This window comes from Candidatus Methylomirabilota bacterium (assembly GCA_035936835.1).
Classification (GTDB): domain Bacteria; phylum Methylomirabilota; class Methylomirabilia; order Rokubacteriales; family CSP1-6; genus AR37.
This window is the reverse complement of record DASYVT010000199.1, coordinates 1-56,150: the sequence shown is the minus strand read 5'-3', so window position 1 is coordinate 56,150 and position 56,150 is coordinate 1. Positions and strand designations below refer to the sequence as shown.

At 66.8% G+C, this 56,150-nt stretch carries 58 protein-coding genes and 1 pseudogene (1 of these 59 running past the window's edge); 33 read left to right on the top strand and 26 right to left on the bottom strand.

Going from position 1 to position 56,150, the window contains the following annotated elements; all coding sequences use genetic code 11:
• From VGV06_18110 to VGV06_18095, 4 genes are all read right to left on the bottom strand, one after another.
• Positions 1-700: the 5' portion of an alpha/beta hydrolase gene (locus VGV06_18110; protein ID HEV2057060.1), read on the bottom strand. It extends 107 nt beyond the left edge of the window; only the first 700 of its 807 coding nucleotides appear in the window; it begins with the start codon at positions 698-700; its stop codon lies off the left edge, out of view.
• Positions 701-711: 11 nt separating this feature from the next.
• Positions 712-2,181 (bottom strand): amidohydrolase family protein, encoded by a 1,470-nt coding sequence (locus VGV06_18105; GenBank protein ID HEV2057059.1) that lies wholly within the window; start codon positions 2,179-2,181, stop codon positions 712-714.
• 1 nt (position 2,182) lies between these two features.
• Entirely contained in the window at positions 2,183-3,397 is a 1,215-nt protein-coding gene (locus VGV06_18100) for an MFS transporter (protein HEV2057058.1), read from the bottom strand.
• Positions 3,398-3,527: 130 nt separating this feature from the next.
• Positions 3,528-4,757: a CoA transferase gene (locus tag VGV06_18095; protein HEV2057057.1), complete on the bottom strand. Its 1,230-nt coding sequence runs from the start codon at positions 4,755-4,757 to the stop codon at positions 3,528-3,530.
• Between the two features lie 84 nt (positions 4,758-4,841).
• Here VGV06_18095 and VGV06_18090 point away from each other — a divergent pair, with 84 nt between their 5' ends.
• Genes VGV06_18090 through VGV06_18080 form a run of 3 tightly spaced genes read left to right on the top strand, consistent with a single transcriptional unit; the run spans position 4,842 to position 8,373 of the window.
• On the top strand, positions 4,842-5,993 hold the full coding sequence (locus VGV06_18090; protein ID HEV2057056.1) for a mandelate racemase/muconate lactonizing enzyme family protein: 1,152 nt from the start codon (positions 4,842-4,844) through the stop codon (positions 5,991-5,993).
• Between the two features lie 23 nt (positions 5,994-6,016).
• On the top strand, positions 6,017-7,180 hold the full coding sequence (locus VGV06_18085) for an LLM class flavin-dependent oxidoreductase (GenBank protein HEV2057055.1): 1,164 nt from the start codon (positions 6,017-6,019) through the stop codon (positions 7,178-7,180).
• Positions 7,177-8,373 (top strand): aminotransferase class V-fold PLP-dependent enzyme, encoded by a 1,197-nt coding sequence (locus tag VGV06_18080; GenBank protein ID HEV2057054.1) that lies wholly within the window; start codon positions 7,177-7,179, stop codon positions 8,371-8,373. The genes VGV06_18085 and VGV06_18080 overlap by 4 nt, the downstream gene beginning before the upstream one ends.
• On the opposite strand, the gene VGV06_18075 is transcribed toward VGV06_18080, so the two are convergent.
• Genes VGV06_18075 through VGV06_18060 form a run of 4 tightly spaced genes read right to left on the bottom strand, consistent with a single transcriptional unit; the run spans position 8,370 to position 12,719 of the window.
• Entirely contained in the window at positions 8,370-9,146 is a 777-nt protein-coding gene (locus VGV06_18075) for an SDR family NAD(P)-dependent oxidoreductase (protein ID HEV2057053.1), read from the bottom strand. The two genes, VGV06_18080 and VGV06_18075, sit on opposite strands and share 4 nt — an antisense overlap.
• A 13-nt stretch (positions 9,147-9,159) precedes the next feature.
• Positions 9,160-10,332, bottom strand: coding sequence for a chromate efflux transporter (gene chrA / locus VGV06_18070; protein ID HEV2057052.1), 1,173 nt, complete (start codon positions 10,330-10,332; stop codon positions 9,160-9,162).
• Between the two features lie 20 nt (positions 10,333-10,352).
• Positions 10,353-11,594 (bottom strand): acyl-CoA dehydrogenase family protein, encoded by a 1,242-nt coding sequence (locus VGV06_18065; protein HEV2057051.1) that lies wholly within the window; start codon positions 11,592-11,594, stop codon positions 10,353-10,355.
• Positions 11,595-11,603: 9 nt separating this feature from the next.
• Positions 11,604-12,719, bottom strand: a complete 1,116-nt coding sequence (locus VGV06_18060; GenBank protein HEV2057050.1) for an acyl-CoA dehydrogenase family protein — start codon at positions 12,717-12,719, stop codon at positions 11,604-11,606.
• 124 nt (positions 12,720-12,843) lie between these two features.
• Between VGV06_18060 and VGV06_18055 the strand changes: the two genes are divergently transcribed.
• The 5 genes from VGV06_18055 to VGV06_18035 are packed head-to-tail and all read left to right on the top strand — an operon-like array spanning position 12,844 to position 18,162.
• The gene (locus tag VGV06_18055; protein ID HEV2057049.1) at positions 12,844-14,175 is read left to right on the top strand and encodes a hypothetical protein; all 1,332 of its coding nucleotides are present in this window, start codon (positions 12,844-12,846) and stop codon (positions 14,173-14,175) included.
• A complete protein-coding gene (locus VGV06_18050; protein ID HEV2057048.1) occupies positions 14,172-15,110 on the top strand; it encodes an SMP-30/gluconolactonase/LRE family protein in 939 nt (312 codons plus the stop codon). Before VGV06_18055 ends, VGV06_18050 begins: the two co-directional genes overlap by 4 nt.
• 47 nt (positions 15,111-15,157) lie before the next feature.
• A complete protein-coding gene (locus VGV06_18045) occupies positions 15,158-16,402 on the top strand; it encodes an MFS transporter (protein ID HEV2057047.1) in 1,245 nt (414 codons plus the stop codon).
• 33 nt (positions 16,403-16,435) lie between these two features.
• Entirely contained in the window at positions 16,436-17,359 is a 924-nt protein-coding gene (locus VGV06_18040) for a TIGR03619 family F420-dependent LLM class oxidoreductase (GenBank protein HEV2057046.1), read from the top strand.
• Positions 17,360-17,376: 17 nt separating this feature from the next.
• Complete coding sequence (locus VGV06_18035; GenBank protein HEV2057045.1) at positions 17,377-18,162, top strand: alpha/beta fold hydrolase; 786 nt, start codon at positions 17,377-17,379, stop codon at positions 18,160-18,162.
• 4 nt (positions 18,163-18,166) lie between these two features.
• Here VGV06_18035 and VGV06_18030 read toward each other — a convergent pair whose 3' ends face one another.
• The 10 genes from VGV06_18030 to VGV06_17985 all read right to left on the bottom strand — a co-directional run bounded on the left by VGV06_18030 (position 18,167) and on the right by VGV06_17985 (position 27,938).
• Positions 18,167-19,315, bottom strand: coding sequence for an LLM class flavin-dependent oxidoreductase (locus VGV06_18030; GenBank protein HEV2057044.1), 1,149 nt, complete (start codon positions 19,313-19,315; stop codon positions 18,167-18,169).
• Between the two features lie 13 nt (positions 19,316-19,328).
• Positions 19,329-20,147 carry an SDR family oxidoreductase gene (locus tag VGV06_18025; protein HEV2057043.1) on the bottom strand — a complete coding sequence of 273 codons (819 nt, stop codon included), beginning with the start codon at positions 20,145-20,147 and terminating at the stop codon, positions 19,329-19,331.
• Between the two features lie 12 nt (positions 20,148-20,159).
• Positions 20,160-21,029 (bottom strand): MBL fold metallo-hydrolase, encoded by an 870-nt coding sequence (locus VGV06_18020; GenBank protein ID HEV2057042.1) that lies wholly within the window; start codon positions 21,027-21,029, stop codon positions 20,160-20,162.
• A 154-nt stretch (positions 21,030-21,183) separates the two neighbouring features.
• Positions 21,184-21,642 carry an aromatic-ring-hydroxylating dioxygenase subunit beta gene (locus tag VGV06_18015; GenBank protein HEV2057041.1) on the bottom strand — a complete coding sequence of 153 codons (459 nt, stop codon included), beginning with the start codon at positions 21,640-21,642 and terminating at the stop codon, positions 21,184-21,186.
• A 2-nt stretch (positions 21,643-21,644) separates the two neighbouring features.
• Complete coding sequence (locus tag VGV06_18010) at positions 21,645-22,886, bottom strand: aromatic ring-hydroxylating dioxygenase subunit alpha (GenBank protein ID HEV2057040.1); 1,242 nt, start codon at positions 22,884-22,886, stop codon at positions 21,645-21,647.
• 41 nt (positions 22,887-22,927) lie between these two features.
• Positions 22,928-23,728, bottom strand: a complete 801-nt coding sequence (locus tag VGV06_18005) for a fumarylacetoacetate hydrolase family protein (GenBank protein ID HEV2057039.1) — start codon at positions 23,726-23,728, stop codon at positions 22,928-22,930.
• Between the two features lie 254 nt (positions 23,729-23,982).
• The gene (locus tag VGV06_18000) at positions 23,983-24,618 is read right to left on the bottom strand and encodes a hypothetical protein (GenBank protein ID HEV2057038.1); all 636 of its coding nucleotides are present in this window, start codon (positions 24,616-24,618) and stop codon (positions 23,983-23,985) included.
• Positions 24,619-24,899: 281 nt separating this feature from the next.
• On the bottom strand, positions 24,900-25,931 hold the full coding sequence (locus tag VGV06_17995; protein HEV2057037.1) for a hypothetical protein: 1,032 nt from the start codon (positions 25,929-25,931) through the stop codon (positions 24,900-24,902).
• Positions 25,932-26,880: 949 nt separating this feature from the next.
• Positions 26,881-27,099, bottom strand: coding sequence for a hypothetical protein (locus VGV06_17990; protein HEV2057036.1), 219 nt, complete (start codon positions 27,097-27,099; stop codon positions 26,881-26,883).
• A gap of 8 nt (positions 27,100-27,107) precedes the next feature.
• Positions 27,108-27,938 carry a hypothetical protein gene (locus tag VGV06_17985; GenBank protein ID HEV2057035.1) on the bottom strand — a complete coding sequence of 277 codons (831 nt, stop codon included), beginning with the start codon at positions 27,936-27,938 and terminating at the stop codon, positions 27,108-27,110.
• Between the two features lie 458 nt (positions 27,939-28,396).
• On the opposite strand from VGV06_17985, the gene VGV06_17980 reads away from it, so the two are divergent.
• Positions 28,397-28,636, top strand: coding sequence for a hypothetical protein (locus VGV06_17980; GenBank protein ID HEV2057034.1), 240 nt, complete (start codon positions 28,397-28,399; stop codon positions 28,634-28,636).
• A gap of 68 nt (positions 28,637-28,704) precedes the next feature.
• Here VGV06_17980 and VGV06_17975 read toward each other — a convergent pair whose 3' ends face one another.
• Entirely contained in the window at positions 28,705-29,574 is an 870-nt protein-coding gene (locus tag VGV06_17975) for an amidohydrolase family protein (protein ID HEV2057033.1), read from the bottom strand.
• A gap of 725 nt (positions 29,575-30,299) precedes the next feature.
• Between VGV06_17975 and VGV06_17970 the strand changes: the two genes are divergently transcribed.
• Positions 30,300-30,710 (top strand): cupin domain-containing protein, encoded by a 411-nt coding sequence (locus tag VGV06_17970; protein ID HEV2057032.1) that lies wholly within the window; start codon positions 30,300-30,302, stop codon positions 30,708-30,710.
• 123 nt (positions 30,711-30,833) lie between these two features.
• Here VGV06_17970 and VGV06_17965 read toward each other — a convergent pair whose 3' ends face one another.
• On the bottom strand, positions 30,834-30,959 hold the full coding sequence (locus tag VGV06_17965) for a hypothetical protein (protein HEV2057031.1): 126 nt from the start codon (positions 30,957-30,959) through the stop codon (positions 30,834-30,836).
• A gap of 196 nt (positions 30,960-31,155) precedes the next feature.
• Between VGV06_17965 and VGV06_17960 the strand changes: the two genes are divergently transcribed.
• The 10 genes from VGV06_17960 to VGV06_17915 all read left to right on the top strand — a co-directional run bounded on the left by VGV06_17960 (position 31,156) and on the right by VGV06_17915 (position 40,947).
• Positions 31,156-31,908: an alpha/beta fold hydrolase gene (locus VGV06_17960; GenBank protein HEV2057030.1), complete on the top strand. Its 753-nt coding sequence runs from the start codon at positions 31,156-31,158 to the stop codon at positions 31,906-31,908.
• A complete protein-coding gene (locus VGV06_17955) occupies positions 31,905-33,245 on the top strand; it encodes a M20/M25/M40 family metallo-hydrolase (protein HEV2057029.1) in 1,341 nt (446 codons plus the stop codon). The genes VGV06_17960 and VGV06_17955 overlap by 4 nt, the downstream gene beginning before the upstream one ends.
• A 276-nt stretch (positions 33,246-33,521) precedes the next feature.
• Positions 33,522-34,820, top strand: coding sequence for a substrate-binding domain-containing protein (locus VGV06_17950; GenBank protein HEV2057028.1), 1,299 nt, complete (start codon positions 33,522-33,524; stop codon positions 34,818-34,820).
• A gap of 62 nt (positions 34,821-34,882) precedes the next feature.
• Positions 34,883-35,917 carry a sugar ABC transporter permease gene (locus tag VGV06_17945; GenBank protein ID HEV2057027.1) on the top strand — a complete coding sequence of 345 codons (1,035 nt, stop codon included), beginning with the start codon at positions 34,883-34,885 and terminating at the stop codon, positions 35,915-35,917.
• Between the two features lie 79 nt (positions 35,918-35,996).
• On the top strand, positions 35,997-36,827 hold the full coding sequence (locus tag VGV06_17940) for a carbohydrate ABC transporter permease (protein HEV2057026.1): 831 nt from the start codon (positions 35,997-35,999) through the stop codon (positions 36,825-36,827).
• Positions 36,828-37,266: 439 nt separating this feature from the next.
• A complete protein-coding gene (locus tag VGV06_17935; protein HEV2057025.1) occupies positions 37,267-37,863 on the top strand; it encodes a redoxin domain-containing protein in 597 nt (198 codons plus the stop codon).
• Positions 37,864-37,915: 52 nt separating this feature from the next.
• Positions 37,916-38,479 carry a redoxin domain-containing protein gene (locus VGV06_17930; protein ID HEV2057024.1) on the top strand — a complete coding sequence of 188 codons (564 nt, stop codon included), beginning with the start codon at positions 37,916-37,918 and terminating at the stop codon, positions 38,477-38,479.
• 2 nt (positions 38,480-38,481) lie between these two features.
• Positions 38,482-39,099 (top strand): TlpA disulfide reductase family protein, encoded by a 618-nt coding sequence (locus tag VGV06_17925; protein ID HEV2057023.1) that lies wholly within the window; start codon positions 38,482-38,484, stop codon positions 39,097-39,099.
• Positions 39,096-40,076, top strand: a complete 981-nt coding sequence (locus VGV06_17920) for an ABC transporter substrate-binding protein (protein HEV2057022.1) — start codon at positions 39,096-39,098, stop codon at positions 40,074-40,076. The genes VGV06_17925 and VGV06_17920 overlap by 4 nt, the downstream gene beginning before the upstream one ends.
• Positions 40,077-40,212: 136 nt before the next feature.
• The gene (locus tag VGV06_17915) at positions 40,213-40,947 is read left to right on the top strand and encodes a formylglycine-generating enzyme family protein (protein ID HEV2057021.1); all 735 of its coding nucleotides are present in this window, start codon (positions 40,213-40,215) and stop codon (positions 40,945-40,947) included.
• Positions 40,948-41,508: 561 nt separating this feature from the next.
• On the opposite strand, the gene VGV06_17910 is transcribed toward VGV06_17915, so the two are convergent.
• Positions 41,509-42,390 (bottom strand): LLM class flavin-dependent oxidoreductase, encoded by an 882-nt coding sequence (locus tag VGV06_17910; GenBank protein HEV2057020.1) that lies wholly within the window; start codon positions 42,388-42,390, stop codon positions 41,509-41,511.
• 57 nt (positions 42,391-42,447) lie between these two features.
• Between VGV06_17910 and VGV06_17905 the strand changes: the two genes are divergently transcribed.
• The 5 genes and pseudogenes from VGV06_17905 (at position 42,448) to VGV06_17885 (ending at position 45,206) form a co-directional block, all read left to right on the top strand.
• Complete coding sequence (locus tag VGV06_17905) at positions 42,448-43,686, top strand: MFS transporter (protein ID HEV2057019.1); 1,239 nt, start codon at positions 42,448-42,450, stop codon at positions 43,684-43,686.
• Positions 43,687-43,754: 68 nt separating this feature from the next.
• The gene (locus VGV06_17900; GenBank protein ID HEV2057018.1) at positions 43,755-44,024 is read left to right on the top strand and encodes a hypothetical protein; all 270 of its coding nucleotides are present in this window, start codon (positions 43,755-43,757) and stop codon (positions 44,022-44,024) included.
• A 126-nt stretch (positions 44,025-44,150) separates the two neighbouring features.
• Positions 44,151-44,399, top strand: coding sequence for a type II toxin-antitoxin system RelE/ParE family toxin (locus tag VGV06_17895; protein ID HEV2057017.1), 249 nt, complete (start codon positions 44,151-44,153; stop codon positions 44,397-44,399).
• Positions 44,399-44,746, top strand: a complete 348-nt coding sequence (locus VGV06_17890; protein ID HEV2057016.1) for a helix-turn-helix transcriptional regulator — start codon at positions 44,399-44,401, stop codon at positions 44,744-44,746. The genes VGV06_17895 and VGV06_17890 overlap by 1 nt, the downstream gene beginning before the upstream one ends.
• A gap of 43 nt (positions 44,747-44,789) precedes the next feature.
• Positions 44,790-45,206 (top strand): annotated as a pseudogene (locus tag VGV06_17885) (DNA topoisomerase VI).
• Positions 45,207-45,348: 142 nt separating this feature from the next.
• On the opposite strand, the gene VGV06_17880 reads toward VGV06_17885, so the two are convergent.
• From VGV06_17880 to VGV06_17870, 3 genes are all read right to left on the bottom strand, one after another.
• Complete coding sequence (locus VGV06_17880) at positions 45,349-45,921, bottom strand: superoxide dismutase family protein (GenBank protein HEV2057015.1); 573 nt, start codon at positions 45,919-45,921, stop codon at positions 45,349-45,351.
• A gap of 10 nt (positions 45,922-45,931) precedes the next feature.
• Positions 45,932-46,744 (bottom strand): TauD/TfdA family dioxygenase, encoded by an 813-nt coding sequence (locus tag VGV06_17875; GenBank protein ID HEV2057014.1) that lies wholly within the window; start codon positions 46,742-46,744, stop codon positions 45,932-45,934.
• A gap of 88 nt (positions 46,745-46,832) precedes the next feature.
• Complete coding sequence (locus VGV06_17870; protein ID HEV2057013.1) at positions 46,833-47,264, bottom strand: HNH endonuclease signature motif containing protein; 432 nt, start codon at positions 47,262-47,264, stop codon at positions 46,833-46,835.
• 127 nt (positions 47,265-47,391) lie between these two features.
• Between VGV06_17870 and VGV06_17865 the strand changes: the two genes are divergently transcribed.
• Together VGV06_17865 and VGV06_17860 are read left to right on the top strand one after the other, a co-directional pair.
• Complete coding sequence (locus VGV06_17865) at positions 47,392-47,973, top strand: Uma2 family endonuclease (GenBank protein HEV2057012.1); 582 nt, start codon at positions 47,392-47,394, stop codon at positions 47,971-47,973.
• Between the two features lie 144 nt (positions 47,974-48,117).
• Entirely contained in the window at positions 48,118-48,660 is a 543-nt protein-coding gene (locus tag VGV06_17860; protein HEV2057011.1) for a DUF1345 domain-containing protein, read from the top strand.
• Between the two features lie 77 nt (positions 48,661-48,737).
• On the opposite strand, the gene VGV06_17855 is transcribed toward VGV06_17860, so the two are convergent.
• Complete coding sequence (locus tag VGV06_17855; GenBank protein ID HEV2057010.1) at positions 48,738-49,334, bottom strand: LysE family translocator; 597 nt, start codon at positions 49,332-49,334, stop codon at positions 48,738-48,740.
• A 99-nt stretch (positions 49,335-49,433) separates the two neighbouring features.
• Here VGV06_17855 and VGV06_17850 point away from each other — a divergent pair, with 99 nt between their 5' ends.
• From VGV06_17850 to VGV06_17825, 6 genes are all read left to right on the top strand, one after another.
• Positions 49,434-50,234 carry an AraC family transcriptional regulator gene (locus tag VGV06_17850; protein ID HEV2057009.1) on the top strand — a complete coding sequence of 267 codons (801 nt, stop codon included), beginning with the start codon at positions 49,434-49,436 and terminating at the stop codon, positions 50,232-50,234.
• Entirely contained in the window at positions 50,231-51,841 is a 1,611-nt protein-coding gene (locus VGV06_17845; GenBank protein HEV2057008.1) for a DHA2 family efflux MFS transporter permease subunit, read from the top strand. Before VGV06_17850 ends, VGV06_17845 begins: the two co-directional genes overlap by 4 nt.
• Before the next feature lie 78 nt (positions 51,842-51,919).
• The gene (locus VGV06_17840) at positions 51,920-52,156 is read left to right on the top strand and encodes a type II toxin-antitoxin system prevent-host-death family antitoxin (GenBank protein HEV2057007.1); all 237 of its coding nucleotides are present in this window, start codon (positions 51,920-51,922) and stop codon (positions 52,154-52,156) included.
• A gap of 211 nt (positions 52,157-52,367) precedes the next feature.
• Positions 52,368-53,666, top strand: a complete 1,299-nt coding sequence (locus VGV06_17835; protein ID HEV2057006.1) for an extracellular solute-binding protein — start codon at positions 52,368-52,370, stop codon at positions 53,664-53,666.
• A gap of 3 nt (positions 53,667-53,669) precedes the next feature.
• Positions 53,670-54,608, top strand: coding sequence for a sugar ABC transporter permease (locus VGV06_17830; protein HEV2057005.1), 939 nt, complete (start codon positions 53,670-53,672; stop codon positions 54,606-54,608).
• A 5-nt stretch (positions 54,609-54,613) separates the two neighbouring features.
• On the top strand, positions 54,614-55,459 hold the full coding sequence (locus tag VGV06_17825; protein ID HEV2057004.1) for a carbohydrate ABC transporter permease: 846 nt from the start codon (positions 54,614-54,616) through the stop codon (positions 55,457-55,459).
• Positions 55,460-55,742: 283 nt separating this feature from the next.
• On the opposite strand, the gene VGV06_17820 is transcribed toward VGV06_17825, so the two are convergent.
• Complete coding sequence (locus VGV06_17820) at positions 55,743-56,000, bottom strand: hypothetical protein (protein HEV2057003.1); 258 nt, start codon at positions 55,998-56,000, stop codon at positions 55,743-55,745.
• Positions 56,001-56,150: the final 150 nt, after the last annotated feature.

Genomic DNA, 56,150 nt, shown 5'->3' with positions numbered 1-56,150 from the left:
GTATGCGCGCGTGCATGTCTTCCATGACCGCGAGGGGCACGAACGGGCTCTGGTCGGGCGCCAGGAGCAGCGCGGGAGCGCGGATGGCGCCGAGCTCGGCCGTGAGATCGGTGCCGATGAGCAGATCGGCCAGGTCGAGGACGCTGTCGGCCGATGCCTCCGCCTGCGCGCGCTCGAACCAGCGGTACTTCGCCTCGGGCACATGCGCGCGGTCGAGTCGGAGCGGCGTCATCATCTCGCCCCACGCGATCATGCCCCGCGCACCGATGAACGCGCGCCATTCCCGAGCGCGCTGTATCGAGCCTCCACGATGCGAGGCATTCGAGACGGTGACGCTCCGCACGACCTCTGGATGTCGGCTGGCGAGATGGAGCGCGACTGTGCCGCCCAGCGATTCTCCCACCAGGTGGAAACGGTCGGCGCCGGCCGTCCGCGCGACGGCCAGCACGTCGTCGGCGAGCCCGTCGAGCGACCAGGCGAAGCCCGGCCCGGGCACGGCGGAGCGGCCGAAGCCCAGCGTGTCGAACCGCGCGATGCGGTAGCGATCCACGAGAGCCGGCAGCCACTCGGCCCAGATATCCGCGGTGGCGCCGACGCCGTGATGGAACACGATCAGCGGCGCGTCGGCCGCCCACGGCGCCGTCACGTCGATGATCTCGTAGTGGAGGGCGCCACCCGGCCTATCGAGCTTCCCACTCAATCCCGAACTCGTCATCCCGTGACCCATCCATACCAGCGGTGGCTCGGGTCGGGCCCCTCCTCGAGATAGCTCATCTTCATCCGACTCAGGTAGTCCTTCGGGATGTCGTTGCGTTTGGCGTTCAGGTCGACGTTGAAGAGACGGGCCGCGTTGAGCCCGAAGATCTGTTCTTTGACCGGGCGAGTGAGCGGGGCATACCCGTGCTTCTCCACCAGCGCGTCGGGGATGTCGAAGCGCCGGAATGCCTCGATCTGCCACTGCGGCGTGCCGTACCAGATGGAGTCCGTGCCCCACAGCACGTGATCGGCGCCGAAAGCGGCGATGACCTGGCCCAGCAGATGGGCGCAGGCGGTGGGATTGGTCGTGGCGAGCTGCCCGAATGTCGATCCCAGCTCCATGTAGATGTTCTTGAGGCCCGGCTCCTTCTGCTTCATCCGGCAGAACTCGCTGGTCCACGGCACTTCGGCGGACTGATTCGTCGAGAACACGCCGAGCAGCCCGGCATGGTATGCGATGAAGTCGATGTCGGGGAAATCCCTGGCCGCCTTGATCAGGTCGCGCGGGTGGTTGTAGTCCGCGACGGGCCCGAGCGGCAGGCCCTTGTGCAGACACACGCGCCGCACGCCGAGCTTGCGCGCCCGCTCGAGCATGGGGTAGGCGATCTTCTCGTCGTCGACGAACCACCCACGATCGAAACCCTTGGGAGCGGCTCCGGTATATCCCTTCCACGCGTCCACTTTGAGCGTGGAGGCCTGCTGGTCCATGAAGTCGAGATCGGCCTGGCCGAGCTGGGGAGTGATGAGGCCGTGGGCCAGCATGCGGCGCGACTGCGTCACGCGATTGATCTCGTCGCGGATATGCGTCATCTCCTTCGGCGGCACCACCGCCTCCTCGGGATAGGGTCCGGGCGGGGTCGAGATGAGGCCGATCGCCGTCTCGCTGTCCAGGAACACTTCCTTGACGAGATTCTCCCACGAGAGATCGGCGAGCGTGCCGTGGTCGGACGCGAGCTTCGGGTTCAAGCGCCGCGACTGCCGGCGCAGCCCGAGGAGCGCCTGCTTCGTGACTGCGCCCTTCCTTCCCGCCTCCGCATTGCCGGGGTCGTACCCGGCGCCTACGTAGTGGAGCTGCACGTCGAGGATGAAGAAGGGATCGCCCGTGCGCTCCTTGAACGCGCCCGGATCGGCCGCCTCGACCGGCAGCACGTCGAAGAACCGGCCGAAGACCGCGTTCATGGCCAGGAGTGATGTCGCGATGCCGCCGCTTTGTCGCAAGAAATCGCGCCGACTCAACCCGAGCCGCGGCGCCAGGCGCCCCGCCTCGGCGAGGATTCTGTCCTCGACCGCCCGCTGTGCGGCCGTCTGCGGCAGGGGCGGGAACTCTTCGTTGGAGACGAGCCGGGTGGGGAGGGGAATCTCGGAGCGAAGCCCGCGACGCATGCCCGGGCGGATGCGGAACGCGTGGGGATTCTGGTTTGTCATGTCAGCTTTCCCTCGTGGCGAGCGGGTAGAGGGCCGGGCGGCGGAACAGCGTGACCGCGAGCGGGCCGAGCGCCAGCGCGCCGCCCACCGCGTTGAGAATGGCGAAGCCCCACACGCCGAGGATCATCCCGCCGGCGGCGGATCCGAGGGCGCCCATCAAGCCCATGAAGAGGTCGGCGAAGCCCTGGATCGACGGCCGCTCCGCCGGCGTCAGCGCGTCGGTCAGCAGCGCGCTCCCGGCCACGAACGCGAGATTCCAGCCCACGCCGTTCAGGAAGAGCGCGAGGATGACCAGGACGCGGTCGGTACCCGGGGCGAGTCCCGCCAGCAGGACGGCGACGATCAGGATCACGGCGCCGGCGCCGATCATCAGCAGCCGTCCGAAGCGGTCGCACAGCCAGCCCGACAGCGGCGACGTGACATACATGCCGGCCAGGTGAAAGGACACGGCCAGCCCGATCGTCTGCACGTGATGCCCCTGGTCGTGGAGGTAGAGGGGTGACGTGGAGGTCGTGCTGATCATCACGAACTGGCTGATCGAGAGCGTCGCCAGCGCGATCTGCACGCGCACATCTCCGAGGATCGCGCCCAGCCGGCGGGCCGGGCCGGCGGGACGGCCCGCGTCGGCGATCTCCTGGCTGTGGCGCGCGATCGCCAGCGGATCGGGCCGCAGGAACACCTCGATCAGGAGCGACGCGAGCGCGTAACTGCCCACGGCGATGAGGAACGCGCTCGCGACCGACGAGACCCCGAGAAGCGCGCCGAGGCGCAGGGCCGGGGCCATCAGGTTCGGCCCGATGATCGAGCCGATCGTCGAGCCCCACACGATCAGCCCCATCGCCCGGCCGCGCTGCGCGGGCGACGTGACGTCGGCGGCGGCGTACCGGGCGAGGAGGTTGGAGGTGCTCGCGATCCCGAAGAGCGCCATCCCGCCGAGCAGCAGCCAGAAACTGCCGACGCCCACGCCCATCATGGCGAGGAGAGAACCGATGACGGCGAGGCCATAGCCCAGCGCCAGACCCGGCCGGCGCCCCGAACGGGCCATCAGGCGGGCCAGCGGCCAGCTCGCGAGGGCTGTTCCGAGCGCGCCGACGGCGATCGGCAGGCCCGACCAGGTATTCGTCCCGGTGATGCTGGCCGCCACGATGCTGCCGACCGCCATCCCGATCGACTGCCCGGTGCTCCCGCAGACCTGCGCCACGAACAGCGTGGCCATCAATTTGCCGCGGACGGATGCGTGAACTGACGTCGTTGTCAGCGTGCTCATCTGGCGGATGATACACCATCGAATCCCTCTCCCCTGAGGGGAGAGGGTAGGGTGAGGGGAGAGCGAGGCGGGCGCCGACTCAGACGACGCCGCGCGTCCTCAGGTCAGCCACGCCGGCCGGCGACAGACCGAGTACCTCTCCCAGCACTTCGTCGGTGTGCTGTCCGGCGAGCGGCGGGGGTGTGGTCACTGGCTCCGAGGCTGACAGCCGTATCGGACAGCCGGGGACACGGAACCGCCCCCGGGTGGGATGGTCGATCGTCACGATGGCGTCGCGGGCGTTCAGGTGCGGGTCGTCCAGCACCTCGGCCGTGTCCAGGACGGCGCCGCACGGCACGCCGGCCTTGGCGAGCGTGGCCATCACCTCCTGCTTCGAGCGCGCGCCCGTCCACGCCCGCGCGATCTCATTGAGCGCGTCGACGTGCTGCCAGCGCGTCGGCGCGTCCACGCAGCGGGGGTCGCTGAGGAGATCCTCGCGGCCGATGGCGCGGGCAAAGTCGGACCACATGCCCTGGTTCATCGGCTGCACGTAGATGTACACGTAGTCGTTCGGTCCCCCTGGCGCGCACGCGTAGAGGCCGTCCGGGACGGCGCCCGGCGGCGCGTTGTTTCCCCGGCGCCCGGTCGGCCTGCCGTCGCGGTAGTGGGCGACGTAGCGCTGGCGCATCAGGTTGGCCACCGCCTCCTGCATCGACACCTCGACGACCTGGCCCTTGCCGGTCCGCGTCCGCTCGATATGCGCGGCCATGATGCCGGCCGCCATGTGCACGCCGGCCCCGCTGTCGCCGATATTGGCGCCGCAGAGCACGGGCTCGCGATCCGCGAAGCCGGTGACGCTCATCACGCCGCCTGTCGCCTGGGCGATCATGTCGAAGCTCTTGTATTCGTGGTACGGCCCCGAGAGCCCGAAGCCCTTCAACCGCGCGAAGATGATCCGCGGGTTGACGGCGCACAGCGCGTCCCAGCCGAGCCCCAGCCGCTCCATCAGGCCGGGCGCGAAGTTCTCGACGACCACGTCCGCGCGCTCTGCCATCGAGAGAAAGAGCGCGCGGCCGTCAGGATGCTTGAGGTCGATCGTGACGCTGCGCTTGTTGGCGTTGAAGAGCAGGAAGAACATCGCGTCGAGCCCAGGCACCTCCTGGCGGTTCCGGCGCGACTGCTCGCCGCCGATGGGCTCGATCTTGATGATGTCGGCGCCGAGCCAGCCCAGGAGCTGCGTGCACGACGTGCCGGCCTCGAATTGCGTCAGGTCCAAAATGCGGATGCCCGCCAGCGCGCCCTCGCTCCCCGCCTGCGCCCCCTCGTTCATGGATGCCCCTCTCCTCTTCAAGTGCGGAATCTCGAATCGCGCCGAATCGTATCACGGCTGCCAGATTCTGGTAGAGTCCCGGTCATGCGTGTCACAGGAGTTATGCCGTTTCTGACCGACCTCGGCGGCGGCAAAAACCTGCTCTTCGTCAAGGTCGAGACGGAGGCGGGTCTGCACGGATGGGGCGAGTGCTACACCCAGGCGGATCGTGACGCGAGCATCGTCGCCCATGTCGAAGCGCTCGCCCGTTACCTGGTCGGACGCGACGCCTCGCACATCACGCACTTCGTCCACATGGCGTACAACGACTTCGCGGCCAAGCGCGGGGCGATGGATTTCTGGAGCGCGGTCAGCGGGCTCGAGCAGGCGCTGTGGGACATCGCCGGCAAGCGCCATGGTGTCCCGGTGCACGCGCTGCTGGGCGGGCCGTGCCGCGAGCGCATCCGCGTGTACGCCAACGGCTGGTACGGCCACGGCAAGTCGCCCGCCGACTACGCGGCGCGGGCGCGCGAGACGGTCGGCCGCGGGTTCACCGCGCTCAAGTTCGACCCGTTTCCAGGTCCCTGGCGCACGCACGTCTCGCGCGAGACCGAAGAGCAGGCCGTGGCCACGGTGGCCGCCGTGCGCGAGGCCGTCGGGCCTGAGGTGGATCTCCTGATCGAGGTGCACCGCCGGCTGGCGCCCATGCACGCAATCCGCGTCGCCCGCGCCATGGAGCCCTTCCGGCCGTTCTGGTACGAGGAGCCCGTCTCCTCAACAAATTTGGAATCGCTGGCCGAGTGCCGCCGGCAGATCCGCATTCCCGTCGTGACCGGAGAAGAGCTGTACACGCGCGCGGAGTTCCGCCGCGTCTTCGAGCTGCGCGCCGCGGACATCATCAATCCCGATGTCTGCAACTGCGGCGGCATCCTGGAGCTCCGCGCGATCGCCCAGATGGCCGAGCCCTCGTTCGTGACGGTCGCGCCCCACAACTACAACAGCACCACGGTGGGGCTCGCCGCGACGCTCCAGGTCTCGGCCGCCATCCCGAACTTTCTCATCACCGAGTACTTCGTGAACTTCGAGGCCCGGGGGCGCGAGATCGCGCGCCCAGGTTTCGCGGTGCGCGACGGCTACATCACCGTCCCCCAGGACCCCGGTCTCGGCATCGAGTTGGACGAAGCGGCGCTCGCGCGCTTCCCGGGCCGCCGGTTTCCGCCGCGGTCGCTGCCCTCTGTGGCCGACGAAGGGCCATAGGGGCGAGGAGAGAGGACACCGAGATGATCACCAAGTTTTCGAACGTCTACGCGGGCCACATCGATCTCGGCGACATGGGCCAGCTGGCCACGCCCGCCAACGAGCGTCGCTATCCGAACGAGCACCTCGTCTCCGTCTTCGAGAAGGCCGAGGCCATCGCGCGCTGCATGGACGAGCACGGGTACCACACCCTTTGGCTGGCCGAGCATCATTTCCAGCACGAGGGCTACGAGTGCATTCCCAACATCATGATGGTTGCCGTCCACCTGGCGCATCTGACTAGGTACCTGCGCATCGGCTGCGGGTTCAACATCGCTCCCATGTGGCACCCGCTCAGGCTGGCGGAAGACTTCGCCACCGCGGACGTCCTTACGGGTGGGCGCACCGTCTTTGGCGTGGGCCGCGGGTACCACACGCGCGAGGTCGAGACGTTCGGCGCGCCGATGCTCGACGCCGAGGCCAACCGCGATCTCTTCGAGGAGCAGGTGGACATTGTCATGAAGGCGTTTCGCTCGGAGTCCTTCTCGCATCAGGGCAAGCACTACACCCTGCCGCCCGCCGTGCCGTATCGCGGCTACGAGCTGAAGGAGATCACCCTCGTCCCGCGGCCGCTTCGCCAGCCGGTCGAATGCTGGCAGCCGGTCGTGAGCGCCGGCGCCCGCGGCCTCGACTTCATGATGAAGCACCGCATCAAGGGGCTGATCGGCGGCGGCGCGGCGACGATGGCGGAGAAGTCGATCTATGCTTATCAGGAGGCCGCCGAGCGCGCCGGGCTCAACTACACCTTGGGAGAAGGCCTGAGCCTCGGCATCTTCTACCACCTGGCGGATTCGCGCGAGCGGGCCGTCCGCGAGATCACGCCGTGGTACGAGGAGCACGTCAAGATGTTCGGCCCGCTGGGCTTCGTGCCGGGGATCACGCCGGCGCAGCTCGAGGCGTCCACGCGCCGCGGCGGCTGGAGCGCCGCCGGCGTCCCGACCGTCGAGGACTACATGAAGGTCGGCGCCTGGTTCGCCGGCCCGCCCGAGGAGCTGATCGCCTACCTGCGATCGCTCGAGGAGAAGTTTCCCGGCCTCGAGTATGTGCACCTGAGCAACAGCATGGGCATGCCCAAGGACGCGATGCTGGAACAGATCGCCAGGCTCGGCAAGGACGTGCTGCCGAAGTTCACGGCCCACGCGGTGTGACGAGCCCCGGGGAGTTGGCGGCCCTCTGGCCGCTCGATCGCGGCGTCGCGTTCCTGAATCACGGCTCGTTCGGCGCGTGCCCGACCGAGGTCCTCCGCCACCAGGCTGCGCTCCGCGCCGAGATGGAGGCCGAGCCGGTGCGCTTCCTGGGGCGCGAGCTGGACGGGCGCCTCGACACCGCGCGCGAGGCGCTTGCCACCTTCGTCGGCGCCGATCCAGACGATTTCGCCTTCATCACCAATGCGACGTCCGGCGTCAACGCCGTGCTCCGGTCGCTCACGCTCTCGTCCGGCGACGAGCTGCTCACGACGGACCACGCCTATGCCGCCTGCCGGAACACGCTGGACTACGTCGCCGGCCGGTCCGGCGCGCGGGTCAACGTCGCCGTCGTCCCGTTCCCCGTCGCCTCTCCTGATGCGGTCGTGGACGCCGTCCTGGCGAAGGTGACGCCGCGCACGCGCCTGGCGCTCCTCGACCACATCACGAGCCCCACCGGGCTGATCCTGCCCATCGAGCGGCTCGTCGCCGAGCTCGCGCGCCGCGGCGTCGAGACGCTGGTGGACGGCGCGCATGCGCCCGGAATGATCCCGCTCGACCTCCGCGCGCTGGGGGCGACCTACTACAGCGCCAACTGTCACAAGTGGCTCTGCGCGCCGAAGGGCTCGGCGTTTCTCTGGGTGCGTCGTGACCGCCAGGCCGACATCCACCCGCTGACGATCAGCCACGGCGCGACGGCCGTGCGGCCGGGGCGCTCGCGCTTCCGCCTCGAGTTCGACTGGACGGGCACCCAGGATCCCACGGCGTGGCTGACGGTGCCGAAGGCGATCGAATACCTTGGCGGGCTGGTCCCGGGCGGGTGGCCCGCCTTGATGGCGCGCAACCGCGCGCTTGCGCTCGAGGCGCGCCGGCTTCTCTGCGCCGCCGCCGGCACGCCACCACCGTGTCCCGACCAGATGCTCGGCTCGCTTGCCAGCGTGGTCATGCCCGACAGTCCGACGATGGAGACCGGATGGCGGGTCCGCGATCCGATCCAGGGGCGGCTCTTCGACGGCTGGGGCATCGAGGTGCCGATCATGCGCTGGCCCGCCGCGCCCCGGCGTCTTCTCAGAATCTCCGCTCAGCTCTACAACACGCCCGATCAGTACATCCGGCTGGCCGACGCCCTCGGCAGGGAGCTGGCTGCCGGCGCTTAGTGCATCACGAGGCCGCCGTCGACGCTGAGGGCCTGGCCGGTCATGTAACCCGACCGCGGCCCCGCGAGGAAGGCGACCACGTGCGCCACGTCTTCCGGCTTCTCCATGCGCCCCAGCGGCACCTGCGCGGCGCGCTGGCGGGTGAACTCTTCCGCCGTCATGCCCAGGAGCTTGCCCTGGTCCCGCGACACCATCGTCCACATGTCGGTCTCGACGAAGCCGGGGCAGACGCAGTTCACCCGGATGCCGTCTGCCGCGTGGGCGAGGGCCAGGCTCTTGGTCATGCTGACGACGGCGGCCTTGCTGGCATTGTAGGGAAGGTTGGTCTTGCTGCCGATCTTGCCCGCCATGGACGCCAGGCTGACGATGCTGCCGCTCTTCTGCGCGATCATCGTCGGCAGCACGGCCTGGCTGGCGAAGAACACCGCCTTGGCGTTGATGGTCATGATCGCGTCCCAGTGCTCTTCGGTGACGTCGAGGGACGCGGCGGCGCGATAGATGCCGGCGTTGTTGACGAGGATGTCGATGCGCCCGAGCTCGGCGCGGGCGCGGTCCACCATGGCGCGCAGGTCGACGCGCGAGGTGACGTCGGTCGGCGCCACGACGGCGCGCCGCCCGAGCGCGCCCACCTCCTCGGCCGTGCGCTTGGCGCTCGCCTGGTCCAGCTCGGCGATGACGACATCGGCGCCCTGACGCGCAAGCTCGAGTGCGGTCGCGCGGCCGATGCCGCGCCCCGCGCCGGTGACGATGGCGACCTGTCCCTTGAGCTCCATGGCTGTCTCCTGTTTACCGCGCTTTCAGCACGGCGCCGATCGCTCCGCCGGCCGCCATCGCAGGCAGCGGACTCACGCGCCACGCGACGATGGCCACGACGGTCGCGAGCGTGAGGACCACCGTCGTCAGGTCCAGCACCGCGTGTGGCAACATGGCGAGCAGCGCGGCGGTGATCATGCCAATGACGGCGGGGCTGATCCCCTTCAGCGCCGCGCTCATCCACCGGATGCGTTTCACGCGATCCAGCACGGGCACGGTCGAGAGAATCAACAGGAATGACGGAAGAAAGATCGCCGCACCGCTCACGGCCGCGCCCCACACGCCCGCGACCCGATAGCCGACGAACGCCGCCAGCATGACGATCGGGCCCGGCGTGAGCTGTCCGAGCGCCAGGCCGTCGAGAAATTCGCGCGGCGACAACCAATGCAGCTGATTGACCACCTGGTCCTGGACGAACGCGAGAATCGCCAGCCCACCGCCGAAGGTGAACGCGCCGACCTTCAGGAAGAACACGCCCAGGTTCCATAATGTCGGCGCCGTTGCGCCGGCTGACGCGTCCACGGAGAGCCACGACATCGCGGGAAGCCACGGGCCGCCCCAGAACCGCACCGTGAAGAGAAGCGCGACAGCGACGGCAGCGGCGGTGCCCCAGACTCTGGAAGCGTAGAGTGCCACGCCGACGGCCCCGGCGAGCACCATCGTCGGCACGAGCCCGAAGGGCGTGAGCGCCACGACCGCGGCGCTGACGATGGCGATCACGATTTGCTTCACGTCCTTGATCGCCGATTTCCCGAGCCGATAGGTTGCAACCGCGAAGATGCCGATGACCACTGGACTCAAACCGTAGAACACGCCGCGCATCGCAGGAATCGCTCCAAACCGTGAGTAGATCATCGTCAGTCCGAGCATGATGAAGAACGCGGGCAGGATGAAGCAGACGCCGCCGAGAACACCGCCGAGCCATCCCAGACGGCTGTAACCCAGGAAGATGCTGAGCTGCGCGGCCAGTGGGCCCGGGAGCATGTTCACCAGGGCGAGCCCCTCGACGAAGCGCTCGCGTGAGACCCAGTTGCGTCGCGTCTGGATCTCCTGCTGCATCACGCCCATGATGGCAGGGCCGCCGTAGCTCATCGCCCCGAGCTTCAGGAAGACGGCGACGACCTCACTCCATCGCTCGCGTCGCATGCGGGCCTCCTGGCCGGCAGTCAGCGCGGGCCGGTCGGGAGCTGGTCGAAGGGCAGGTCGCGGTCCACGCGCATATCCTGAGGCAGGCCGAGCACGCGCTCGGCGATGATGTTGCGCAGGATCTCGTCGGTGCCCGCCGCGATGCGGCCGCCCGGCGAGTTGAGCAGCGATTCCTGAAAGGCGGCGCGCAGCGGCGCCGTGTCCTTGTCCATGATCACGCCGCCCATGTCGAGCAGGTCCATGGCGAAGGAGGCGATCTCCTGCGCCTTGGGCGCGTTGACAAGCTTGCCGATGGAGTTCTCCGGGCCCGGTGTCTCGCCGCGCGAGAGCGCGGTCATGGTGCGGAAGCGCGTAAGGCGGACGCCCTGGGTCTTCACATAGAAATCGGCCAGCCGCTCGCGGACGGCCGCGTTGGCGATGGCGGGGCCGTCTTCGAGCGAGACCGATCGGGCCAGGCCGAAGATCTCCTCGAAGTCGGGGCCGCGGAGATCGCCGGAGGCGAGGCGCTCGTTCATGAGCGTGGTGATGGCCACGCCCCAGCCCGCGCCCACGGCCCCGAGCCGCTGGCTGTCCGGGATGCGCACGTCGGTGAGGTAGACCTCGTTGAAGTGGGACGCCCCCGAGATCTGCTTGATGCGCCGGGTCTCGATCCCCGGCGACTTCATGGACAGGAAGAAGAAGGTGAGGCCCTTGTGCTTGGCCGCCTTGGGATCGCTGCGGGCCACCAGGATGGCCCAGTCCGCCCAGTGCCCGCCCGACGTCCAGATCTTCTGCCCGTTGATCACCCACTCGTCGCCCTCGCGCTGGGCGCGCGTGCGCAGGCCGGCCAGGTCGGAGCCGGCGCCCGGCTCGGAGAAGAGCTGGCACCACACCTCGTCGCCGAACAGGGCGGCCGGCGCGTAGCGCCGCTTCTGCGCGTCGGTGCCGTACGTGAACAGCGTCGGCATGCACATGCCGAGCCCGATCTCGAAGTAGCCGCGCGGCACGAGATAGCGCGACTCCTCCTGCGAGTAGATTACCTGGTAGACCGGGGGCAGGGCGCGCCCGCCCGACTCGACCGGCCAGTGGAGCGCGGCGAAGCCGGCCTCGGCCTTCTTGTGCTGGAAGGCCTTGGCGCGCTCCAGGCCGTCGAAGCCATCGCGGCCGGAGTAGCGACTCTGCCAGGTCTCGAAGGCGCCGCCCTTGATTTCTGCGTTCGCTCCGAGCCACTGGCGGGCCTCGGCGCGGAAGGCGGCTTCTTCTCGCGTGTCGTCGAAATCCACGGTGATCTCCTAGGCGGCGCCGGCTTGAAGCCGCGTCACCAGCAAGTCTTTCCAGCGGCGGGCGCTGCCCAGCATGAGGCCGGTGAGCTTGGCGCGCCGGTAGTGCAGGTGGCAGTCGAACTCCCAGGTGAAGCCCATGCCGCCATGCACCTGGATGTTCTCCTTGGCGGCCTGATAGTAGGCCTCGGTAGCGGCCACGCGCGCGGTTGCGGCGGCAACGGGCAGCTCGGGCGCGTCTTTCGAGAGCGCCCAGGCGCCGTAGTAGGCGTTCGACCGCGCCAGCTCGACGGCCACGTAAATGTCGGCCAGCTTGTGCTTGATGGCCTGGAAGGACGCGATCTGGCGGCCGAAGGCGAAACGGCCGAGCGCGTAGTCGCGCGCCATGTCGAGCGCCGCCTGCGCGCCGCCGACCTGCTCGAAGGCCACGAGCACGGCCGCGCGGTCGAGCAGGCGCTCCACCAGGGGCCAACCAGCGAAGGGAGCGCCGAGTGGCTCGGCCGCGGCGCCGTCGAAGACCAGCCGCGCGTGGGAGCGCGTGGGGTCCACGGTGGTGACCGAAGTTCGCGTGATACCCGCGCCCGTCAGGTCCACCAGGAAGAGGCCCGCCCGCCGGCCGTCCGCCTCACCGGCCACGACGATGGCGAAATCCGCCACGTCGCCGTCCATCACCGGGATCTTCGTGCCGCTCACGCGCCCGTCGTCGGCGCGCGTCGTGATATTGCCAGGCGTCGCCACCTGCGGGCCCTCGGCCAGCGCGAAGCAACCGATCGCCTCTCCCTGAGCGACACGCGGCAGCCAGCGCTTCTTCTGGGCTGGGCTGCCCACGAGCAGCAGGGCCTCGGAAGCGAGGTAGATCGTGGACGAGAAGGGCGTCGGCGCGAGGCTCCGGCCCAGCTCCTCGGCGATGACACACAGCTCGAGGTAGCCGAAGCCGGCGCCGCCATGGGTTTCCGGGATGGCGGTGCCCATCCAGCCCATCTCAGCCATCCCACGCCAGAGCTCCGCGTCATACGGCGCGGCGCCCTCGAGGATGCGCCGGACGCGGGTGGAGGAGGCGTGCTCGGCAAGGAACTTCCGAGCCTGCTCCCGCAGGGATCTCTGATCGGACGAGAAGTCGAAGTTCACGGCGCGAGGATCATACGGTATCCGCCGGCTCGACGCCAGCCGGACCAGGGGCCGGGCCTGGCGCCGCACCGTCGCCGCGCTCCATTCACCACGCCCGGCGCCGCCCGGCTATACTTGCCTCCTCATGGCCATCACCGACCGCTACGGATTAGAGGTCACGACCTCGTCGGCCGTCGCCGCCGAGCGCTTCCAGGACGGCATGGACAAGCTGCTCTCGTACGGCGCGGGCGCCGAGGAGTCCTTCTCGGCGGCGCTCGAGGCGGACGAGAGGCTCGCGGTGGCGCACTCGGGCGTCGCGATCCTGGCCTTGCTGCAGGGCGACGCGAGGTCGGCGCGGGCCGCGGTCGCGCGGGCGCGCGAAACGGTGGCCGGCGCGACCCGGCGCGAGCGGCAGCATGTCGAGGCCTTGAGCGCCCTCATCGCGGGGGAGACCGCCCGCGGGCTCGCCTTGGTCGACGAGCACGTGGCGGATTTTCCGCGCGATGCCGTGCTCGTCAACCAGGCCAGTAACGCCATCGCCCTGGCCGGCCGAAGCGACCGCGAGGAGCACCGCGTGGCCGTCATCGAGCGGCTGGCCCCCGCGTACGGCGATGACTGGTGGTTCCAGTCAGCGTTGGCGTTCACCTACCACGAGGTGGACCGGTTCGAGGAGTCCCGGCGGTTGTCGGAGCGCTCGCTGCAGCAGTACCCACGCAATGCCAACGCCGTCCACAACCTCGCTCACATCGCCTTCGAAACCCTGGACACCGAGGCGGGCACCGCGTACCTTTCAGGTTGGATGGCCGGATACGACAGGCGCGCGTCATTTCATTGTCATCTCGCGTGGCACCTGGGGATGTTCGAGCTGCACCGGGGCCGCTACGCGCGCGCTCTCGAGATCTTCGAGCGCGACATCCTGGGCGGCGTCAATCCACGGTCGGCGATGACCGACGGTGCGGCGCTCCTGTGGAGGGTCCGGCTCGACGGCGGGCATGACCAGCCGCCGGCGTGGCGAGCGCTCGCCGACCTCGCCGAGCGGGTCTCACGGCCCGGCTTCGTGTTCGGCGAGATCCACGCGGCGCTCGCCTACGCGGCGTGCGGTGACGAGAGGGCGCTCGCGAAGCTGATAGATGGCCTGCGGGCGCTCCACGCGAAGGGGCATCCGATCGCTGGGACAGTCGCGCTGCCGCTGGTGCAGGGGACCGCGGCGTTCGTGGCGGGCGATCACGCGGGCGCTCTCGAGTACTTCGAGGCCGTCGAGGGCGAGATGCACCGCATGGGTGGCAGCCACGCCCAGTGGGAGATCTTCGAAGAGACGATGGTGGCATGCTATCTCTCGCTCGAACGCTACGACGACGCCCTCCGGCTCGTGCGCCGGCGCCTCCAGCGACGCGCGTCGCCTCGGGACCTCGGCTGGCTCGATCGAGCGAGCGCAGGGCTCGCCGCGCAACAGGGGACCCCAGGAGAATCGCGATGACGACGCTCACGCCCGCGTACAAGCAGATCGCGTCAGGACTGCGCTTTCCCGAGGGTCCCGTGGCGATGCCGGACGGCTCCGTCATCCTGGTCGAGATCGAGCGCCGGACATTGTCGCGGGTCACGCCCGACGGGACGATCCACGTGATCGCCAAGCTCGGCGGCGGCCCGAACGGCGCGGCCATGGGGCCGGGGGGCAAGATCTACGTGACCAACAACGGCGGGCTCAAGTTCGTCGAGCGGCCCGGCAAGCTCTTCCCGGTGCTCCAGGCCGATGACTACGCCGGCGGAAGCATCCAGATCGTGGATCCCGAGACCGGCATGTTCGACACGCTCTACGACCGCTGCGACGGCCAGAAGCTCAAGGGGCCGAACGACCTCGTGTTCGACGGGGCCGGCGGGTTTTGGTTCACCGACCTCGGCAAGACGCGCGAGCGCGACAATGACCGCGGTATCGTCTACTACGCCAAGGCCGACGGGTCCTTGATCCGCGAGGCGATCTTCCCGCTCGAGCGTCCAAACGGGATCGGGCTTTCGCCGGACCTGAAGACGCTCTACGTCGTCGAGACGCCGACGGCGCGCTGCTGGTCGTTCCGGCTCTCGGCCCCGGGCGAGATCGAGTCGGCGAACGGACCGTACCGGGGCGAGAAGGGCAAGGTCGTCGTCGGGCTCGGCGGCTACCAGATGTTCGATTCGCTGGCGGTGGACGCCGAGGGCCACGTCTGCGTGGCAACCTTGATCACGGGCGCCGTGAGCGACATCTGGCCGGATGGCAGCCGCGTCGACCAGTACATGCTGCCCGACATGATGGTCACGAACGTCTGCTTCGGCGGCCGCGACCTGCGCACCGCGTACGCGACCTTGTCGATGGGCGGCACGCTCGTGTCGTTCGAGTGGCCGCGCCCCGGGCTCCCGCTTCGCCACCTCAACCGGTAGTCACCCCGCCTGCAGCGGCGGATCCTTAGCAAGGACGACGACGTCTCTTGACCCTGGCCGCGTTCCGCGTCCGCAGCTTCCGCTTCCAGTTCCCCGCCGACCTGCTCACGTCGCTGGCGTTCGAGATGGAGACGGTCATCCTGAGCTGGTACGTGATGGTCCAGACCGGCTCGGTGCTCCTGCTCACCGCCTTCGGCTCTCTGCTGTTCGTGGGCACTCTCCTCGCGCCGATGTTCGGGGTGCTGGGCGATCGGCTCGGCGGCCGGACCGTGCTGTTCGCGATGCGCGCGGTCTACGTCGTCCTGGCCTTGCTCCTCGCGATCCTGAGCCTGAACGGGCACCTGACGCCGCTGTGGGTCTTCGCCATCGCGACGGTTGCCGGCATCGTCCGCCCCAACGATCTCGTGCTCAGGAACTCGCTCATCGGCGAAACGATTCCCTCGCAGCACCTGATGGGCGCCGTGGGCCTGTCCCGCGCCACCACGGATTCCGCCCGCGTGATCGGCGCGCTCGCCGGCGCGGAGCTCTCCACCGTCCTCGGCATCGGGCCCACCTACCTCTTGGTTACGGTCTTCTATGCGGCGAGCCTAGCGCTGACCTTCGGCGTGGCGCGAAGGCATCCGGTGCCCGATCCGGGTGGAGCGCCGCGCGCGCCTTCGACGGTCGTAAGCACGGTCGGAATATCCAGCCCCTCGCGCGGCCGCGATCTCAAGGACGGGCTCCTCTACGTCCTGAGGACGCCCGCGCTGCTCGCTCCCATGTGGCTGGCGTTTTTGATCAACCTGACCGCATACCCCGTGTCGAACGGTATTTTGGCGTACACCGCCAAGAACGTCTTCGCCGTCGGCGCCACGGGGCTCGGGTGGCTCGTCGCCAGCTTCGCGTTCGGCGGTCTTCTTGGCTCGGTCGCCACGATCGTGACGGGAGGGCCACGCCGCCCCGAGCGCTTCATGCTGGTCTGCACGGCGATCTGGTACGCCGTCCTGCTCGGTTTCGGCCACGTGGGAAGCTTGCGGGCCGGGCTCCTCGCGCTCCTCGTCGCCGGCTTCGTCCAGAACGTGGCAATGATCTCGATGACCGCCAGCCTGCTCACGGCCGCCGGCGAGCGGTTCCGGGGACGGGTCATGGGTGTCCGGATGCTCGCGGTCTACGGTCTCCCGCTGGGACTGATGGCCTCGGGCGCCCTCATCGATCTTATCGGCTATCCGCTGACCATCAGCGCGCTGTCGGTGGTCGGCCTGGCGTTCACGCTCCTCATCGGGATCAGGTGGCGGGCGAGCATGTGGCATTGACTTCACGTTGACGGCGCGGTAGAAGAGCCCACCATGAAATTCGGCATCTGGATTCCCAACTGCCGGCACCTGGCCACGCCGGACATCATCCGGGGCGCGGCCGTCAGGGCCGAGCTGCTCGGCTACGACTCCGTCTGGGTCAGCGATCACGTCGTCGTGCCGCACGCGAATGTCGTCAACTTCGGCGAGACCATCTTCGACCCGCTCGTGACGCTTGCGGTGATCGCGGGGGCGACCAGCCGGGTGCGGCTCGGCACCACGGTGCTCATCGTCCCGTACCGCAACGCGGTCGTCACGGCCAAGATGATCTCCTCGCTCGACGCGCTGAGCGGCGGGCGGGTCGTGTTCGGAATCGGCGCGGGCTGGGTGGCGGCCGAGAGCGCCATGCTGGGTGTGCCGTTCGCGGAGCGCGGCGCCATGACCGACGAGTACCTCGAGGCCATGCAGGAGCTCTGGACGAAGCAGGCTCCATCTTTTAGTGGAAAATACACGCAGTTCAGCGGACTCACGTTCGAGCCCAAGCCCCTGCAGAAGCCGCACCCGCCGATCTGGGTCGGGGGGCACAGCCGGGCCGCGCTTCGCCGCACCGCCCAGTTCGGCGCCGCCTGGCATCCGATCAATCGTTCGCCTGAGGAGCTGCGGGCCGGCCGAACCGAGCTGGCGCGGCTCTGCCAGGCGCGCGGCCGTGCCGTGCCTCCCGCGCTCACGCTTCGCAACGACGTTCGCATCCTTGGGTCCGCCCAGGGGTCCGCCCAGGGGCCCGGCCAGGCTGTGCCGGCTTCGACCCATGGCGGCCGCGTGCTCGCGGGCGAGCCGGCACGCCTGATCGAGCAGATCGCGGAGCTGGCCGACTGCGGAGTCGAGCATCTGGTCCTCGAGTTCCTCGCCGCCGACTGCCCGGAGCTGGACGGGCAAATGGTCGCCTTCGCCGAGCGCGTGCGGCCCAAGCTCGCCTGATCGCGAAGGATCGCACCGTGCGCAGCGACGGCGCTCCCGGCATGGCGGTCCACCGGAGCGGCAGCGGGCCCGACGTCGTGCTCTTTCACGGCGGCATGGGCTCGTGGAAGCACTGGATCCGGAACGTCGAGCCGCTCGCGGCGCGTTTCACCGTGCATGCGCTCGACCACCCGGCGTATGGCGCTTCGGCGCCGGTCCCGCGCGAGACCTCCGGCGCGGCCTATCTCGACCTCGTGTACCGTCTATTCGTCGAGATGTTCCCGGGTGGCGGTCCGCTGCGCGTTGCCGGGTTCTCGTTCGGCGCGGCCATCGCCGCGAATCTCACTCGGCGGCTCGCCCCGCGGGTGACGCACCTGTGCCTGATCTCTCCCGCCGGCTTCCCCCTCCGCCGCTTTGCCGACCGGCCGACGCGGAGCTACAAGGAAGCGGGAGACGACGAGAGACTCTTCCGCGAGATCTGCCGCCACAACCTGCTCGTCAACATGCTCAGCGATCCGGCGAGCGTCACCGAAGAGACGGTGGACATCCAGGCCGACTGCGTCAGAAAAACTCGCTTCAATAGCCGCAAAGTCAGCGGTGGCGGGACGCTCCTGGGCGACCTCGCTCAGCTCAACTGCCGGATCCGGCTGCTCTGGGGTGAGCGCGACGATTCCCCGTTCCGGCCCGCGGATCTCTTGATCGGCGAGATCCGCGGTGTCATCAGTGCGCTCGACGCGCATCGGATCCCGCGGGCCGGCCACTGGTCCGCGTACGAGAACGCCGCCGAGGTCAATCGCCTGATGCTGGAGTTCTTCTCGAGCTGAGGCGCTACGGGCGAAAGGCGGGCATGACCTCCCGGGCGAAGCGGGTGAGCTGCTCGACCATGAGGTCTCTCGGCGTTCCGATCGCCCAGGCGATCATGACGTGGTCCAGTCCCGGGTATCGCCGCTCCACCTCCTTCAGGTAGGTGACGATGTCTCCGGGTGGGCCGCAGAGCCAGGAGCGATTGTGTACGCCATTCTCCAGGGAGGCGGTGGTCGGTGACTGAGGCTGGCGCGCGGCGACAGCCTTCACGTGCTCCTCGCTGTAGCGCAGCATCCCGAGCGGCGCCATGACCTTGGCGTGCTCCTCGAAGTAGGGGCGCGCGCGCTGGATGGCCCGGTCCGCGGTGTCGTCGATGCACATCCGGAAGCCGAGGATCAGATCCTCCCCGAGCTGGAGTGGGATGCCGTGGCGGCGCGCCGTCTCCTGATAGTCGCGGACCCAGCGCTCGACGAGCTCCTCGGCGGTGGCGGAGATGACGCCCTTGATGCGGTTCCGGGCCATGAAGTCCAAGCCCCGCGCGCTGCCGCTCACGATGGGCTGCCAGACCTCGACGGGCTGGCGCAGGGGACGCGGCACCAGGGTGATCTCCTTCAGCTGATAGCCGCGATAGGGGACCTCGGGTGGAATCGTGTAGTGCTTCCCCCGGTGCGAGAACGACTCCTCGCGGAACGCCTTGAGGATGATCTCCACCTGCTCCTCGAAGAGCTCGCGGTTGGCCTCGCCGTCCAGCATCGGGTTGCCGAACGTCTCGACTTCCCGCGTGTGGTACCCCCGCCCCACGCCGAACACGACCCGCCCCTTGGTGAGGATATCCGCGACGGCGTAGTCCTCGGCGAGGCGAAGCGGATGCCAGGCGGGGACGACGTTGAATGCGCAGCCGATCTTCACGCGCTCCGTGCGATGGGCCAGATCCACCGCCAGCATGGGGATGCTCGGGATGCACTCGTATCCCTCGTGCTGGAAGTGATGCTCGGCTAGCCACAACGTCTCGTACCCCAGCGCGTCGGTGGCGCGGGCCAGGGCCGCCGCGGTGTCGAACACCTCGATCAGGCGCTCGTTGGGATACCGGCGGTCGTCGGCGGGCGTGCCCTCGAGCCCACATCGCTCCAGCTCGATGTGGCCGACGTAGAGGGTCGAGAAGCGGGTGATCAACGCGGACCCCGCATCAGTAGAACACCGAGCGCCCGGCGCCGCCCGACGCCACGATGAGCTCGCCCGAGATCGCCCAGGCCTTGTCTGAGGCGAGGAAGGCGGTGACGTAGGCGACCTCGGAGGCGTCCACCATGCGCCCGATGGCGTTGCCGCGCGGCGAGTCGTGGGCGAAGTCGCCCTTCTCCACCTCCGCGGCGTCGACGCCCATCTCCTTGCCCCGGGCGGCCAGCAGGCGCGGGGTGCGCTCGGTGCGCGTCACGCCTGGGTGAACGCAGTTGACTGTGATCCCGAAGCGGCCCAGCTGGATGGCCAGGGTCTTGGTGAAGTGGACGAGGGAGGTGTTGCGCGCGCCGCCGCTCAGGTTCCCCGCGTTGCGGGCGTTCAACCCGCTGATATTAATGATGCGGCCCCAGCCCTGCTCCTTCATGTAGGGGATGGCGGCTCGGGCGCAGCGGAGCGCCCCCACGAACTTCACGTTGAAGTCCTGGAGCAGGTCCTCGTCGACGATGGTTTCGATGGGGCCGGTCGCGGTGGCCGACCCGCCGGGCGCGGACCCGCTGTTCACCAGGATGTGCAGCCCGCCCAGCTGCGCGGCCGCCTGGGCGACCATCGCGTCCACCTGCGCCTTGCTGGTGACATCGCACACGAGCGGGATGACGCGTCGCTTGGTCTCGGCCGCCAGCTCGCGCGCCGCCGCCTCGAGCGTCTCCTTCGTGCGCGCGACGATGGCGACATCCGCCCCTTCGCGCGCCAGCTCTCTCGCGATCGCCTTGCCGATGCCGAGGCTCCCGCCTGTGACGATCGCGTGCTTGCCTTCGAGCCCCAGGTCCATGCGATCTCCTCCTCAAGCCTTCGCGTACTCGAACCAGAATGCCTTGCCCTCCCGGACCACGCGGCCGAAGGAAGGCGACGGGAAGTGCGAGGCGCAGACCAGCACGTCGCGTTCGCAGTAGCGCTCGAGGAAGGCGCGGCGAGTGGCCGCCGCCTGCGGCGGATCGAAATCCGGACGGGGCACCCAGTCGGTCTCGAGACACTGCACCGGCGAGTGGATGAGGTCACCGGTGATCACCGCCTCCGCGCCCTTCGAGACGATGCGCACGCTGACGTGGTCGGGCGTGTGCCCCGCGGTGGACTCGAACCGGACTTCGTCGCCGATGGCGAAATCGTTCTTCACCAGCTGGGCGCGGCCCTGCTCGACGATCGGGAGCACGCTGTCTTCGATCTGGTTCTGGGGCGTCTCCTTGTGGAGAGTGGACCAGTAGGCCAGCTCCTTCTCGGACATGATGTATTTCGCGTTGGGGAAGGTCGGCACCCAGCGTCCGTTCTCCCAGCGCGTGTTCCACCCCACGTGGTCGGTATGCATGTGGGTGCACAGCACGTAGTCCACTTGCTCCGGCCGGACTCCTGTCTCGGCGAATCGCTTGAGGAACTCGCCGCTGGAGGTCATGTTCCAGTTTGGGCGGAGGCGCTTCTTGTGATCGCCCACGCAGGTGTCCACGACTATGGTGTGGTGCGGGGTGCGCACCAGGAAGGACTGCATCGGGAAGACGAGGCCGTTCGAGCCCGGGTCCATCGCCCAGCCGGCCAGGCGCTGGCGGTAGGGCGCCCACTGCTCCGGAGTGATGGTGGGAAAGAACTGCCCGGCGTCGAAGTCGGGACGCTCGGACTCGATGACGCGCGTAATCAGGATGTCGCCGACTTTCCGCTCTCGCATGGGTATGGCCTCCATAAGCGCGCACCATACGGCGCGCGCGCCCCTGTGTCAACGGCGCCGGGAGTGTCTATCGCGCCCGCGTGGCCTCGAACGTCACTTCGCCGGGGCCTTCAGCGGCCAGGGCAGCCAGCAGGCCCGTTACGCCGTTGTGGCGCTAGAGGGGGATCGCGAGCAGGGTGTCGATGCGGCTGCTGTCGCAGACGACGACCCGCTCGCGGAAGCGGAGGACACCCGCCTCTTCGACGAGGGCGTCCAGGTAACGGCCGGTGGCGAAGAGCGCCATGGTGCCGTCGCGCATGATGCGGACCACGAGGAATGGCGTCTCCGCGCGCACCGCGCCGTCCCGCTCGCCGAGGATGGCGGGCAGGCCCACCACGTGCCGGTACGACTGGCGCTCGTAGACGTTCGCCTCGCGCAGGGCGGCGACGCGATCCTTCAGCATGCCCTTCGAGTCGGCGTAGATGACGCCGACGGGCATCCCTTGGCGGTGATTGTCGGCGGACGTGATGGAGTAGAGGCAGGGCTCGGTGAAGAAGTCGGGCCAGTCCTCGAGCCGGTCGTCGTCGATGGCGCGCGCGTACTCCGCGTTGAGCCGGGACACCCGCTCGAGCACGGCTAGTAGCCCATGTAGGCGCGATACGCCTTCCAGAAGCCACGCACCGCTGCCTCGGTGGCCCGCGTGTCCTGGGACTCGGCGCCCTCCCCGCCCATGTTCACGACCGACAGTGCATCCTCCGCGGCGGCGACGCCGCGCTGGACGAAGCCGCCCACGCAGCCGTCTTCCATCGAGACGTACCCGGCCGGCCCGACGAGGTTGGCCTGGCGGAGCCGCCGGCGCCGCATCTCGGCGGTGTCGTCGGCGAAGCCCAGGTAGGTCCAGTGCAGCTCCATCGCGCCCGGTCCCTTGGGCAGCACCTGGCGCACCGCGAGCGCGTTGTACACCTGCTGCACCACCAGGTTCGGGAAGACGGTGAGGATCTGGAGCTGGATGTCGTCGCCGAACTCCTTCACCGTGTCGAGGAGGCTCGGATCGGTGAGGCGGTAGCGGTCGCTCTCCGAGCGGATGCCCTGGTCGCGGTAAGCGGTGCTGCCCCGGTCGTCGCCGCGATCGATGGTGGCGCTGACGTGGTGGGCGCCGTCAGGGCTGACGAGCACCCCGCCGCCCTGGGTGAGGCGCGAGATGTGGAAGGTGCTGAAGAAGGTGTGGAGCAAGCTCGCGTGATAGGTGTCCTTCACGTTCTCGACGTAGAGCTTCCAGTTGTTCGGCAGGGCCTGGACGAAGCGGCCCAGCACCTGGACCGGCCTGCCGAGCACGCGAAGGAGCCGCGCCCGCACCGCCTCTCCCAGATACTCCTCGATGGGCGGCGCCGCCGGCGACAGGCTGGCGAACACCAGGCCGCCGATCGTGGCCGTTCGGAGCTGGCGCGGTCCATGGTCCGCCTTGCAGAAGGACTCCGGCATCCCGCCCTTGCCGTTCGCGCCCTTCTCGAAGGCCACTCCCACGAGCGCGCCCCGCAGGTCGTAGCTCCACGCGTGATAGACGCACTGGAAGCGCTTGCCGGTCGAGCCGCAGTCGTCGAGCGCGATGAGGGCGCCGCGATGGGCGCAGCGGTTCTCGAAGGCATGGATCTCGCCCGTCTCGCCCCGCACCACGACCACCGGCATCTCGCCCACGAAGGTCGTGCGGAAGTCGCCAGTCCGGGCGAGGTCGGACTCCAGGCCAACATAGTTCCAGACGGGGCCCTCGAAGATGCGCCGCAGCTCGGCGCGGTAGTTGGCCTCGTCCCCGTAGACCCAGTACGGGACGCGGGCGAGAGTCGCGCCGGGCCATTCGCGACGCGGAGGCGATGTGCTCATGCGGTTGCCTTGCGGGGAGGATAGCACGTCTGCTCTCGGCGCTACCGCGCGGCCTCGAGCGTTACCTCGCCGAGGCCGTCGATGGCGAAGCGCACGCGGTCGCCGGGCGCCGGGAACTTCGTGGTTATGCTGCTGCCCGTCATCACGATCATCCCGCGATGGAGCATGCGGCCGCGGCGGTTGAGGAGATTCGCCAGCCACGCCACCGCCTCGAAGGGATGGCCCAGCGCATCGCCGGTCTTGCCCTGGCCCCCGGGCGCATCGTTGATCCAGCACCGCGTCACCGCGCTCTCGAGGTCAACGCCGCGCCAATCCGTCACCGGCCTACCGAGGACGACCCCGCCGTTCCAGGCGTTCTGGGCCACGAGGGTGAAGGCGTCGAGCGTCTTGTAGTCCGCATTCCCGTCCTCCACGAGCTCGAAGGCGGGCATGCAGGCGGTCACGCGGCCTGTCACGGACGCGCGCGTCCAGGGCGTGCCGCTCACCGGCAGATCGTCGCCGAGCCGCACCGCCACCTCGAACTCGACGCCCAGGTGGTGATACGCGGTTAGTTCGATCCGGGCCGGCGAGGGATGCATGACCTTCGAGAAGATGGCGCCGGCGGCGGGCTGGTCCACCCCGGTCATCTGCTGCATCGCCTTCGAGGTCAGCGCGATCTTCCAGCCGACGATTTCGCCCCGCCCGGCATCGGCCATGAGCCTGTGCAGCGCGTCCTGGATGCGATAGGCGTCGTCGAGCGGCGCCGAGCGGACGGCAGGGTCCAGCGGGCGGTACCGTGTGCGCGACCGGCGCGCTTCCAAGTAGGCGCGGGCGGTGGCGTCCGTCGTCTCAGGGGTCAGCATCGGTCTCCTCCCATGGCTACGCGAGCCCGAAGACCCGGGCGGCGTTTCCGTAGAGCCACTTCTCCTTGACGGCGTCCTTGAGCGGCAGCTCTCAGGCGTCCCCCTCACGCGGAACAGTCCCACAGCCTCGGCTTTCCGTTCAGCGCGGCAACGTCGCAAGTGCCTCCGCAACGATACACTGAAGAGCGAGAACGCCGACGCCCAGTGAAGGCCCAGAGCCGACAAGGGCCTTTGTGTTTCCTATGCTCGACGCGCTAAGCACACTCCGAACTACGCCACGCCCACTGTCCATCGGCTTCACAGAATTGATCGACACCGTTCCATAAATCCTTTGGCAGCCGATTTAGTGCACAAGGGTTGTGAATCAACATTGCGGAATACCTCATCGGCATCCCGACGTGCTCATTTATGAGTAGAGCGCCACCGGTTCTAGTGAACCGGCGCGCCTTCGCGCCCCTTGGCTTGACGAATTCACCAGAGGGGCGCATCGCAATGTAGACAGCCCCAGCGGGTCCGCCCGTTGCCGGATCAATCGCCACCCGAAGCGTCTCTTCGATAACGAATGCCTTCAAGGCAACGAGGCGTTGGAGCGCCCAAGGCTCTTCGAAGAAGAAAACAGGCAGTCGCGGAATGATGACGAGCAGGTTCTTCTCGTGTCGCGCGAACTGTTCGTTAGCCGACTTGATTACTGCACGGAGCGCGTCGGAGTCATCGCCTGCTTGCGTGGTAAGAGGGAAGGGACGATGCGGTGCTTTGACCTCGACGTTGATGTGCCCGCCCGGCAATTCTATCGCCATCTCTAGAATGTGCGCCGCCTGGCCCTTTGGACGCGGGGACACAACCATGGAGAGGCGCTCGGCAAGAAACCAAGCGGCAAGACACTCGCTCATGGCCGAGGCGAATAGATCATCGTCTCGGCCCACAAGACGAGTTCGCAAGTCTCCGCCGTGGGAGCCCTCGAAAAAGCCCAGTCGCCACGCGCAGCTCAAGTACTCTCCCCACGCGTCTCGGTATACGCGGAGTTCGGGGAATACGCTGAGCTCCGGTATGTGCGGTCGATCGGCTGTCAACACAAGAAGCCTCGTACGAAGCTCCTTCGTTGGATTCGGGGCGCACTGCAATGCTTCGATTACAAGAGGTGGAAACACTTCTGCAAGAATGTCAGGCGCCGTCATGGTGTTGAGGATGCCTCTCGAAACGCGGCAATTTGGGCTTTGATGTCATCAGCCAACGTCGCCCAGCCGGCCTTCGCCAACACGTCGGCGGCGTCCAGTAACTGACTCCGGATGTCGCTCAACCCCGTTGGTCGGTACCGCGCCTCATCAATGGCCTTCGAAGCCCAGGCGTGCAATGTGCGCCAATACTGATCAGGGAGGCGCTGACCCATGGCCTTCCCGCGCTCTCGCATGCACTCCCATGCCACACGAAGTAATCCCGCTGACGTCCCCCGCCTGAGCCGGATGTAGTCCTGGACCGCGTCGGTACAGGACTGCCACTGCCCATCAGCGATCGCCTGCCAAACCGCGACGCGGGCACGCCATGCCTCCGCATCGTCGCGACACGGCACCTGGATCGACATGTCCTGGCCCGCGCGATAAAGACGTACCGCCACATTGTCGCCACGGGGTACTCTCGACCACGCCTCCGACTCGGAGTCGTACCGCGCCAACGAAATGCCGCCAATCTCAACGATACGGTCGCCTCTTCGAAGACCAGCAGCTTCGCCCCACGGCGCCAGATCGACCACGTACCCCTTGACTGCCAGCCAGGCGCTGTCTGTACACGCGAAGGGCTCGCGAGTATACGGCTTGGCGAGCATCTCTCGAGCCAACCGTTGAAATCGCTCGGTGCGTGCGCCCTCGACCGTAGGTGTTGAACTGCCGGCCGCTGGAGTGGCGGGGAACCCTATCGTGCTGGACGTGACGGGGCGCCAGCCGCGTGCGGCGAAGCATGCCCGGGCCATGTCCTCATCGACCACCATCGATTCGCTGGACTCGGAGCCGGCACTGTACGGGAGTCGGTACGACGAAGATTGGGCGACCGGGTGTGTGTTCTCTCGCCGACACTCGTACCAATCGCGATCGAAGTCGGTCTGCCGGTACTCGGGGTGTGCGGCGTTCTGATACCGCGTCGGCGGCGCCGTCGTTGCGCAGCCGATCAGCAGCATCAGCGCGCTGAAGAGTGCAGAAACCCGCGCAGTCATCACAGCGCCCTCCGCGTGTCATTTTACTCGAAGACCGTTCATGGGTGACGTTCTCAATCCGGGCGGTTGGGGGAAGGAGCGCCGGGCCGAAGGGGAAGTGAGCGGGCTCCCACTGCCTTCACTGACGAATCAGCGTGCGGGGCACCGCCGGTGCTGCCAGTGAGCTTGCATCGGGATACCCGCTACTCCCGCGGGGCCTGTCTGTCTGATGGCGGGCTCCACATTCCTGACGTTGTGATCCTGCTCGGAGACCGTCTTCCCGCACTTCGGGCACGTGCTGTTCAACGTCGCCATCCCTGCCTCCTTCGCTTGAAGGTGAACTGCTGAAACTCAACATACGGCTCCGCGTCACGACGCGCCGAGTCAATTCGCCTCTGAGCATCGTGCACCGCCGGATACTCTGGTATGGAGCCCACTCCGCCACCTCCGTCACCTAGCGAGTCCTTGCCCGAGGATGTACGCCAGGACCTCGTCAGCCTGTTGACGGATGCCTTGGTGGAGCAATATCTGGAGCAAGAGAAAAAGGTTGAGTAGCCCTCCGAGCGGATCATACGAATGGGCATAAGGAGGGACGACATGACCAACCGGCGCGCTTCCAAGTAGGCGCGGGCGGTGGCGTCCATCGTCTCAGGGGTCAGCATCGGTCTCCTCCCATGGCTACGCGAGCCCGAAGACGCGGGCCGCGTTGCCGTAGAGCCACTTCTCCTTGACGGCGTCCTTGAGCGGTAGCTCTCAGGCGTCCCCTCACGAGGAACAGTGCCACAGCCTCGGCTCTCCGTTCAGCGCGGCAACCCGCAAGTGTCTCCGCAACGATACACTGAAAAGGGAGAACGTCGACGCCCAGTGAAGGCCCAGAGCCGATAAGAGCCTTTGTGTTTCCTATGCTCAAGATGCCGATGGCAGCGTGGTCCTCACGAGCCACGTCCGGTGAGGATCGGTCCCGACTGGTTCACGAACCCGTCGAGCGGATCGCGGCGCGCACGGCCTCGGCGACGGCAACCGCATCTACGTCCCCGAGGTAGACCTTCATTCCATCCTTCTTCCAGATGCACCACTTCTTCGTCACATCGATGGCGACGCCGATCCGCGCGAGGGCCGCTGCGAAGCGTGCTGCTCGCTCAGACCCAAGCGCGGCAATGTCGGTCCAGACCGCCCCGTTCTCGTACACGCCGATTATCAAGGCGTCGCCGGAAGGGCCGGGGACGTAAAAGTTGTACGCCGTTTTGCCGGAGCCGACGGAGATCCACACGTTACGGCACGTGTGCTCGATCTCGCTCGCGAGCGGATCGACAGGCGAGGGGGGGGCGGCTCGTCGCTCGCCAGACCGGGATGCTCAGCAAGCACGGTGGCGAAAGCGCGGTCGTCGTCGAGTAATCGGAAGCGGTTGGCTTCTTGGTAATCGACCTTGAAGAGATGCTTGTAATCGATCGCGCTCAGCCCCAGATAGAGCGGGTGCGTATCGGGTCTCACGAGGTACTTTGCCTTTCGCAGGGCATCCTTGCCCTTGTCGGGATCGTCGAGCTTGAAGCCCGCGTCCCCAAAGCGGCGCATTCCCGAGAGGAGCTTTTCGGCGGCACCGCGGGTTGTCTTCTCCTCCACGTAAAGCACGAGCTTCGACCCCGCCCGCACCGTGAGGTCCATGAGGCGATCCTCAAGGCGCACGCGTTGGTGATGGCGCTCAGCGACGGTTCGCAGCCACCCGTAGTCCGCGAGCTGGACGAACAGTTCCCAGCACGGAGCAACCTTGCCACCGCCTTGGTGCGTGATCGTGAACTGCCCATGCCGATCGGGGCCGAGGTCAGCTTCGCGAACGAAGTAGCCGCGTTCCGTCTCTAACCAATCGTTGAGGAACGCCGCTCCAATGTGGAGGAGACGCTCCTCGCCGAGTCGCTCTTCGAGACGCGCGAGTAGCTCGTTGGCGTTCGTCGTGAAGCACTTCGCCCTGTTGTGGGCGGCGACCCAGCGTCGAAACTCGGTACGGAACCTGTCGAGCGCGCTCTCTTTCATCTCTCGGGAGGGTATCCTCAGCAACGTAGATAACACAAAACCCGTTCTCAGTCATCGCCCGTCGAGCCCGAAGGCGTTTTTGTCACAGCACTGTGCCAACCTGACACGCAAAGGCCCGCGCTGACCGTAGCTGGCAATAGATTTCATGTCACCTACGCCCTCGGCATAGGTTGTTTTCTTCTCGGCAACCACGCTTATGCTTTGGCAGGTGACTTTCGAAACTCTGCGGCTTCGGCGTCCACGCAGCAGGGACGGTTTTCAATGACGGTCAACCTGGCGTGGTGGGATGTCAGGCAGTCCCGAACTCGAGCTTCATGCGTCCGCACCGACGTCTTGCCATGATACTGTATCCGAAAGATGACACCGTTCCGGACTCTGGTGGCTCATGCTAGCGTTGGTCGATGGATTTCGACATCGTCGGCCGGATCCGAAGCGTCGAAACGATGGCCGATTGAGACATGAAGAGACAGACCAAATCGGCTGTCCAGTTCGCCGTATGCATCAACAACAAGGGCTACAGGGCCTCGTTGGAGGTCGGGAAGCTGTATCGAACGATTCCCGATCCGACGGCGGCAAAGCACGGGTACGTGCGCATCGTCGACGAAAGCGGAGAAGATTACGGCTACTCGGCGGATCGTTTCTTCTCGATCGTGCTGCCCAAGCCACTCGAGAAGGCCCTCCTGAAGGCCGCCTCCTAAGCTTGTTTGCTGGCCCCATCCGCTAACGAGCGGTCCATGAAGCGGAGATCCGAATCGGGGCGCCTCGCCTACTCGAGCCCGAAGACCCGGGCGGCGTTGCCGTAGAGCCACTTCTCTTTGACGGCGTCCTTGAGCGGCAGGTCCAGGTACTCCTTGATCAGCGTCTCGTGCGGCTGGCCGACGAGGCCCGCCGAGAGCCCGACCAGGACCTTGTCCTGGATGAGCGTGTTGCCGAACTGCATCAGCATCTCCCATCCCGAGCCGGCTTGGCCGAGGTACTTGGCGCGGTGGGCGGAGGTGTCGAGGTAGAGCTTCGGATGGCGACGGACGAGCGCGACCATCTCGTTCACCCACGGCCAGCCCCCGAGCCCGCCGATGATCGTCAGCTCGGGGAAGTCGATGGCCACCTGGTCGAGGTGCCTCGGGTGGCCGAGGTCGTACGGCCGGTCGGTCGCGTAGTTCATGGACGAGTAGATGCGCACGGGGATGTCCAGTTCCGCGGCCTTGGTGTAGAGCGGGTAGAAGCGCCGATCGCTGGCCGGGATGCCGTCGATGAGGGCCGAGACCCCGAGGGCCCGGAAGCCCTGCTCACGCGCCCGGCGCTCCAGCTCGCGGACCCCGCGCATGCCGTCGAACGCGCTGATGCGGGCGAGGCCGATGAAGCGGTCGGGGTAGTCGCGCACCAGCTCGGCCGCTTCGTCGTTGGTGGTGCCGAAGGGGACGGCCCGCACGATACCCGCGCGCTCGAGCAACTCGACGTAGACTGAGAGCTCCGTCGCCGGCCGCGCGTCGCCTCCGTCCCGGCGCGAGCGGAAGATGCGCCCGTAGTTGGCCATGCCGTAGCCGGCAGGCCGCTCGGCTCGCGGCGGGCCAGGCGCTGCTGTCGGCGGCGCGTCGGCGCGCTTCGGGACGCTGCACTCCATGTCGATCACGCGCATAAGCATCTCCTCCCAGGGGATTCTAACCGAGAGACGAGGTCCAAAACGGTGCTATCGGGTCACCGCAATCGCGGTGACCACACGCCGGAAGGATGACGATGCCGGTATTCACGCGTCCTGATGCCGAGATCAACTACGAAGTCCACGGGTCGGGCTTTCCACTCCTGCTCTTTGCGCCGGGCGGCCTGCGCTCGCAGCTCGAGTTCTGGCGCCACAGCCCGAGCAATCTGGACGCACCGCCGCCATGGATGAATCCCATGGTCGATCTTGCCGGCCGGTTCACCGTGGGCGGATGCAGGAGCGTAGATGACATAAAGCCTATTCTCAGTCATCGCCTTGGCAGAGGCGCGTGTAACTTGCCGGAGTCATAACGATCCGACTACATCGGAGAACCGTGTTTCGGTGAGCCGAGTGACAATGCGGCGTTGGCCGGCTACAAATTTTGGGGGGCAACCCGCTCTCTATGTTTCCTGAGCGCTCGCCACCTCATCGACCTGGTGTACGAGGCGCTGTAGCCGGTCCCGTCTTCGACGTCGACGCCTTCACTTGTCCGCGCCGTGGGGGCCGGCTGCGGATCATCGTCACCGTACAGGACCCTGGCGGTCGTGCGCACGACGCCGGGATCCCGCAGACATGGCCGTGATATTTTTCCGGTGCTCGTCGAACAGAACGCCAAAACGTGCTACCCTCCCCCCACCAATTCCACCCATCCGACGGAGGGACCTATGGGCACAAGACGTTCGCTGCGGTTCGTGGCTTGGCTGTTCACGCTGGTAGCAGGCGTCGGAATCGGGACGGCAATCGGCCAGCAGAGCCCCCCGGTCGACACCAAGGGAGTTGATGCGCAAGTCGTGAGTACCGTCGATCTGGCTCCTGACATGTCGGGCTATCAGTTGCGGTTGCGGAAGCTCACCATCGAACCCGGCGGCGTGGCCGGGATCCACAGCCACAAGGACCGGCCCGCCTTCGCCTACATCCTCGAAGGCACGCTGACGGAAGGGAGAGAAGGCGGCTACGTGAAGCAGTACAAGGCGGGTGACGTCCTTACGGAAGCGCGCACCGTCACTCACTGGGCCGAGAACAAGACCTCCAGCAAGGTCGTGCTCGTCGGCGTGGATATCATCAAGAACCCATAGCTAGATCGGGCGGTGCTCTGCGTGCCGTGCAGGACCCGGTGGTCGTGGGCACGATCCTCGCCCACCGGGGCTGCTCGCTCTCCCCCGAGCCGTCCGGCTCGGTCCCGCCCGCCCCCACCGGGATCAGCTGACTCGCACCTCGGCCCTCCCCCCCCGCTCGAGCAGCTCCACGTAGGCGGAGAGCTCCGTCGCCGGCCGCGCGTCGCCGCCGTCCTGGCGCGAGCGGAAGATGCGCTCGTAGTTGGCCATGCCGTAGCCGGCCGGTCGTTCGGCCCGCGACGCGCCCGGTGCAGCCGTCAGGGGCCGCGCGCTTCGGGACGCTGCACTCCATGTCGATCACGCGCACCAGCATTTCCCCCCAGGGGATTCTAACCGAGAGAAGAGGCCTCCAAACGGTGCTATCGTGGCACGGCAATCGCGGTCACCACACGCCGGGAGGATGACGATGCCGTTATTCACGCGCCCTGATGCCGAGATCCACTACGAAGTCCACGGGTCGGGCTATCCGCTGCTGCTCTTTGCGCCGGGCGGCCTGCGCTCGCAGCTCGAGTTCTGGCGTCACAGCCCGGGTAATCCCGATGCCCCGCCGCCGTGGATGAATCCCATGGTCGATCTGGCGGGCCGGTTCACCGTGATCGGCATGGATCAGCGCAACGCGGGCAATTCGCGGGGGGCGGTGACGGCGACCCACGGATGGCACACGTACGCCGGTGATCACCTGGCGTTGATGGATCATCTCGGCCATCGCCGCTTCCATGTCATGGGCGGCTGCATCGGGGGCACCTACTGCCTGACGCTGTGCGAGCTGGCGCCTGAGCGAGTCACCGCCGCGGTGCTCCAGAACCCGATCGGCATGCACGAGAACCGGGACACCTGGGACGATGGTGTGCGCAACTTCGCCAAGACCATGCTGGCGCGCGATCCCACGCTAAGCGAGGACATCATTCAGAAGTTCGGTCACAACATGTTCGGCGGAGAGTTCGTCTTCTCGGTGAGCCGCGAGTTCGTCCGCCGCTGCACCACGCCGCTCCTGCTCCAGCCCGGCACCGACAAGCCGCACCCGGCCGAGACCAGCGCCGAGATCGCCCGCCTGGCCCCCAATCTCGAGATCCAGAAGGACTGGCGCGGCCCGGAGCACCTGGCCGAGTCGATCCGCCGGGTCACCGACTTCCTGACCCGGCACACGCCCAAGACATGAACGACGCCCTAAGCGGCCAGACCGTCGAGCTGCTGCAGCAGATGATCCGTAATCAGTGCGTGAACGACGGCTCTGTCGCATCCGGCCAGGAGGTGCGCACCAGCGACGTGCTGCGCGCTTATCTCGAGGGCAGCGGCCTCGACATCGAGGTCTACGAGCCCGACGGAGCGCCGGGCCGCACCAGTCTCGTCGCCCGCATCGAGGGGACTGATCCGGCCGCGCCCACCCTCTGCCTGATGGGGCACACCGACGTCGTGCCCGTGACGCCCGCGACCTGGACGCGCGATCCCTTCGGGGGCGAGCTGGTGAACGGCGAGGTGTGGGGTCGCGGCGCGGTCGACATGCTGAACCTCACCGCCTCCCAGGCCGTCGCGCTGAAGGCGCTGGCCCGGCGCGGGTGGCGGCCCCGGGGCACGCTGGTCTACCTGGCGTGCGCCGACGAGGAGGCCGGCGGCGCGCTCGGCGCCGGGCACGTGTGCAAGCGGCACTGGGATGCGCTCCGGGCGGATTACCTGTTGACCGAGAATGGCGGGACCGTCAGCTCGCACGGCGACCAGCTGAACGTGACTGTGCACGTCGGCGAGAAGGGCGTGGCCTGGCGCCGGCTGCGCGTCAAGGGCACGCCGGGACACGGCTCGATGCCGTACGGCGCGGACAACGCGCTCGTCAAGGCCGCGCACGTGGTCAGCCGCCTGGCGGACTACCGGCCGGCGCCGTACGTGGATGATCTCTGGACCGCCTTCGTCGCCTCGCTCAGCCTCGACCCGGCTGTGAAGGCCGCCCTGGTCGATCCCTCTCGCGTGGACGAGACCATCGCCAAGCTCTCCCCGGCCATGGCCAAGTTCGCGTGGTCGGCCACGCACACGACTTTCTCGCCGAATATGTGCCGCGCCGGCGTGAAGACCAACGTCATCCCCGACATCGTCGACATCGAGGTGGACATCCGGACTATCCCAGGCGACAACGAGGACGAGGTGCGCCGGCACATCGACAAGGCCCTCGGCGACCTGTCGGAAGAGGTGGCCGTCGAGAAGCTCTTCTCCAAGCAGGCGTCCGTGTCGCCCACGGGGACACCGCTCTGGGACGTGCTGGGTCGAGTTGTCGACGGGCACTACCAGGGCGCGAAGCTCTTGCCGCGCATGATCGTCGGGTTCACGGACGCGCCCTACTTCCGCGAGCATGGCGCTGTCGCCTACGGCTTCGGCCTGTTCTCGCGGACCCTGACGGCGGAGGCGATGTCCAGCCGTTTCCACGGCAACGACGAGCGTGTCGATGTGGAATCGCTGGCCCTCACCACCCAGGCCTGGCTCGACACCTGCGAGCTGTTCCTCGGGTAGTCCCTGACGCCCAGACGCCAAAGGGAGCCACTTCGATAGCCGGTCCTCGAAAGCTAGCCGCTCATGCGGCCCTTGACGACGCCCCGGTCCCGGGGGCAGGATCGCCGCAGGAGTCGGATCGGAGCCGGGCGGTCTCGGCTCCAGGGAGGGCTCCGGGGCCGGCGGCTCGACGACGCTGGGGTCTTTCAGGGGGTCCTGGATGCCCTCTGCATGGGGCCGCGTGATGCGAACTGGCGTTAATGTTTCCTATGGGCCAACCCAGAGGAGAGACGACTCATGAAGACCATCAGTCGGCGGACCTTCCTCAAGACCTCGGGCCTGCTCGGCGCGTCGGCGGTGCTTGCCGACGGTCTGCGCGCCCCCGCCCACGCGGACAAGCCGATCAGCTTCTCGGGGTGGGTGTTCAAGCCCGACACGGTCAAGGACTACGTCAACTACTACAACCAGAAGTTCCATGGCCAGGTGAACTACGAGGCCATCCCGTGGGCGCAGTACCACCCGACCATGGAGACCCGCGCGCTGGCGGGCGAAGTCGTCGACGTCATGTACTGCAATCACAATAACCGGGAGCGCTGGTACGAGAACGGCCTGATCCGGGCCGTCGACGATCTACCCGGGGCAGACGAGCTCAAGAAGAAGATGACCCCAGCGAATCTCGACAGCCTCAAGAACAAGGACGGCACCAAGCTCCTCGGCCTGCCGTACTTCACCAGTCTCTTCATCCTGATCTACAACGAGCCCATGCTCCAGCAGGCGGGCATCAAGGCCCCCGCGAAGAGCTGGGACGAGCTGGTCGAACACTGCACGAAGCTCAAGAAGGACAAGGTCAGCGACACGCCCTTCTTGCCCAACTGGAACAATAGTCCGTCCGGAACCATGCCGCAGTTCATGAGCGACTGCTTCTCGGAGGGCGCCCAGGTCTTCGACGCGAAGAACCGGGTCATCGTCGACCAGGAGCCGGGGGCGGCGCGGGCCATGGAGCGCTGGCAGAAGCTCTACAAGGCGGAGCTCGTGAATCCCGAAGTGCTGACCAAGACCTCGTCGACGGATACCCACCGGCTCTTCTGGACAGGTCGGTACGCCTATCACACGAATCACTCCTACTACCTCAAGACCATCGCCGGGGAGCCTGAGAACTCGAAGCTCGCCCCGAAGAAAGCCAAGATGGCGATGTACCCCGGCAATGGCAGCAGCTACATGTGGACCGACTCCTACGTGGTGAACGCCAAGACCAAGGTGCTCGAGGACGCGTGGAAGCTCACGCGGTTCCTCGGCGGCAACCTGCACGGCGACTGGTACGTCCAGCGCCAGTGGTGCCTGATCTCGGGGCTCGATAACCCATACCCCGAGATGTACGACCATGCCGAGATCATCCAGTCCTACGACCGATGGATAGACCTCAAGCTCCTCCGCGAGCAGTACAAGAAGGGCAAGGTCATCGCGGCCTACAAGGAGCCGTGGTACGGGGAATACGATACGAAAGCCGTGGCCACGGTCCAAAACATCATCCGCGGCGTCACCACCGTTCCCAAGGGCCTGAAGGACCTCACGGCGCTCCAGAAGTCTCTCGCGTAGGGAATCTCTCAGGCGCCGGGCGGTCCTCTGATTCCCTCTCCCCCATCGGGGGAGAGGGTAAAGTGAGGGGCCCGACTGGCGCGGACTCCCATCCCGTGACCACCGAGCCGAATCGCTCGACTATCCCGCACCGGATCCCGAGCCAGACCATGGCGCCCGGGCTCCACCTGCCATCGATCCGTCTCTCGGAGCGATGGTTCGCCTTTCTCCTCGTCCTGCCCGCGCTCCTCGGAATCTTCCTCGTCGTCTTGTTCCCGCTCCTGTACTCGCTGTGGCTCTCCTTCACCGACGTCAACCTGCTCCGGACCACCGGCCCGGCCATTGAGCTCTTCGGGGTCCGCGTGCCGCTCTTCCGCTGGATCGGGCTTCAGAACTACGTCAAGATCCTCCACGATCCGCTCTACTGGAGCTCGCTCTGGCGCACCCTCTACTTCGTCGGGGCCTTCGTGCTCGAGGCCACCGTCATCGGCATGGGCATGGCGCTGGTGCTGCAGGAGCGGTTCACCGGGCGTCCGCTCATGCGGAGCCTTCTCCTTGTTCCTTGGTCTCTCTCTCGTGTCGTCGTCGGGCTCCTCTGGGTCGGCATCCTCGACTTCGAATTCGGAGCGCTGAATGGTCTGCTCTCGAACCTCGGTCTGATCGACGGCTCTATCTCTTTCTTCAAGGACGGCTTCAGCGCCCTCAATGTCCTCGTCTCGGTCTACATGTGGAACCAGGCCCCCTTTGCCACCCTGCTCTTCCTGGCGGGCATGCAATCCGTCCAGGAGGATCTGTACAGCGCGGCGGAGGTGGACGGGGCGGGGTACTGGCAGCGCTTCCGCTACGTCACCCTGCCTGCGCTCCGGCCCATCGTGTTCCTGGTCCTGGTCCTGGCCACGGTGAACGGGTTCCTGATGCTCGACCTGATCTACGTGCTGACCATGGGCGGCCCCGGACACGACACGACGACCGTCTCGTGGCTCGGCTTCCAGACGACGTTCACGTTCTTCAAGTTCGGTCCGGGCACCGCCATCCTGTATACGCTGACCGCCCTCTGCCTGCTCCTCACCTTCGTCTACCAGCGGCTGCTCCTCGCCCGCTTCGAACCGGAGAGCTGACGGGATGGCGACGACAGCATCCGTGGCCCGCGGATACCGGGGCGGGAGTTATCGAAGGCGCTCCGCGGGCAGCCGGCTCGTGCTGTATGGGCTGATCCTGGCGGTGGCCGTCTGGCTCATCGGCCCCTTCGTCTGGCTCTTCGTCACCAGCATCTCCTACCAGCGCAACCTCATGGCCCGGCCTCTGTCCTTCATTCCGCCCGAGGTGACGCTGGACAACTACAAGATGATCTTCGGGCTGGTCCGGTTCCATGCCGAAGGTCAGGCCGCCAAGATCCTGCCCTCCATGCTGAACAGCCTGGTCGTGGCCTCACTCGTCACCGCGCTCAACTTGGTGATCGGCACCACGGCGGGCTATGCCTATGCCCGCTACCGATTCCCGCTGAAGACGCTCTCGCTCTTCGCGCTCCTCTTCACGCGGATGCTGCCGACCGTGGTCTTGATCCCGGCGTTCTTCCTGATGCTGCGGGCCCTGGGCCTCCAGAACACGCTGACCGGGCTCATCGTGGCCTATTGCTCCTTCACGCTGCCCTTTACCGTGTGGATCATGAAGGCCTACTTCGAGACGGTGCCGGCCGAGCTCGACAAGAGCGCCCTGGTCGACGGCTGCAATCGCCTCCAGGCCTACCTGTACGTAGTGCTGCCCGTGTCGGGCCCGGGTCTCGTGGCGGGAGGCGCCTTCACCTTCATGCTGTGCTGGAACGAGTTCATCGTCGCCCAGGTGCTGAACACCAAGCCGGGGACGACGACACTCCCGCCGGTCATCGCGGGGATGAACGGGCAGATCAATATCGACTACTCGGTGATCGCCGCCTCCGGCTTCCTGGGCGCGCTCCCCGCCGTGCTCCTCGTCCTCTTCTTCCAGAAGTATCTGGTGGAGGGCCTGACCGCCGGCTCGGTCAAGGGCTAGCTCCGAGCCGACGGTCCGCAACACCGCATCGGCTGCTTGGCGCCGGTGGTGGCCTTGATGCTCCCCAGATGCTCGTTGACGTGGTTGATCAGGATTCCCTCGATGACCTGAGCAGACGTCATGGGTGGCCCGGCCAAGACCTTGAGCTGCGCCGCCCGCGGCACTTCCCTAGTCGAGATCAACCCCGAAGGTCAGGCAGGTCGATGTCGGTGATTGCGGGCCCCCGCAATGACCGAACACGACCAGCATTGACCCGTTCAGGTCTCAAGTGGTTCTTGAACGGCGGGACGGCGTGCGCCACGTCCTTGTCGCTCACTCCGCTCGGCGGGCCGAAGACTGCTGAGCTTTCTGAGCGGGAGCATTAGAGTTCCTAATTCGAACGAGCAAGTCAGGTGGAGCCAGGGCAGATGGTGTACCTTGACGGCCAGGAGATCGACACATGAGCAGGCTGCCGAAGCTCGTGAGAAGCTGGTTGCTGTTGGGCGTGCTGCTGGCCGGCGTGCTCGTAGGAGTCAGCGTGACCACAGCCCTGGAGGTCGGGGAGAAGGCGCCGGACTTTACGCTCCCCGGCACGACGGGGGAGAAGATCAGCCTGAGCCAGTTCCGCGGCAACAAGCTGGTTCTTATCGAGTTCTACGTCGGCGAGTCCCCAACGTGAGCGGCGAACCTGTCGACCAGGAAGGTCGACTATGGCAGGTTCCGGGATTTAAACGTCCAGATTCTCGGGATCAGCGCTGACCACACCTTCGCACAACAGACGTTCGCGGAGTCGCTTCAGCTCCCGTACCCGCTCCTCAGCGACTCTCCGGACCTCCAGGTTATCCGGAATTACGGCGTCCTTTGGCCCGACCAGATTGGCCCCTTGAAGGACAGCGGTGTGGTGGTCGAGCATCGACCGAATACGGCTGCACGGCGGGCGTTCTTCCTGGTGGATCAGCAGGGGATCGTCCGGGGGAAGTGGTTGATCGCGAACAACGCCATTTTCCCCAGCGAGGACATACTCAAGGTTGCGCGCGCGATGACTGGGAAGCAGTAGGACGCACCGTCCAAGAACGAACACTGACACTTTCGCGGGGGAGGATGCCGACATGGTGCACTTCGTGAGCCGAACGTTTGGGGTCGTGCTGCTGGCAACGGTACTGGGACTGACCGTGGTCGCCGTCGGTCCAGGGCCGGCGAGGGCGGTGGAGGTGGGCGAGCCGGCGCCCGCCTTCACGCTGGCGAGCACCACTGGATCCGACATCTCGCTGAGCGACTTTCGGGGGAAGAAGTGGGTTCTCCTCGAGTTCTACGGCGCCGACTTCGTTCCGACGTGAGCGGCGAACCTGTTGGCCAGGAAGGCCAGCTATAAGAGCTTCGAAGACCTGGGCATCCAGAACCTCGCCGCCAGCGCTAACCTGACCTTCTCGCAGCAGACGTTCGCCGAATCGCTGAAGCTGCCGTACCCGCTGCTCAGCGACTTCCCCGACCGGAAGCTCATGCGCAGTTACGGGGTCTTCAATGAGAAAAATATGTTGGCGCACAGGTCGCTTTTTCTGATTGATCCGCAGGGCATCATCCGCAAGAAGTGGATCATCGAGAACGGCGGGACGACGGTTGTGTATAGCGACACCCTCCTGCGGGATATCCGAGAGGTGCTCGCCAAGCGCTGACCATGACGCCGAGTCGCCCGGCGGCGATGGACGCATGGCCGCCCGCCTGGCTCACCGCCCGGGCAGGGCTGCTCGCGTTCGGGCTGCTCATTGCTGTCCTGGCCGGTGCCGCGAGCGCCGACGAGCCGGCGCTGGGATCTCTTCTCAAGACCCTCGACCTCCGTGGCTATACCTCCCGCACGGCGCCTCCCCAGTTCAGTGGCAGCACGCTCGACGCCCGGCAACTGTCGATGACGGAGTACCGAGGGACGGTCATTGTTCTGACCTTCTGGGCGAGCTGGTGTCTCGAATGTCGGGTAGAGATGCCCGCGCTGGAGCGGCTCCAGCGCGAGTTCTCGTCGCGGGGACTCGCCATCATCGGGGTCAATACCCGGGAGAGCAAGGAGGCTGTCAGGCGCTATGCCAAGGAGCTGGGCCTGACGTTCCCACTCGTGCTTGATCGGGACGGCAAGATCAATGCCCTGTACGGTGTCATTGGGCTTCCGACGACGTTCGTCGTCGGCCGGGATGGACGCGCCATCGCCTTGGCCATCGGACCTCGCCAGTGGGAGAGTGCGCCGGCCCGCGCGCTTATCGCGGCGCTGCTGGCCGAGCCGGCCCCAGGTCCGGCCCCCCGATGACGGCAGGCCGCGGCGTTCTGCTTGTGCTCGGAATCGTGCTCACGCTCGCAGGGCCGATGGCGCGCGCGACCGACGCGCAAGCGCCTCGCCTGGTCAAGATCGGAGCACTGACGGAGTCATGGGGACCGACGCCGGCCATCGTCGGGCTCCGCGACGGCCTTCAGGATCTTGGATACCGCGAGAACGAGACCTTCGTGATCGGAGTGCGCTTCACACAGGGCAACGTCGCCGAGCTACCCGAGGCAGCCCGTGCCCTCGTCCGCCGCGGGGTGGATATCATTGTCGCGAGTGGAGGAGGCAATGAGGCGAAGGCCGCCCAGATGGCGACGAATCGGATCCCGATCGTCTTCGTGGGCGGGAGCGACCCGGTAGGAGCAGGACTGGTGACGAGCTTCGCGCGCCCCGGTGGAAACATCACTGGGATCGCCGAGCTCGAGCTCGTGCCGAAGCGAATGGAGATCTTTCGCGAGCTCATCCCGGGCCTGAAACGCGTTCTCTTGGTCTACGACGCGACAAACGCACTCGCTGTCTCGAGACTGGAGGTGTACCGCGACGCCGCGCGCCGCCTCGGCCTCACGCTCGTGGAAAAACCGGTGCGGACCGAAGAGGAGGCCCGAGCGGCGATCACCGGGGTCCGGAAGGGTGAGGTGGACGGAATATTCTCGCCCCGGCACCTCTCGTTGAACATCCCCGGTCTTATTCTGGAGATCGCGCCCAGGCGGGCGATCCCAACGATGTTCGACGAATCGTTCTATGTGGAGCGGACCGGACTGGCCAGCTATTCTGCGAGCAATTATGAGTTGGGCCGCCAGGCTGCCCGCCTGGTGGACAAGATTCTCAAAGGGACGAAGCCGGCCGATCTGCCTGTTGAACAGCCGACGACGTTCGAGCTGGTCATCAACCTCAAGACCGCCAAGACGCTCGGCCTTACGATTTCACAATCATTGCTGCTGCGGGCGGATCGACTCATTCCATGATCGATTGCGTTCCTCTCCGCGCTCGTGGGCGCGACCCCGGCCGGTGTGAAAGGTGCCGCGGATCGGACTCTTGCACGTGGCGTCCGACCATGCCCATCGCCCGAAGATGAACAGGATCGCACCTGGGGTGACGTGCATGATGGTTGCCTTCGCGTCCACCGTAGGTTTCGGCGCGGAGCAGGCCGTCCGAGCCGACAATGGTGCCGAGATGGTGCTGGTTCCGGCAGGCGAGTTCTGGATGGGGAGCGACGACGGTAACGACGACGAGAAGCCCCGCCATCGCGTCGATCTTGATGCCTACTACATCGATAGGTACGAGATCACCAACGGGCTCTACCAGCGCTTCATGGAGGCCACCAATCGTGCGGTGCCACGGTTCTGGAGCGACAGCCACCTCAATGGTGCCTCCCAGCCGGTCGTGGGCGTGAGCTGGCACGACGCTGAGGCGTATTGTCGATGGGTCGGGAAGCGGTTGCCGACGGAGGCTGAGTGGGAAAAGGCCGCGCGCGGCGACGATGGACGGACGTATCCGTGGGGTGAGCAGTGGGACTCCAGCCGGGCGAACTCGAAAGAGAGCCAGCGGAACAAGCCTGCGCCGGTCGGCTCGTACCCGAGCGGGGTGAGCCCATACGGAGCTTACGATATGGCGGGCAACGTGTGGGAGTGGGTCGCCGACTGGTACGCGAAGGACTATTACGAACGCAGCCCCCGGCGGAACCCGCGGGGCCCGGAGACCGGACCGTGGAAGGTCCTCCGTGGAGGGTCCTGGGGCTACCTGCCGTCTCTCCTGCGGACGACGAGCCGCCTCAGTATTATGCCGGACCTCCGGAACACCGTGATCGGGTTCCGTTGTGCGAACGGAATATCGTAGTGGAGCGCTCCGAGCGAATCCGGATGGCGCGGTCAACGCGGTGTACGGAGTGGTCGGCCTCCCGGAGATGTTCCCCGTGGCCCGGAATGGTCGCGCCATCGCGTTCGCTATCGGCTGTGACACGGGCCCCCAGGGCCGCCGTGTCGGAGAACAGGCGCTATGTTACTTACGCGCATGATAGTCGCGCGTGCCCGAGATGGGGGCAGGCGTTGACACAATAGATGGCGTCGTCAGGTAGAAGGTGCGCTGAGTCATGGATCGGATCGGCGGACCTCAGGCCGGCTTGATGTGGTCGCGCCCTTCCCAGGTCAGCAGATTGCCGGGGAAATCCAGTCCGATTCCCATATTCCCGAGTTATTCCCACATCAATGTCCAGCGAACTCTCAGACACCGAAGGCTGCGAGAGAGCATTGGCCTCGGCGTTGAGCCTCTCAGATGAGGTCAACCTCGAAGATCAGGCAGTTCGATTTCGGTGATTGCGGACTCCCGCAACCAGCGAAAACCCCCGAGATCAAACAGATCTCGGGGGTTTGGTGTGTCTCGTGGACCGATGTAGATTCGTCAGGTCTGGAGGTCACCCACCGCCGCGGACAGGGCCTCGAGCTCGGCGCGCCAGGACGCCGGCGGAGTTACGGGACGCACGACGAACTTGGAGAAGCCGACTCCGATGAAGCGTTCGAGGAGCTGACGCAGAGCCGGCAATCCCACCGGCGTGAGCTCGAGGGCTCGGGGACGGCGGGCGGTCATCATGCGCGCGGTAGCCGGATCGATGGGCTCGCGAGCGTACCCGATGCTCACGCCGAAGTGCTCGCCACTGATCGAGCGTCCGGCCTTGGCCGCCGCTTCGTCGATCACCACGCGTCCCGCGGCCGCCTCTTCGGGCGTGCACAGCGACGGCAGCCAGCCGTCGGACAATCGCCCGCAGCGTTCAAGCGCGGCGGGCACCGTGCCGCCCAGCCAGACTTCGAGCGGCTGCTGCACCGGCAGCGGCGAGAGCTTGACGTCGCGGAAGCTGCCGGCGGGGCCGTCGTGGCTCACCGTCTCGCCCGCCCACAGACGCCGTAAGAGCGGCAGCGCCTCGTCGATGAACGCGCCGCGGCGCTTGGGCTCGACGCCGATGGCCTCGCGCTCCGGCGCGTACGTGAGTCCGGGAACCAGCGTCACCAGCAGCCGCCCCCTGCACAGGACGTCGAGGCTCGCGAGCTGCTTGGCGAGACGCAGCACGTTGCGCCCCGGCAAGAGCATCGTGGTCCCGAGCTTCACCCGCGGATTGCTCGCCGCCGCCCAGGCGAGGCCCACGACGGGGTCGATCACCGGCCCGGTCAGCACCTCCGAGAGCCAGAGCGAGTCGAACCCGAGATCATCGATCGCCGTGACGAGCTCGGCCAGCGCCTCCGGCGTCGAGGATGCTCCCGCGGCCCCCACCCCAATGCGGATCTTCATGGAGCGATTCTAGCGCAGTTTGACGTCTCCCATCCGTTCTGGCACGATCGCCCGACGATGCGAGACGATTCGACCGCGCCAAGCTACCGCTGGGTCATCGTCTCGACCCTGTCCGTGACCGAGACGATCTCGTGGGGCATCCTCTACTACGCCTTCGGCATCCTCCTGGCCCCGATGGAGCAGGAGATGGGCTTGTCGCGCGCCGAGAGCACGGCGGCCTTCTCCATCGCGCTGCTCGTGTCCGCTATCTTCGCCGTCCCCGTCGGGCGGTGGGTCGATCGCGGCGGCGCCCGCCTCATGATGACGCTCGGCTCGTGCGCGGGCGTCGCGCTCCTGGTGGCCTGGGCGCGCGTCGAGAGCCTGCCGGCCCTGTACCTCATCTGGGCGGCCGTCGGCGTGACGATGGCGGCCGTGCTGTACGAGCCGGCGTTCGCCGTCCTCGCCAAGTGGTTCGTGCACGATCGCGAGCGTGGCTTCACCATCCTGACGCTCGCGGCCGGCCTCGCCAGCACGATCTTCAATCCCATCGCGAGCTTGCTGGCCGCCTCGCTCGGATGGCGGCAGGCGGTGCTGGTGCTGGCGGCCATCCTCGGAGTAACGACGATCCCGATGCACGCCTTCCTGCTGCGCGGCGGCCCGGTTGACGAGGGCCTACCCGCGCGCGCGGCCACCGCTGGGCGTGGAGACGGCAAGTCGCCTGACCTCAACGCCCGGGCGGCGCTCCGGACTGCCACCTTCTGGTTCCTGGCGCTCGCATTCCTGATCCAATCGTTCGCGCACGCGGGCATCAGCCTGCACTCCGTCCCCATGCTGATCGAGTGGGGCTACAAGCCGACCTTCGCGGCGACCGTGATCGGCCTGGTAGGCGCGATGCAGGTCGTCGGCCGGCTGGTGTTCGCGCCGCTGCGCACGCGTCTGTCGGCGCGCGCGGTGACGATGATGATCCTCGCGTGCCAGAGCCTGGCCTTCCTCATCTTGTGGGGCGTGCCGGGCATCGTCGGTCTCTTCGCCTTCGTGATCTGCTTCGGAATCAGCAACGGCATGGCCACCCTCGTGCGGGCGTCGATCGTCGCCGAGCTGTGGGGCCGCACCCACTACGGCGCCATCGCGGGCGCGCTGTCGGTGGCGTCCACGCTGGCCCGCGCCGTCGCGCCGCTGAGCATCGGCCTCGCCTACCTGGCGTGGGGAGGCTACCGGCCGATTCTCATCGGGCTGGCGATCCTATCCGCGCTGGCCGTGCTGTCGGCCGGCCGGGCGCTCAGCGTCAAGGTCTCCGCGCCCTCGAAGCCAGCCTGATCGACCGTTCTCTTATCGCTTGCCGTGTTACGCTCCCCCGAGGTGAGCATGCCGAACCTCTTCGAGGAATGACCCCCGCTGAACGGGCCGTGCTGGCGACCTCCCAGGCACGCGACCTATGTCTGTCGCTTCACCGGGCGTTCGTCGGCCCGCGGGCTCTCGAATGCCTCCGCGCGGATCAGGCTGTCCTGCTGACGCCGGCGGAGCTGCGGGTAGCGCTCGGTCTGGCGTGGGCCGCGCGGGACCTCACCTTGGTGCGCGCTGCGCTCACGAGCCTCTCGGCCGGCCGCATCGCTGCCGATCCCGCCCTGTCGGCATTCCGCGACGTCACGCGATGACGACAGACGTCCTTGTTGCGGTTTGCGGAGCGGGGGCAGGTCTTAGCGGGACGGCGATCTATCGTTCTTGCCAGCGGGTGTGCCAAATCCCTTGACAGTGTATTCCATCGGAGTAATATTCACCCTATGGAGTTGGAAGTCGAGTACACGGACCAGTTCAACACCTGGTGGGAAGGACTCACCGAGGCGGAGCAGGAAGACATTGACGCGGTCGTACGTGTGCTCGAACAGCGCGGCTCCGCGCTTCGTCGTCCTCACGTGGGGATGATCGACGGCTCGCGGCACGCCAACATGAAGGAGTTGATCGTGCAGCACGCGGTGCGACCGTACCGTATCCTGTTCGCTTTCGACCCGCGCCGCCAGGAGGATCGATGATGGCCAAGCCGTTTCGAACGCTGCGTGAGAAGATGTCACCTCAGGCGCAGCAGCGCGCCGCCGAGAAGGCCGACGCCCTGATCCGCGACATGCCACTCGACGAGCTGCGTTCGGCTCGCAAGCTGACACAGGAGCAGCTCGCGAAGGCGCTCGGAGTCGAACAGGCTGCAGTGTCGCGGATGGAGCGCCGCACCGACATGTATGTCAGTACGTTGCAAACCGCAATCAGGGCGATGGGTGGCGACCTGGAGATCCGTGCGGTATTCCCAGAGGGCACAGTCCGGATCGACCAGTTCCGGGACATCGAGCGCTCAGCGACACGAGGGCCGAAACGGAGGCGTTCCTAGCTGATCTCGTGGTGCCGCCCGATCAGTACCCCGCGGCGTCCGGCGCCTGGCGCGGCGCCTGCACGAGGAATACAAGATTCCCGTCTACGTCCTCGTCGACAACGACCCCTTGGGCTACTACATCTACTCGGTCGTCAAGCAGGGATCGATCAACCTCGCGTTCGAGAGCGAGCGGATGGCCATTCCGAAGGCCAAGTTCATCGGCCTCTCGAGCGCCGATCCCGACGCCTACGGCCTCCCGCGCAACGTCGGCATCAAGCTCAACGACAAGGACATCAGCCGGGCCAAGGAGCTGCTCAAGTACCGCTGGTTTCAGAAGAAGCCCTGGCAGGAAGAGATCAAGCGGATGCTCGCGAGCGGGGTCAAGTACGAGCTCGACGCCCTCGCCAACAAGGACTTCCGCTACCTGACCACGACCTACCTGCCCCGAGAGCTCAAAGAGGAAGACTGGTTGGACTAGCGCCGGGATCCAGTTCGTGTCGTGGCAGTCGACGGGCATTCCGCCGGGACAATAGCGGGTCGCTCGTGCCGCTATTGTCCTGCTCGATCGCCGTCATGCCGGAGGCTCGTGTCGGTCATTCGCTGGGAAAGTTCTGTAGCTCCTATCCGCCGCGAACTACAACCCCGCAGGCTACGCGAGCGCCGCTGTTCCCGGCCGGATCGGTGCGCATGTCGTCCGGGCCTTCGTGCACGACCAGGGCACTTCCATTGGCACCGACCAGGGAGGTCGGTCCCGATTCGACGGTCACTCGAGAATTGGTGACCTCGAGATGGCCCCGGCCCGTGGCGTCCACGGTGATGTTGGGGAGATCGCCCGCGTGAGGCCCTTTCGGGTTCGCTGAGCCGTGCTCGGCCTTGCTCGGGTTGAAGTGAGGCCCGGCGGACTCGAACGACGGCGGATCGCATCGCCCCACTGCGTGGATGTGGACGGCCTTGGTTCCGGGCTTGAAATCCTTAAGATCGAGCAGAATACGGACGCCGTCGCTTTCCTGCAGGAGCACGGCGCTCCCTACCACGCGGCCGGTGGCATCCCTGAGAGTCACGCCGGCAGCGGGAGGCGGCGAGGTCACGCCAGGGATATAGGGCAGGCTGCACGAGGTCAGGGCAAACGTGAGCGCGATGGTCCACGCGGCGCGCCCAACTCTTCCTTCCTCGGAGATCCGGTCCACTCGCATGGGGGTCCGGTCAGACCAGCCGAGGGCGATCGCCCTCGACGATGATCCGCCAAAGCACCCGGCTCTGGCTGCGGTCGTAGTCGCCGTGAGCGCGATGCATCGTCGCGCGGTCGTCGATGACCAACAGGTCGCCCTTGCGCCAGACGTGGTGATAGACGATCTCCGGCCGGATCATCCGGTCGAGCAGCGCGCTCATGTAGGTCCGGCTCGCCTCGGGCGTCATGCCGCTGATGTGGGTGGCCTTGGAAATGTGGAAGTACACCGCCCTCGATCCGTGTACGGGATGCGTGCGCACCATCGGATGCTCGATGGACCGGCCGTACTTGTCCCGATCCTCCTGGCGCGTGTCGGGGTGCCCGTCCAGCCCGTTGAACGTCGTCAGCGACTCGAGGCGCCGGCGCTCGTCCTCGGGCAGGGCGAGATAGGCCGCGCGCATGCTCGCCACGCTGGTGCCGCCGCCGGCAGATGGGATCTCGACCCCGTACAGGATGGTGGCGGCCGGTGGACACTCGCGGTTGGTGTGGTCGGTGTGCCACTTCTCAGCGGGCTGCTGGCCGTTGCGATGCCAGATCAGCCCGATCAGGGGGAAGTCGGGCATGTTGTGCTGCGAATAGTGCTGCTCCATCGGCGGCCCGAACGCGGAAGCGGCCGCGAGATACTGGGCCGGCGTCAGGGCCTGGCCGCGAAACACGAGCGCCAGGTGGTCGGCCAGCGCGCGGGACAGCTCGTGCCGGGTCGGCTCGGCGATCGGCACGCTGAGGTCGACGCCGGCGACCTCGGCGCCCAGCGAGGGATGGAGCGGGGTGATCCGTAGGTGTGCCATGGCGCGTCCTCCACGCGGTCTCACATCGGCCCAGCCGGCCAGGCCCCGAAGGTACCGCAGATCGAGAGAATCTTGTAGCATCCTGCACCTACTTAAGGGTTGACGGTGGCCCGGCCGTCAGGACGGTTGTTGCGGCCCGTCGGTGCAGGACGTCGATCGCCCAACCCAGATTCAGGCGTTCCCCGAGCCAGCCAGCACACCCCGTCCGCGCTTTGAGACGAAGGCCCTGCGAGTCCTGACACGCCCGGAGAGCCCTGACGGGATCACCGGGCACGGCAGCAGGCGGCGGCACCTCAGGCAGCGGGCGGCCGTCCGGCCGCCGGAATCGAAGAGTCCCGTCGGGACCGCGAGCGACCTGGTAGCCCTCCTCGTGCACCGCCCGGTGATGCCGGCGGCAGAGGAGCGCGAGGTTCGAGAGCGTCGTCGAGCCACCTTGCGCCCAGTGGCGGAGATGATGCCCCTGGCCATTGCTCACGCCGCAGCCGGGGAAACGGCAGCCGCGGTCCCGATGGTGGAGCACTCGCCACCACCCGGCTCGCGTCGCACGCCAGGCGCCGGAATGCGCGGGATGCCGACTTTTGGTGTATCAACCCGCATACATTGACGCATGCCGGAGATCCCGGATAACATCGGAGTCACTCAACGCCATGAAGCAAGCGGAGCGTCCCGGTCTGCATCGGTGGTCCCGCCACGAGTACGGGCAATTGATCGATCACGGCCTCCTCGACGAGGACGACTCGGTCGAGCTGCTCGACGGCTTGCTGCTCGTCAAGGAGCCCCAGCACAGCCCGCGCCGGACGGCGGTCCTTCTGACCGCGAAGGCGCTGGAGCGCGGATTTGGAGAGGGCTGGTTCGTTCAGACTCAGAGTCCGATCATTCTCGACGACCGGTCCGAGCCCGAGCCGGATGTCTGCGTCGTTCGGGGCTCGCCGCGCGACTACGCCGCCGCGCATCCGACTCGCCCGGCGCTCATCGTCGAGGTCGCGCAGTCGGGCTTGCCCCTCGCCCGCGGCCGAAAAGCCGCGGCATATGCCCGCGCGGGAATCGCGGACTACTGGATACTCAATCTCAGCGACCGGGTCCTGGAAGTCTATCGCGAGCCGGCGCGCCCTGGCCCGGCACGGCGGAACTGGGGCTACTTGGCGATCGAAACGCTGGGCGCCGACGCCACCGTCACGCCGCTCGCCGCGCTGGCGGCGGCCATCAGCGTCGCCGATCTCCTGCCGTAAGAGATGCCAACCCGCAATCGGAGAACTCGCCGACCACCCTGGGTGTGGCGGATCATTCGGGCCCGACCGAGACTATTCACATCTTCCGTGGTTGGCATGGCGGCCATCGGGGCGCTCATCGCACTGACCAATTGGAGACCGGTGATGCGTGGCCTGGTCGGCTGGGACATCGGCATCGGGCTCTACGTAGTACTCGCCATCGAGATGATGGCGCGGGCCGATGTGCACCAGATTCGCCGCCGCGCCGCGGCCCAGGACGAGGGAGCGATCGTCATCCTGGTCCTGACTGTCGCCACGGCGCTGGCGAGCCTCCTTGCCATAGTCGCGTTGCTCGGTACATCCGCGGTCGGTGCGGCACAGCGGCAGTCGATAGATCTCGTCCTCGCGATCATCACGATTGGGCTGTCTTGGGCTCTCATCCACACGATGTTCGCGCTGCACTATGCCCACGAGTTTTATGATCAGAGCGGTGTCCCTGGGCTGGCGTTCCCCGGGGGTGAGAAAGAGCCGGACTACTGGGACTTCGTCTACTTCGCGTTGGTCATAGGTATGACCGCCCAAGTCGCGGACGTGGGCATCACGACCAAGAAGATCCGCCGGACCGTCGCCGCTCACGGTGTCGTATCTTTCTTTTTCAACGTCGCGCTCCTCGCCCTTACGGTGAACATCGCCGCCAGTGCGATGTGAGGCGGCCCCTGACCAAGACCTTCCTGCGCAGGAAGCTCAAAGAGGATGACTGGCTGGACTAGCGCGCCGCGTTCTCGCTACCGCACGACCAGGACGACTGATCCGGCCAGGAGCACCCCCATGGCGATATTGAACGTCCGCCGGGCGCGGTCGGTGCGCAGGAATCGCTGCGTGGTGGCGCCGAAGGCGAGCCACACGAAGCAACAGGGCAGGGACGCCAGGATGAACAAGGCGCCGAACGCCATAGCCTGCGCGAGGGCGCTGCCGGACCCGGCGTTGAGGTAGGCGCCCGCGGCACTGGCGCAGACCAGCCAGGACTTCGGGTTGATCCACTGGAACGCCGCCGCGCCGATAAAGCCGACCGGCTTTTTCCCGGCTGCCGCGCCGCCGCGACCCGCTGTCGCGATCTTCCAGGCCAGCCACAGCAGAAAGGCGGCGCCAATCCAGTTGAGCGCCCGCAACACTGTGTGATTGGTGAGGACAACGCTGCCCAGCCCGAACGCCACGACGAACATCATCAACCCCATGCCGATGGTGACCCCGAGCAGGCAGGGCAGCCCGCGCACGACGCCGACATTGGCGCCCGTAGCCGTCAGCAGGAGGTTGCTCGGCCCCGGCGTGCCCGCGGCGGCAACCGCAAAGAGGAGGAACGCGACTTCCTGTTCCGATGTCATGATGTCGGAATGCTACGGGGATCCGACTGGGCCGGTCTTGAACGATCGTGCGGGATAAGGCGGTCGGACTGGATACACAGCCGCGACCTCTCGGACGGCGTGCAGCTGCTCCAGGCCTGGTTCGGCGGACGTGGCTTCGACACGCATCGCCATGACACCTATGCCATCGGCCTGACCGACGCCGGCGTGCAGGCCTTCGACTATCGCGGCGTGGCCCAAATTAGCACGCCCGGCAAGGTCGTCGTGCTGCACCCCGACGAGACGCACGACGGCCGCGCCGGCTCGCCGGACGGCTTCGGCTATCGCATCGTCTACGTCGCGCCGGCGCTCATCCACGAGGCCGCTCGCGCCATCTGCGGGCGTCCCTGCGCACTGCCCTTCGTGCGCGAACCGGTGACCGTGAACCAGACCCTGGCGTCCACGATCGAGGCGGCGTTCCGGCTCGGCCCGGAGCCGTTGGCGACCGACGACCTGATCCTCAGTCTGGCCGAGGCGCTCCTCGACGCCGATCCGTCGTGCCGTGGGGGTGCCAGGCCGATCCACCTCGACGGCAGCGCGGTCGCACGAGCACGAAAGTTCCTCGGCGCGGAGACGACCCGCGTGATCCGGTCGTCCGAGCTGGAGGAGGTCACGGGGCTGACGCGATACGACCTCGCTCGGCAGTTCCGCTCGGCATTCGGCACCAGCCCATATCGCTATTCCCTGATGCGGCGTCTCGACCGGGCACGGGCGCAGCTGCGCCGGAACCGATCGCTGGCCGACGTGGCGCTCGCCGCCGGCTTCGCCGACCAGGCGCATCTCTCGCGGATGTTCAAGCACGCCTTCGGCGTCACCCCGGCGCGCTACCGCGCGCTAGAAGCTAACCGCCCGCCGGTCCGGGGGCGCTGCGAGACGCCGTGAGCGACGCGCCCCTCGGCTCCGAGCACAAGTGGGCCATCACCTTCTCCGTGATGCTCGTCACGGTCATGCAGGTGCTCGACACCAGCATCACCAACGTCGCGCTCCCCCACATGCAGGGGTCATTCTCCGCCAGCATCGATGAGATGTCGTGGGTCATCACCTCGTACCTGGCCGCCAACGCGGTGGTGATCCCGGCCAGCGGTTGGCTGACGGCTGTTTTCGGTCGGCGTCGATTCTTTCTCATCTGCACGGTCACCTTCACCGCCAGCTCGTTCCTCTCCGGCATCGCGCCCAATCTCGAGTTCCTCATTCTCATGCGCATCTTGCAGGGTCTCGGCGGCGGACCCATCGTCCCCATGGCCCAGGCCGTGATGTGGGAGATCTTCCCGCTCGAGGAGCGGGGCACCGCCATGGCGGTGTGGGGCACCGGCATCATGCTGGCGCCCATCCTCGGCCCGACGGTGGGCGGCCTCATCGTGGACAACTGGTCGTGGCGCTGGATCTTCTACATCAACCTGCCCATCGGCATCCTCGCCTTCATGATGGTCAGCGCGTTCCTGTTCGACGCGCCGTTTCACCGCCGGCCGCGCCGCGTCGACGTGGCCGGCATCGTCCTCATGGTCGTGGGTTTTGGCTGCCTCCAACTCGTCCTCGACCTCGGTGAGCGGAACGACTGGTTCGACTCCACGCTGGTCCTGATGTGCGCGGTGCTCGCCGCGTGCATGCTGGCCGGCTTCGTGGTCCGGGAGCTCATGGCCGCCGAGCCCATCTTGGACCTCACCGTCTTCGGGGACCGCAACTTCGGCCTCGGCACGCTGGCCATCTTCCTGGTGGGTCTGGGATTCAACTCGAGCATGCTCCTCCTGGCGCTCTACACGCAGACGATCCTCGGGTATGACGCGTGGACGGCGGGGCTCACCCTGGCCCCGGGTGGGCTCGGCACCATGATCGCGCTCATGATCTCGGGACGCCTCGTGTCGCGCATGGACCAGCGCCTCATGCTGGCCGGGGGCTGCACGCTGGCCGTGGTGTCTCTCTTCTTCATGACCCGCGTTACTCCCACCATCGATTTCTGGAACCTCGCCTGGCCGCGCTTCGTCCAGGGGTTTTCCCAGGGCTTCATCTTCGTGCCGCTCCAGGCCCTGACCCTCGCCACCATCCCGACGGAGCGGCTGGGCAATTCGACGGCCGCCTACAATGTCGCCCGCAATATCGGCGGAAGCATGGGTGTTGCGCTGGTGACGACGCTCCTGGCGCGACGGAGCCAGGTCCACCAGGCCACGCTGACGAGCCACGTCGACCAGTGGAGCTTCGAGACGGCGGCGCGGCTACGCACGTGGACCGACCACTTCGTGAACCATGGCGCCGACACGTTCACCGCCAATCGGCAGGCCATGGCCATGCTGTACCGCGAGACGGTGACGCAAGCGCACATCCTGTCGTATGCCGATGACTTCTGGCTTCTCCTCGCCGTCTACTCCTCCGTCCTGCTCCTGATCCCCTTCATGCGGCGGATTCGCTCCGGCCAGGGGGCGCGAGGTCGGCGCGGCGCGGAGGAGGGCGAATCGGGCGCGCGCGACCCCGGACTACCCGCCCCGGCCGACTGAGCTCTGGCTAGTCGATCCAGGCGGGACGCGAGGCTGCGGAAGGTTGACGCCGAGTGCTACATGTAACAGACTGAGGCCATGCGCACCGTTGGAGTCCGCGAGGCCCTCCAGAACCTCTCGGCGCTTCTGGACGAGGTCCGGAAGGGGCGCGAGGTCCTCATCACGGAGCGGGGGCGTCCCGTGGCGAGGCTTGTGCCACCCGATCGCGCGCGCGGCAAGGGCGTTCCGAACCTCGCCGCGTTCCGCCGGAAGATGCCGGTCTTCGATCCTCCGCTCTCCACGACCGTTGCCGACGACCGCGCTGATCGTCGCTAGGAGGCGCGTTCCGTCGCGGCTTCTCGAGCGGCGGGCGGCATACCGAGCGGGGCTGCTCGGCCCCCTCTACCCCGCCTGGAGAAGGCTGGCGCCGGCCCCAGACCCCCCGTTTGCACCACTCACACGGCCCTTGACGACGCCCCCGTCTCGGGGCAGGATCATCGCCAGCGTCACCTAGGGGCCATCCACGTCACACATAAGGGGAAAATGCATGGCAAAGCCCGCACAGTCGAAGGCCACTCGTCGTGATTTCCTGAAATATGCCGCCGCCGGGGCCGCAGGCGTTGCCGCGGGGCCCTTCATCTCCCGCAACGCCCAGGCCAAGCCGCTTCAGATCACGTTCGCGCGCGAAAGCTCCTACGTGAAGAACTTCGACGTGCACTTCCAGAACGTGATGGCGCCTGCCTACGAAAAGGCCACCGGCATCAAGATCGAGTACCAGATCCAGGCCGCCGGCGGCAGCGCGGTGCCCCAGCTGGTCTCGATGGTCGAGAACAAGAACGGCGCCGACCTGGCCTGGACTCAGCAGGAGTGGCTCTACCGCGACGCCCTGGTGGACGTGTCCGACATTGCCGAAGAAGTAGGCAAGCAGCAGGGCGGTTGGTACGACGAGATCAAGCGCCTGTCCATCGACAAGGGCAAGTGGAAGTCCGTGCCCCAGGCCAACATCGGCCAGGTGATGAACTACCGGAGGGATTGGTTCGACGAGGTCGGGGCCAATAAATTCCCCGATACCTGGGACGAGTTCCTGGAAGTCGGCACCAAGCTCAAGGCCAAGGGCCATCCGTTCGGGATGTCCATGGGTCACGGCTTTGCCGACAACTACTCCTGGCTCTACCCGCTCCTGTGGTCCTACGGCGTGACGGTCATGGACAAGGACGGCAAGAAGGTCGCGCTCGACAGCAGCGAGACCGCGAAGGCCGTGGAGTACGTGAAAGAGCTGTACAAGAAAGCCTGCATCGAAGACTGCATCGGGTGGCTGGACCCGGCCAACAACAAGGCCTTCCTGACCAGCCAGATCTCATGCACCAACAACGCCTACAGCATCATGGTCTCGGCCAAGCGCGACCTGCCGGAGATGGGCAAGGTGATCGACCACGGCCTCAATCCCAAGGGACCCACCGGCCAGCGCTACCACGCGCTCGTGCCCGTGACGCACGGCGTGTTCGCCTACAGCAAAGACCCGCAGGCAGCCAAGGATTTCATGCGCTGGACCATGGACCCGAAGCAGTTCCGCCCATGGATCGCCTCGGGCGATATGTATTTCGCCCCGTACCTGCACGGCTTCGACAAGGCGCCCGAGTGGGACATCGAGCCGCGCGTCAAGCCGTTCCAGAAGGTGCTGGAGACCGGCAAGCTCACGTCGTGGCCGGCGCCCGCCAACCGCCAGCACGGGGAGGTGATCAACCGCTGGATCGTGATCGACATGTTCACCAAGGCCATCACGGGCACGCCGACCAAGACCGCCATCGCGGAGGCCGTGTCGCAGATCAAGACCATCTACGGGTAGGCATTGAGCAAGATCCTCGAGGCCTCGCGGGCGGGCGCCCTGTCGGCGCCCGCCCACCGGCCGTTCCGGCTCGGCGCGTTCATGGAGCGCGAGTCCGTGTTCTCCTGGCTCATGCTCACGCCGCCCCTGCTGTTCCTGCTGGCCTTCCTCGGCTACCCGTTCATCTACGGCGTGTACCTGAGCTTCTTCCACAAGGAGGTGGCCCGCGCCGCCTCGTTCGTGGGCTTCGGCAATTTCGTCAAACTTTATAACGACCCGATCTTCTGGCAGGCGGTCAGAAACACGATCATCTTCACCGGGGTCGCGACAATTTTCAAGGCCTCCGGCGGGCTCGCCATGGCGCTCGTGATGAACCAGAGCTTCAAGATGAAGTCCGTCACGCGCGCCGCGCTGCTCCTCCCGTTCATCGTGCCCACGGTGCTCAGCACCGTGGCGTGGCAGTGGATCCTCGACCCCGGCATGGGCCTCTTCAACCGCCTGCTGGTGGTGAGCGGGCTCGCGACGACGGGGCCCTCCTGGCTCGGCAACCCGACCATGGCCATGATCTCGATCATCATGGTCAACACGTGGCGCGGCCTGCCGTTCTTCGGCATTTCGATCCTCGCGGGCCTGCAGACCATTCCCGTCGACCTGCACGAGTCGGCGACCATCGACGGCGCCGGCACCTGGGGCCGCTTCCGCTACGTCACGCTGCCGTCGCTCATGCCCGTGATCCTCATCGTCACCGTGTTCTCGATCGTCATCACCTTCTTCGACTTCCAGCTGGTCTACGTGCTCACCGGCGGCGGCCCCGCCAACTCCACGCACCTGATGGCCACCTACGCCTACAGCCTCAGCATGGGCGCGGGGCAGATGGGGCTCGGCTCCGCGGTGGCGCTCAGCATGGTGCCGGTGCTGGGGCTCCTGCTCGTGGCGCTCACCCTCTTCGTGCGCAAGGACTGATCTAGATGGTCGGCGAGCTGACCTGGCAGAAACGGCTCCTGGGTCTCTGGCTGCCGCTGGCGGGGTTCCTGGTGGTGGCGCTCTTCCCGTTCACCTGGATGGCGGCCACGTCGCTCAAGACCAACGCCGAGCTGTACGACCCCAAGGCCATGCCGCTGGCCATCAAGCACCCGTCGCTGGTCCACTACATCGATCTCCTCCGCGAGACCAACTTCCTGGTCTGGGTCGCCAACACGATGCTGGTGGCCGCGATCGCCACCGCCATCTCGCTCCTGCTCGGGGCCATGCTGGCCTACCCGCTCGCGCGCATGCGGTTTCGCGGCGGCGCGCTGCTGGCCATTGCCGTGGCCGTCACCTACCTGATTCCCCAGACACTCCTGTTCGTGCCCATGGCCGATCTCATCGGCCGGATGCACCTGGGCAATACGCTCACCGCCGTCATGCTGACCTATCCGACGCTACTCGTGCCCTTCATCGCGTGGCTCTTGATGGGCTACTTCAAGACGGTGCCGAAGGAATTGGAAGAGCAGGCCATGATCGACGGCGCCAGCCGCTGGCGCGCCATGACAAGGATCATCCTTCCCCTTTGCTTGCCCGGCTTCCTGTCCGCCGGCATCTTCGCCTTCACGCTGTCACAGAACGAGTTCCTCTACGCGCTCCTTTTCCTCAGCAAGTCGAGCGTGCGCACCATACCGATCGGCGTCGTGGGCGAGCTGATCCGCGGCGACGCCTTCTACTGGGGCCAGCTGATGGCCGGCGCGCTCCTGGGCTCTATTCCTGTTGCGCTCATCTATTCGTTCTTCGTGAAGTACTACGTCGCGGGGCTTACCGCTGGGGCCGTCAAGGGCTAACGCGGCAGGAGGGCCCCGGGTCGCTCGGGCGCCGGAGCGGTCTACAATGCCTTCCCTTTTGCAGCTTGCCCCTTCAAGAGAAATGTCTTGGGGAACTCGCCTTCGCCACAGATCTTGAATGATCCGAAGTCCTTATACCAAGGCCCGTCAGGCGCCTCTGGCTCAGTTTCGCGCCACAGTTTGAGCTTGTAGAGATCTTCAGGGGATATCTGGCGATCCGCGACCCGATCGAAGAGATGCTGGCGGAGAACTGGTGGAAGATCGGTCCACCGAATCTTCGGCATCAATCACCGAATGTCATCCGCGCGAGTTCTTCCTTCAGCCGCTGCCGCTCAGCAGAGTCCCTAGATTGAGTAAGTCGATTCACGAGCGAAAAGAAGCGTTCCTTCTCGGCTTCCTTGGACTGAAGGCCGGCCTCGATCAGATCTACGAGTACGCGATTGGCGCTTGTCTTCCGAGTCTTGGCCAAGGCGCGCACCCGCCTGGCAATACCGGTGGGGATTGACACGCTTTGGCGAACAGATCTCTCCATGTCAGCCATGTCGGTCATGCTACATCAGTGTGCACCAGTTTGCACCAACTTGAGCGTGAGAAGGCGGGCGCTCGGTGAAGCCGGCTGGCTGGGCCGCGCGTCCGAGTATGGCAGATTACGTTCTGCGTGAAGACGTCAGCGCCGTGAGTTAGAGTAGCG

Coding starts and splice junctions, on each gene's coding strand:
- chrA (HEV2057052.1), bottom strand. CDS start 10,332: ATGCGACGCGAGCGATGGAGTGAGGTCGTCGCCGTCTTCCTGAAGCTC.
- VGV06_17960 (HEV2057030.1), top strand. CDS start 31,156: ATGCCGTTATTCACGCGCCCTGATGCCGAGATCCACTACGAAGTCCAC.
- VGV06_18000 (HEV2057038.1), bottom strand. CDS start 24,618: ATGAGCGAGTGTCTTGCCGCTTGGTTTCTTGCCGAGCGCCTCTCCATG.
- VGV06_17865 (HEV2057012.1), top strand. CDS start 47,392: ATGAAGCAAGCGGAGCGTCCCGGTCTGCATCGGTGGTCCCGCCACGAG.
- VGV06_17860 (HEV2057011.1), top strand. CDS start 48,118: ATGCGTGGCCTGGTCGGCTGGGACATCGGCATCGGGCTCTACGTAGTA.
- VGV06_17975 (HEV2057033.1), bottom strand. CDS start 29,574: ATGCGCGTGATCGACATGGAGTGCAGCGTCCCGAAGCGCGCCGACGCG.
- VGV06_18100 (HEV2057058.1), bottom strand. CDS start 3,397: ATGGCCACGCTGTTCGTGGCGCAGGTCTGCGGGAGCACCGGGCAGTCG.
- VGV06_17915 (HEV2057021.1), top strand. CDS start 40,213: ATGATGGTTGCCTTCGCGTCCACCGTAGGTTTCGGCGCGGAGCAGGCC.
- VGV06_18025 (HEV2057043.1), bottom strand. CDS start 20,147: ATGGACCTGGGGCTCGAAGGCAAGCACGCGATCGTCACAGGCGGGAGC.
- VGV06_18040 (HEV2057046.1), top strand. CDS start 16,436: ATGAAATTCGGCATCTGGATTCCCAACTGCCGGCACCTGGCCACGCCG.
- VGV06_18085 (HEV2057055.1), top strand. CDS start 6,017: ATGATCACCAAGTTTTCGAACGTCTACGCGGGCCACATCGATCTCGGC.
- VGV06_17910 (HEV2057020.1), bottom strand. CDS start 42,390: ATGAAGATCCGCATTGGGGTGGGGGCCGCGGGAGCATCCTCGACGCCG.
- VGV06_17965 (HEV2057031.1), bottom strand. CDS start 30,959: ATGGCCAACTACGAGCGCATCTTCCGCTCGCGCCAGGACGGCGGCGAC.
- VGV06_17950 (HEV2057028.1), top strand. CDS start 33,522: ATGAAGACCATCAGTCGGCGGACCTTCCTCAAGACCTCGGGCCTGCTC.
- VGV06_18020 (HEV2057042.1), bottom strand. CDS start 21,029: ATGCGAGAGCGGAAAGTCGGCGACATCCTGATTACGCGCGTCATCGAG.
- VGV06_17835 (HEV2057006.1), top strand. CDS start 52,368: ATGGCAAAGCCCGCACAGTCGAAGGCCACTCGTCGTGATTTCCTGAAA.
- VGV06_17925 (HEV2057023.1), top strand. CDS start 38,482: ATGACGCCGAGTCGCCCGGCGGCGATGGACGCATGGCCGCCCGCCTGG.
- VGV06_17875 (HEV2057014.1), bottom strand. CDS start 46,744: ATGGCACACCTACGGATCACCCCGCTCCATCCCTCGCTGGGCGCCGAG.
- VGV06_17840 (HEV2057007.1), top strand. CDS start 51,920: ATGCGCACCGTTGGAGTCCGCGAGGCCCTCCAGAACCTCTCGGCGCTT.
- VGV06_17980 (HEV2057034.1), top strand. CDS start 28,397: ATGAAGAGACAGACCAAATCGGCTGTCCAGTTCGCCGTATGCATCAAC.
- VGV06_18105 (HEV2057059.1), bottom strand. CDS start 2,181: ATGACAAACCAGAATCCCCACGCGTTCCGCATCCGCCCGGGCATGCGT.
- VGV06_17820 (HEV2057003.1), bottom strand. CDS start 56,000: ATGGCTGACATGGAGAGATCTGTTCGCCAAAGCGTGTCAATCCCCACC.
- VGV06_17895 (HEV2057017.1), top strand. CDS start 44,151: ATGGAGTTGGAAGTCGAGTACACGGACCAGTTCAACACCTGGTGGGAA.
- VGV06_17995 (HEV2057037.1), bottom strand. CDS start 25,931: ATGACTGCGCGGGTTTCTGCACTCTTCAGCGCGCTGATGCTGCTGATC.
- VGV06_17985 (HEV2057035.1), bottom strand. CDS start 27,938: ATGAAAGAGAGCGCGCTCGACAGGTTCCGTACCGAGTTTCGACGCTGG.
- VGV06_17905 (HEV2057019.1), top strand. CDS start 42,448: ATGCGAGACGATTCGACCGCGCCAAGCTACCGCTGGGTCATCGTCTCG.
- VGV06_17955 (HEV2057029.1), top strand. CDS start 31,905: ATGAACGACGCCCTAAGCGGCCAGACCGTCGAGCTGCTGCAGCAGATG.
- VGV06_17855 (HEV2057010.1), bottom strand. CDS start 49,334: ATGACATCGGAACAGGAAGTCGCGTTCCTCCTCTTTGCGGTTGCCGCC.
- VGV06_17890 (HEV2057016.1), top strand. CDS start 44,399: ATGGCCAAGCCGTTTCGAACGCTGCGTGAGAAGATGTCACCTCAGGCG.
- VGV06_18095 (HEV2057057.1), bottom strand. CDS start 4,757: ATGAACGAGGGGGCGCAGGCGGGGAGCGAGGGCGCGCTGGCGGGCATC.
- VGV06_17970 (HEV2057032.1), top strand. CDS start 30,300: ATGGGCACAAGACGTTCGCTGCGGTTCGTGGCTTGGCTGTTCACGCTG.
- VGV06_18075 (HEV2057053.1), bottom strand. CDS start 9,146: ATGGAGCTCAAGGGACAGGTCGCCATCGTCACCGGCGCGGGGCGCGGC.
- VGV06_17920 (HEV2057022.1), top strand. CDS start 39,096: ATGACGGCAGGCCGCGGCGTTCTGCTTGTGCTCGGAATCGTGCTCACG.
- VGV06_18050 (HEV2057048.1), top strand. CDS start 14,172: ATGACGACGCTCACGCCCGCGTACAAGCAGATCGCGTCAGGACTGCGC.
- VGV06_17825 (HEV2057004.1), top strand. CDS start 54,614: ATGGTCGGCGAGCTGACCTGGCAGAAACGGCTCCTGGGTCTCTGGCTG.
- VGV06_18090 (HEV2057056.1), top strand. CDS start 4,842: ATGCGTGTCACAGGAGTTATGCCGTTTCTGACCGACCTCGGCGGCGGC.
- VGV06_17880 (HEV2057015.1), bottom strand. CDS start 45,921: ATGCGAGTGGACCGGATCTCCGAGGAAGGAAGAGTTGGGCGCGCCGCG.
- VGV06_18005 (HEV2057039.1), bottom strand. CDS start 23,728: ATGCTGACCCCTGAGACGACGGACGCCACCGCCCGCGCCTACTTGGAA.
- VGV06_18010 (HEV2057040.1), bottom strand. CDS start 22,886: ATGAGCACATCGCCTCCGCGTCGCGAATGGCCCGGCGCGACTCTCGCC.
- VGV06_18055 (HEV2057049.1), top strand. CDS start 12,844: ATGGCCATCACCGACCGCTACGGATTAGAGGTCACGACCTCGTCGGCC.
- VGV06_17900 (HEV2057018.1), top strand. CDS start 43,755: ATGACCCCCGCTGAACGGGCCGTGCTGGCGACCTCCCAGGCACGCGAC.